We start from the raw sequence: 57,671 nt of genomic DNA on the forward strand, positions 1-57,671 counted from the left end.
CAAAAAAAATAGTTTCAGAAGATTTTGAAAGAGAATGTCCAGAACTTTTGAAATTTATAGAACAAGAAATAATTCGAATGCATAGTAAAAATTTAAAACGGATTTTATTGCCTGGTTAAAAAAACGTTTTACAACAGTGGTAACCGTTGCACAACCCTATAATTTCACGAAAAATGACTTTAAATAAGCCTTTTTAAGAGGCTTGTTTTTTTAGTAATTGTAAGCTGTTTTTAATTTAGAGTGGCTTAAAAAGTAATATATAAAGCCTATGAACATCAATTTTATTAAAAACAATGTATTTATGGTTTTAGCCTTACTTTTTATAGTCTTTTTTATAAATTTTAAATACTTTTTCAAATTATAAGCCATTGCGGATACATGCATCACCTTATTTGCTTGCTTGATTCCTAATGTATTTATTTTTCGAAGTCCCATAAACTGGGTTAATGTGCCAAAAACAGGCTCTACAGTACTTTGCCGTTTACCTTTCATATAACCACCTTTTTTACTATTTACTCGTTTGTTATCACGTTCATATTCTTCTTGGTAATAGGTAACACTAAACTTTTTCTCTTTTGCTGTTTTCCTTAAGCATTGGTTCTTTATAGGACAGGTTTTACATAGTTTACTTGATCCTCGATATTCTTTCTTCTTTGTTTGTGTTCTATAATCTAAAAATACTTTTTTAAATGGAATGATTTTCCCTTTTGGACATTGATAATAATCTTCTTTTTTATGATAAATAAAACCTTCTGGTCCGCCTTTGTAAGTTCCATGAGGTGGTATAAAACTGGTGATGCCTTTTTTTTCTAAATAAGCATATACCTCACCACTACTATACCCTGTATCGGCTATGCAGTTTTCTAATAAAAAACCAGAGCGCCATAATCGTTTATACAAACGGTTTATAATATCTTCTAAACATAGACTGTCTTTTTTATCGGCATGATAAGCTTGTATATCAGTAATCACATGATTTGCTGTATCTACACTAAGTTGACTACTATAATTTAATTTTCGTGCCTTACCTGGTTTTACACTAATTCGTGCATCTGGATCCGTAGGACTGTAATGTGTTTTATTACTGGTGTAACGACTTCCTTTATTATTGGCACCCGGACGATGATTTTGGTCTTTTTTCCATTTTTATTTCGTGATACAATACTATCTAATCCCTGTTTATTGGCACTTAGTGTCCTTTGTTCTTTGGTAGTTTCATCTTGCTTTGCCTTTCTAAAAACTTCTTTATCTCGGTTGCTTATATGACCAATGGAAGCTAAATGAGATGCTAAATCTTCTTTGGGAACTTTTAACTCCAAACTATCCATACTAGCATTGGCTTTTATTGGTGCTGAATCAATTGCTTGAGTATGTCCACTTACCATACCATTTTCTACGCACATTTCTAATACTTTGGTAAAAACAGTTTCAAAAACGGACTCTGGAAATAGTTGACGAGTACGACTAAAGGTAGAATGCCAAGGGAGTTTTTCATCGATGTCGTAATCTAAAAAATATAACAAATCTAAACGCATACTACAATGAGAAATCAGTTTACGATCGCTGATAATATTTTCTAAGTAACCGATTAAATTGAGCTTAAAAAACACGATAGGGTCTATACTTTTTTGTCCGCTTTTACCATAGTAACATGCCGTTTCTTTATATAAAAATTCTAATTGGAGTATGTCTTTTAATCGTCTGTAAAAATTAGCTGCGGGTACATGATCGCTTAAGCGAAAACTATTAAATAACTTCTCTTGGTATATTTTAATGCCTTGCATCAATAAAAATAAGAAACCTATTAAATCTCAACTCTATTCTAATCTTATTTTTTTGTTAACTTGTGCAACAGACACAATGTATAAAAAACATAGGGCGGTTTAAGTTTATTCGAAATGTTGAGGCTTATCCGTTATGTCGCCAAATATAAAATTTGGTGTTTCAATATTGAAGATAAACACAAAACATTATATTTGGCTTAGTTATAAACGTGGAGTTAGTGATTAACCACCTGCCCTACGTTTCTTATACGAGACGTTACCTACAAGCTCAAAAAAATGAACAATTTCGCTGAGATATCTAAATTTTTCAAATCTGAATATTCATTAAATCAAGATGGATTAGAGGAACTGTTCTCATCATTTGAAATTAAAGAACATAAGAAAGGAACCCTATTAATTAAAGCTCAAAATAAGGAGAAACAACTTAGGTTTCTTAATAAAGGAATAGTAAGGGAATACTACTCAAATCAAGAAAAAGAAATTAATATAAACTTTTACGTTAAACCACAGTTCATTTCTGACTTATTGACTTTCAGTCAGAATACTTTAACTAATAAAAATCAAGAATGCCTTTCTTTAGTAGAGGTTTTAAGCATTGACAGAAAACCTTTTTTTGATTTGTTAGAGAAATATCAATGTGGAAAATCTTTTGTTGAATCTTCGTTTCAAAAATTATTAAAACAAAAAGAAATGTTGGAGTTTAATCGCATCACTAAAACTCCAGAAGAATTATATAAAGAATTATTCATTTACAAATCTGAATGGCTTCAATCTATTCCTCAATATCATATTGCTTCTTATTTAAATATAACTCCTGAAACATTAAGTCGTATTAGAAAACGTACTTCTTGATTTGAATCAATGAAAAGGATTCTTATTTATTTGACTTTTGTATAACACATAAAAAATACAAAATGCTAAATATTCATCACATACGAAATGCTACTATGGTTCTTGAAACAGAAAATGAAGTTATTTTAATTGACCCAATGTTAGGAGATGTAGGAATTATGCCTTCATTTACATTATTCAGGCATAAAGCAAGAAAAAACCCTATCGTTCCACTACCACACAAGGTAAATTCTATACTTGAAAAAGTAACTCATTGTTTAATTACACATCAACACCCTGACCACATAGATAGTAAGGGAATACAGTTCTTGATTAAAAATGATATTCCTATTACTTGTAGTATCAAAGATGAAAAGGCATTAACCAAAAGAGGACTAAATATAGTTCAAACATTAAAATACTGGGAAGAACAAACTTTTTTAGGAGGTACAATTGAAGGAATACCAGCTAAACACGGTTATGGATTTGTTTCTAAATTAATGGGTAATGTAATTGGTTTTTTTATCAAACTTCCACAACAAAAATCTATTTATATAAGCTCTGATACAATATACACAGAGTCGGTTGACAAAGTACTAAAGAATTACAAACCGGAGATTAGTGTTTTAGCTTGTGGAACAGCTCAATTTGACTTATTTAACAAACTTATTATGGATATGAATGATATTTTAAAGTTTGTTAAAAATACATCAGGAAAAGTAATTGCTAATCATATGGAATCCATAAATCATTGTCCATTAACTCGAAAAAAACTAAGAGAAATATTGATTAAGAACAGCTTAATAAATAAAGTTCTTATTCCCGAAGATGGAGATGTGATAGAAATAACCAGTAGGTAACAATGTATAAGAAAACATAGGGCTGTTTAGGTAAAACTTAGAAGCCAGTGCTTCTTTACAAAGTCACCAACTATAAAATTTGGCATTTTCAATAAAAAAGATAAAAGCAAAATATTATATTTGGCTTAGTACCAATCCGAAACGTATCGCTTATCACCTGCCCTACGTTTCATACACGATACCGTTGTGGGTAATTTGAAAAAACAAGATATATGAATAAACATCTTTGGTTTGTATTAACCATTTTTATTGTGAGCTGTACCTTAAAAGCTCAAGAAAAAAAAGAAAAATTCTTAAATGAATTAAAACAAGAAATTCAAAAAGAAAGAATCCCAGGATGTGGAATAGTAGTAATCAAAAATGGACAAACTGTACTTTTGGAATCTCTTGGACTCTCTGATTATGCTTTTACCGTTCCTGTTGATAGTAATACAATTTTTTCAATCAATTCACTTTCAAAAATATTTGCTGGTACGGCAACTATGCAGTTGGTAGAAGATGGTAAAATAAAGCTATTAGACCCAATTTCAAATTATTTAGACGATTTACCGAATGAATGGAATGAAATTACAATTCGTCAACTTTTAAGTCATACTTCTGGTTTACCAGATATTGAAGACACGCAAAACGGTGGACTGATTGGCGGGAAAGGGGAAAAATTTGCTTGGGACAAAGTGAAAAATGAGAATATTCGATTTAAAGCTGGTGAAAGCTTCGACTATATCCAAACCAATTATGTATTGATTTTAAAACTGATTGAAAAAGTAAGTGGAATGACTTACTTAGAGTTTTTACAAAAAAATCAATTTGACAAAATTGGTATAAACAAAGAAATTGTTTTTGGAAGTTCTTTTGAAAGTGTTCAAAACAAAAGCTCAACATACAGTTATTATGAAAAGAATAAACAAACTGGCAAATACGAAAAAGGAGAAAAACTATTTGAAATTTCAGAAGATTTTTCTCCACTTGTTTGGGCGGATGCAGGCGCATTTGCAACCACTAAAGCTTTGACTAAATGGATTAAAGCCTTGGAAAACGACATATTCATAACTTCAAAAAGCAGGAAAGAAATGTGGACTGCCGTACCATTAAATGACGGCCAATATGGTGGATTTGGTGGGTTTTTGAATGGTTATGGATATGGATGGCCTGTTATTATGCGAGAAAATCATCCTGCTATAGCACCTATTGGTGGTGGAAGAGCATCTTTAATTATTTATCCTGATGATAAATTAACAATTATTCTTTTAACAAATTTGACAGGTAGTTCACCTCAGAAAATAATTGAAAAAGTAGCTCACCACTATTGGGAATAGAAAAACTACCCACAACATTGTATAAAAATAATAGCGGTTTAATGACTAAAACGAAAGTAAGAAAATATAAAAAAGCCTGTGTTTAAACGAAAAGTTAGTGGTTACAAATCCGCTACTGCTTATACTTGACCGTTGTGGGTAATTTGAAAAACATATCGGAAATGAAAAAAATACTTTTATTATTAATCTTTCTAATTTCTATTTCTGGTTGTAATTCACAACAAAAAGAATCAGATAAGGAACTTGGTCAATTCTATAAAATATATCCAAAAAAACAATATGTGGAGGATATTGACGAACTGACTGAAAAGTTAATAAATGAGCACCCTCAACCTTTTGAGTTTGTATCAAAAGAGACTTTTTTTCAAATGGTAACTGAAAAGAAAAATTCAATTACCGATAATACAACATATGGAGAATTTATCTGGCATATTAGCGAGATAATTGCCCGCATAGGCTGTAGTCACACAAACTTAGGTGCCTTCTTCCAAGAAAGTAAAATTCTACCAATAGAACTGGTATTCCCTTTAGAAATTCGAATGATTGAAGGTAAAATGTACGTTTCAAATTCATTGATAAATAAAGATAAAAAATTAGAAGGTTCTGAAATATTAACTATTAATGGTGTAGATGCTAAAAACATTAAAGACAATATTTACAAACATATATCTGCCGATGGCGGAATTGGTCGCGAATCTCAAAAAAAATATTTCAATTTCTTTTCACCTTACTACATTTCATATTCTCTCAATTTTCCTGAACATTATGAAATAAAAGTGGCAGGAAGAAAAGAATCCATTTCCTTAGAAAATCTAAAAGAGTACAAATTCACTTTTGAAGGTAAAGAAAGTTATTCAAAAAAATACTGTGAGGATGTTTTATGTTTTCGGACTATTGAAGCTAAAAGCACAAGCATACTTACTATGAGAACCTTTTATTATAATGGAGAAGATTTGACTAAATATCGCCAACTGCTTGAAGAATCGTTTAAGGAAATAAAGAAAAAAGGAATTAAAAACTTAATTGTTGATTTAAGAGGTAATGGAGGTGGTCAAGGATTTAATGGGGCACACCTGTTGAGGTATTTGTCATCTGAAACTTTTACCTATTCTATAAGAAATAAGTATTCTAATGAAGAACAATTCAACCCAATGAATCCCTTTGAAAACTCATTCAATGGAAAAATCTATATTTTGCAAGATGCTGGCTGTGGCTCAACTACAGGACATTTTTTATCATTGGTCAAGTATAATAAAATAGCCATATTGATTGGGGAAGAATCTGGCGGCACTTTTAGTTGTAACGACTATAGTATGAACTTAGACTTAAAGAATACAGGTGTTTCGACTAGAATAGCAAGGAGTACTTTTGCAACAACGGCAAAAAACCTACCAAAAGACAGAGGAATTATACCAGACCATTATGTCGTTCGAAATATTCAAGATTTTTTAAAAGACCACGATACCGTTATGAAATATACTTTTGACCTAATAATAGCGGAATAAAAACTATTAACACCGTGTATAATTCATTGCTAGTAAAGGCTTACTTACGAAAATCCGAGCGAATTTTCTATTCGGTTTGTATTTGCTAAATTAGGTGCTTAAAACATGCAACAAATCATACACAAACACGTTGGCAACAATTCAAAAAACTCACCCTTGATTAAAATATGAAACTCCCTAAAATTTTAGTATTAAGCTAAACTTCAGGTTAATCTATTGGTTTACTTTATTTGAATAAAGGCAAACGTTCTTAAATCGTTTTTAACGGATATAGCAAGGATGAAATTATCTTAAAATGTATTTTTTTATTGTAAAACAATATTTTTTTATATATTTACAGTAATAAATTACATTTTGTTCTATGCAAAAATCAATCATTATTTCCAAAGTTTTATACTACATCTCTAGGGTATTGGGCGGAATATACTTAATTACTGGATTATATGGATTATTTAGCTGGGTTACAAACACCCATTTATTAATAAAAAATCAGCAAACAATTATCAACTATCCCTTTACAGAGGAATCTTTTTTAATTTTAGATAGTAACACAACGTATTTGGTTTTTTCGTTTTTAATTCCCGTTTTTGCGTATGGTTTATTTTTTTGGTTGCTATCTAATGTTTTTAAGGTTTTTTACCAGAATAAGTTATTTACCGCAGAAAATATTGCTCATTTGCGACGGTTTTATCTTGTCAATATATTTCTGCCTACTGCGCTTACTACATTCGCATCATTTTTTATGCAAATAGAACATGAAATGTTTTTAATCATTATCCTGCATCTTGTTCTTGGCGTTTTTGTGTTTTTTATGTCAGAAATATTTAACCAAGGATTGAATTTACAAAACGAACAAGACTTATATATCTAAACTATGCCAATTGTAATAAATATAGACGTGATGCTTGCCAAACGAAAAATGAAGAGTAAAGAGTTGGTTAAAGAAATTGGCATTACAGCTGCAAATTTATCAATACTGAAAAATGGAAAAGCCAAAGGCATTCGCTTTGAAACTTTAGAAAAAATATGTAAAGCCTTGGATTGTAAACCTGGAGACATCATAGACTATGTAGACTAGTTTTTCTTTAAATATTATCTTATGAATGCTTTGAATATCAATAATGTATCCCTTGTGTATAACAACGGATACCAAGCACTTAATGTCATAAATATAGAAATAACAAACGGTGTTTTTGGCTTACTTGGGCCTAACGGCGCAGGAAAATCTTCGCTTATGAAAACCATCGTAGGTTTACAAAAACCATCGGAAGGACAAGTTTTTTTTAACGATGTAGATATTGTAAAAAAACCATTAGAGATACAAAAGCAGTTAGGTTTTTTACCACAGTATTTTGGTGTTTATCCTAAAGTTTCGGCTTATAATTTATTGCAACATTTAGCTAAATTAAAAGGCATTCATAACAAAAAAGAATGTCATGACCAAATTATGAATCTTCTGGATAAAGTGAATATAGTTGATGCTAAAAACAAAGAAGTACATACGTTTTCTGGCGGAATGAAACAACGTTTTGGTGTGGCTCAAGCTTTATTAGGAAATCCTAAAATTGTTATAGTAGACGAACCTACAGCAGGTTTAGATCCTGAAGAACGTAATAGATTTAATGCGTTATTGAGCGAAATAGGTGAAGACATTATCATTTTATTATCCACCCATTTGGTAGAAGATGTACGAAATCTTTGTTCGGAAATGGCGATTATAAAACAAGGAACTATTGTCGCAAAAGATAGCCCAAATCAATTTATTGATGCATTGCAAGGGAAAATATGGCAAAAAGCGACCAACAAGAGTGAGCTTCTTAATATAGAGTCAAACAATAATGTAATCAGCAAACAATTTATTGAAAAGGTTATGCATGTAACCGTGTATGCTGATGCTTGCCCTACTGGGTTTAAAGCTGTAACGCCTAATTTAGAACACGTTTACTTCACTTATTTAAACAATGCGAAATGAAAACGGTTTTACTTAACGATATATACAGCTCACTAAAACAAATAGCGACTCAATTTGCGTTGTTAGCTTATTTAGTACTTGGTTTTTTTGCAGGTTTTAAGTTTCATATTAATGTAGGCGACGGCATTGCAGCCAATGCGCCCTATTCGGTTGGATTTATGACTGGTTTGTTAAGCCTAATTATTATTTTGATAGCAACATTATTGGCTTTTTCTGGGCTATTTAAGGAAAGTGACACTAATTTTGGCTTAATCGTATTTACAACACCCACAAAGAAACGCGACTTTGCTTTAGCACGCTTTTTATCCTTCTTTTTACTTACTGCATTTAGTTTTCTTATTTTAATGCTTGGTTATGTTATAGGATTGCATGTACAAACAGGTTCTGAAATGCTTTCAGGGTTTAATCTATGGCATTATGTATATTCTTTTTTAATTTTTGGTGTGGTCAACAGTTTATTGGTATGCAGTATTCTGTTTTTCTTTGCTAAACAATTTCAGAATAAATTATTGGTTGCTATTGCAGGTTTAATGCTGTATATAACCTATATGATTGTGTTAATGTTTTCAAACGCTCCGTTTATGGCGCAATCATTACCACAGTCTTTATTAGCTCAAAAAATATCTGCCATAACAGATGTTTTTGGGTTATCGGCTTATTTTTATGATGCCAAAGACTTTAATGTCTTTGAAAGAAACCATAACACTGTTTCGTTTAGTAATATTCTGTTAATAAATCGTTTAGGCGTTGTCCTGTTATCATTAATTATAGTAAAATCAGGTATACGTGCGTTCTCATTTCTGCCAGTTTTCAAGCAAAAGTTAAAAAAGAAACATACTGTAGCAACGTCTGAGAAGACTAAATTTTTAGATATGCCATTTGCAATAGCTGGCACTTTATTTAATTCTAAAACAAAACGGAAAGCCCTCTACTCTTTTGTGAAAATCGATCTTATTTATTTGTTTAAAAGTATTCCGCTTATTTCGGTTTCTGCCTTACTCTTATTTTATGTAGGTGTAGAAATGTATGGTGATATTGATATGGGCATTAGGCTACCACAACAATACGCTAGCTCTGGCTTGTTAGCTAAAACTATTAATGAGACATTTTACTTTATAGGCGCTTTGGTTGTGGTTTACTTTACAAACGATGTGTTTTGGCGCGCAAATACAAGTGGCTTTTCAATAATTCAAAACACAACCTATTATGCAAGAGAACGATTATTGGGACATAGTGTAAGTATGGTGTTTTTAATCACATTTCTTACAGGTTTAATGCTCTTGGAAGCTGTTATTTTTCAACTTGGTTTTAAATATCTTTATATTGATTGGCAGGCGTATTTTGGTATTTTAACCTTTAATACATTACCACTCATACTCCTTTCCTTAATACTTCTTTTTATAAATAGTATTTGCAAAAGTAAATCTGTTGCATTAGGCATTTCAATCTTATTATTCTTATTGTTTATAACTCCTATTTCAAAAAGCATCATAACGAATCCGTTGTTTAGGTTTTTATCTGGCTACAAAGGTGCTTATAGCCATTTTATAGGTTACGGCCCTTATTTAACGATATTTATTTACAGACTAGCTTTTGGGTTTACTCTTGTAGGACTTCTATTTACTTTATTTCATTTGATAAAAACTAAAGCTATAAAATACCGTTTGCTTATTGTATCTATTACTTTTGTAAGCATAGCCATTTTAAGTGGGTTTTCATTTTTAGATGGTTATGTTTCAAAAGATAAAGATTCCGCTATTCTAGAGCGAGTTGCTTACGAAAAGCAATACCGAAAATACCAGAACCTTCCGCAGCCAATAATAAAAAAGGTTCACACAGAAATAGATTTATTCCCAGAAGAAAAAGCATATAATATAAAAGGCTCTTACCGGTTGGTAAACAAACATAACCAAGCTATAGACTCTATACTTATTAGCGTACCTAAAGATTTTGAGATACAATCACTTTCCTTTTATTATAAAAATGATACGATAAGGTTAGACAGTTCTATTTTTGAAATAAAATTAAAACACGCAATACAAGCCAAAGACTCGGCAAAACTTACTTTTAATTTGGCTTATAAATGGCAAGCTGTAAACAGTCACAATCCTTTTAATGCTATTGTTAAGGATGGTTCTTTTATGCGAATTAGTCGTTATTTCCCTCGTTTTGGATATGATGCTAGCAAGGAACTTTTAGATAAGACTATTAGAAAACAACATGCATTGGGTGAAGTAACAGCCATGAAACCATTTGATGCTGCAAAGACCACTGTAGATGATTTTATTGCGTTGGACATGCAAATTTCAACAGATAAAAATCAAATTACTGTTGGTACTGGTGAATTAAAATTGCATTGGCAAGAGGCTAATAGGCATTACTATACCTATCAAGCAGATGACATACCTTTTAGGTTTGCGGTTGCTTCAGCTAAATATGAGGTTAAAAAAGTACAACATATGGATGTTTCAATTGAGGTTTTATACCATCCTTTGCATGAAGACAATGTAGATCATCTTATTGAAAACACAAAATTGTCATTAGATTATTGCACCAAGTACTTTGGTCCTTACCCTTTTTCTTCTGTTAAATTTGCTGAAGTTTCATCATTTACACAAGGTTTTGCAGGAACCGCTTATCCTGGTGTTATATTTATGACAGAGCATATGACGTTTCATGCTAACCTAGCAGGTAATTACAATCAAGATGTAATTAATGAACTGGCTGGACATGAAGTAGCGCATTTTTGGTGGGGAACAAACCAGATTGATCCCGATTATCGCGAAGGCTATGGGATGTTAACAGAAAGTTTGGCAATGTATACCGAAATGATGATTTATAAACACATGTACGGTAAAGACAAAATGTTAGAACGTGTGGCGATACACAAACAAATATATGATGCTGAAAAAGGTTTTAGTGATGATAATTCTTTATTGAAAGCCACAAAAAACAATGCCTTCGTTTCCTATTCTAAAGGTGCTATTGTTTTTGTAGAATTGAGTGAGATGCTTGGAGAGGAACGATTGAACTTAGCATTACGTACTTTTTTAGAACAACACGCTTATCCTAACGCGAAGCCTATTTCAACTGATTTACTAAAAGAGATTTTGAAGATTAGCGATGAAACTCTTAATGAGAAAATTAAAGCCATGTTTGAATAAAAACTATTAACACCGTGTATAATTCATTGCTAGTAAAGGCTTACTTACGAAAATCCGAGCGAATTTTCTATTCGGTTTGTATTTGCTAAATTAGGTGCTTAAAACACGCAACGAAATCATACACTAGACCGTCAAACTGACGTTGCGTCATTCTGAAAAAAACTAACATATAATTATGAATTATCAAACATATAAACCTCATTCAGATTTAGAATCGCTCATAAGTTGTTATTGGACTCTAGAAGTACCTGCTGAATCTGATACACAAAGACAGCGAATAATTCCTGATGGTACAATTGAAATGGCTTTTATACTTGGAGATGATATTAAAAGATACACTTCGGAAGATGAATTTATCCTTCAACCTCGGGCAATGGTTCTTGGACAGATCATTGAACCTTTTTATATTCAACCAACTGGCTATGTCAACACATTTGCAATTCGTTTCTACCCCTACGGTTTTGGAAATTTTGTAACAGTACCAATAAAAGACTTGGCAAATAAGGAAACGCCAATAGAATTGTTGTTTGGAAAAAAAATTGCTAAAGAATTAGAGCAAAAAATAGTTGAGGCAATCAGTAGTAGTGAACGAATAGAAATTATAGAAAATTTTCTTTTAGATAGGTTGAATGAAAAAACTACTGTCGACAAAATAGTAAAAACTACAATTGATGCTCTTATAGCAACAAAAGGAAATGCTTCGATAACTTCAATACTCAAAGAGGATTTATCTAAACGCAGACAACTTGAAAGAAATTTTATAAAGCAAATTGGCGTTAGTCCAAAACAGTTAGGTAAAGTAATCAGACTTCAAACAGCACTTAAAATGTTACTGAACAAAAAGTCTGAAAACCTGACGGACATAGCTTATGAAAGTGAGTACTTCGATCAAGCTCATTTTATCAAAGACTTTAAGGAGTTTACCGGAATAAATCCGAAAGCGTTTTTAGGTAATGAAAACATGATACTTTCTACTCTTTTCTACAAATAGTTAATGTGTCGCATTTTTACAATTTCATCATTTATAGGTAAGCTAAATTTATCTTTTAAAATTAAACAGGGTAATATGAAAAAATCTATACTATGTTCAGCCATAATACTATGCATTGTTATTACTGGCTGTAATACTCAAGATAAATCAAAGGTCGAAACTAGTGTGGTCGAATCTAACTTAAATCAAAAAACAAAAGAAATGAAAAACTATATTTCACTTTTTGAAATTCCAGCAACGGATATTTCTAGAGCAGTAAATTTTTATCAAGCAATTTTGGGGATTAATATTGAGAAAATGGAAATACCAGGAATTGAAATGGGAGTATTTCCATACGAAGATCAAATAATTACAGGAGTTATAATGAAAGGCGAAGGGTATAAACCTTCTGCTGATGGAGTAACCATGTATTTGAATGGCGGAGATAATCTTCAAACCATTCTTGATAAGATTGAGAAAAATGGGGGGAAAATTCTTATGCAGAAAACAGCTCATGCGGATGAAAGTGGTTTTTTTGCGTTGTTTTTAGATACTGAAGGAAATAAACTTGGTCTAAATTCCCCTAATTAACGAAAAAAGCGAACATATAACAACTTTTTCTGTTACTGTTTTGGTAAGGGGAATATCATGTTGTATGAGTACAAAGCTGTTCACATATTTAAAATATTCTGTTTCAGTTTCTGATGATTCTGATGCTGCTGTTGTGACTTTGTCTTTGGTTTTAAGAAGTTCTTTATATTCTTCGGTAAATCGATAGGCAATAATTCTACCATTGGCAATGGCCTGTATAGGGGTGTTTAGTCCTTCTATATGTACTCCTCCGTGCCAAGTGTTTAAGTGACTAATGAGATATTTACCAAAACGATTATTGAATTTTAAGTTTTGGTTAGGTCCACTTTTTTCTGGATCACTTATTTTCATAATAGTTTTTAGTTTTATAGGCTTAGTCCAGTTTTATCTAATCGTCCACTTTCTTCTGCCTCTTCTCTCAACTGTTCTTGATTTTCTTGTGCTTCTCTAGTATTGCCGAGTATGCGATTGGTAATAGAGATGGTGGGGAAGGGTATCTCTGCAATGGGCATTACTGCTCTTGGTTGGCTACATCCTGTACCGATTAGTACGGTAGGGTTGCCTTCTGTAATACTACCGCCGTGTGCTGTGAGGTCTCCTATAGTACTGGCTGGTCTACCGCCGATCAGTACACTGGTGACTCCTGTTGCGACGGTGTCTACTGCTCCTATACAGATACATAGGTCGCCTACTACTGCGGCAGATTTATCACCGATCAATACACTGGGTACTCCGGGTCCTATAATTATTCCTCCTACATGGGGTACGGTACCCGAACACATGGGGCATAGGTGCATACTATCTATTGTTGCTGCTGGTCCTGGCATAGTTAATTGATTTTTACGATTGTTGCGCTTACTTCTGTAAGGGTTTGTCCTGTTATTTTGGTTTGTGTACCATTGATCTCAGCGGTGGTTTGCCCTTCTATAGTGGTGTTCTGCGCTGTGGCAGTAAGGTTTCTTATAGCTTGTAGTGCTAGATTACTGCTACTTCTAGCAGTCATATCGCCAGTGGATTGTAGTGCTACAGTGCCTTCTGCTAATGCGCTAAGGTCTTGCTTTGCTGCTACTTGTATATTTTGATTGGCTTGGATATCGATGTGCTCCTCTGCAGCGATACGGATATTCTTAGCGGTGATCTCTATGTTTTCTGTAGCGGTAATGGATAATGATTTTTCTTGGGTATTAAAACTAATCCTACTGCCTTCATTATCATAGATATTGATCATCTCTTGCCCCTCAGTATCATTGAGCTCTATGGTATGACCGCTACGGGTTCGGGTTACTTTTTTATTGTTAGCATCAGAGCTCCATTGATCGGGTTTATTAATGCCTGTATATACTGCTCCGATTACATAGGGTTGTGCTATGTCTGCTGAGTGGTAGTTTACAATTACCGAACTATCGATCTCTGGGATCATATGGTGTCCGTAAGTAGCGCCTGTATACGGGGTAACGACTCGTATCCATGGACTGGTAGTGCCTGATTGGGTATCAAATGGATAACGGATTTTTATACGTCCCATCTTATCGGGATCATTGGTGTCTACTACGGTAGCGGTATTGGACTGCGCTGTAGAGAATGCTCGTGTATCGGTGAGGGGAAATATATCGATATCCATCGGTACGGCAGTGATATGATTCTGATAGCTACCGATAGCGGATAGGCTGTGTTTTATATTTGTTATTCTATAGCTACCGTAGGTTCCTCGATCATTGCGGATGCTAATGACTTTACCAACACTGATCCCCATATGGGTACTATCGCCAGTAATACTAATTTGTTGCTGTTCGGTTACTTTTTTTTGTAAAATGGCCATGGTATCCATACGTTGCTGTAGATCGGGATGCTCATAGGAGTGGTGTAGCTCTTTTGTATCATTAGGGTATAGGGCATCGGCTACGGTATTAGCGATTGCGGTTACTCCCTGTGCATTGGTGATGACATCGGTGGTGGTTGCGGTGGTTTCTTCTTCGGTATGGTAGTTATGTCCTAGGTAGGTTGTTTTTCCATGCTTGGGGGTGATCCCGATTTTAAAACTTTTTAGATCTATACCATAGGTAAGCGGGATGGTGTCGCCAAGATGTGGTTTTCCAAAATATAGGGTGTCGGTATTGTAGAGTAGGTATTCTCCTCTGGATATGGCTAATCGTTTTAGATACTGATATCGACTCTCTCCATTCATTACAGAATACTGCAGGGTACTATTATCCTCTGGGGCTATAGTAACGGTTAACTTAGATTGATCATAGGTGCCTAGTGTTTCTTGTACAATATCTGCTAGTGGCATCTGGTTATAGGATCGGTATTGTGGTCCACTATCGAGTATGATAGAGCTGCTATAGCCCTCGAATATTACGACATCTTCTGATGCTCCATTAAATCCTTTTTGGGGATTCATAGCGGTAATAATTCCTTTAAAGGCTAGCTCGCTATAGCCTTCTATAGCCATAATGGATCGTGCTTGTATAGAGAAATCTCTACCTAAAAACCTTCTGCTATCGCCTAGTAGACTATCTTGATCGGTGTTGCTTTCTAATACGTCTGTACGTATGGTAACGCTAAATGAAGAATGCTCGCCTACGTGCTCCTGTAATGAAAATGCTACAATATCAGAGATCTGCTCCCCGTCCATTCTAATAAAAAAATCACTTTGTAAACCCATTTTATCTATTTTTTTTATACTTATATTATATACGCTACTGCTACTGTGGGTAGTAGTAAAAAAACAATGATTGTATATACGTTATATATAATAGACATCGTATTGGGGTACGATTGGGGTGTCTACGAACTTCATACAAAACTACATACTTATTGGTTGTTCTGTATGTTATCTTTTTGTAACCATAGGTATTTTGTGGGATTGACGTATCGGTCATTGCATCAGTTAGTATTTGATGGTTATAGCTCTAAAACACTATTAAATAAAGGAACTATCCTTAGTAAAATGACAATTGATGTTTATAAACCAGAGTGATTTAGGTAGGTACTGTTTTGTTAACTAGTAGTTTATAAGTAGAATCAGGCTAGCCTGATTTTTTTTGTGTTGTTAAAAAATAATTAGATATAGTAAAAAAGCTAGTGTATATAAATATGGGTTTATTCATTACGTATGTAAGTTATTTCATATTTAGAGTTTTAAAATCAATAACCATCACCCTAATAGTATTGATTATAATAGCAGTATCGGATGCTGTTAATGTGATGTAACTTATTTGTTTACAGTAGGTTTTCTATAGATTGTTTGAGGTAAAACAGTATCCTGATGAGAGAAAAAAAGAGTAATTTTATCTTAGTATAATAAGAATTGTTTTTTTTAAATATTCACTCTTCCTTTGATTTTTATGGTTAAAATTCCTAATAGAGTTTCTAAGTGGATCAGTTAATTTTTTAGGATGTAATAAGAGTATAAATAGATAGAGAATGTAGGATTAGATTTTTTTTTTTGATGTATCGATCTAAATTGTTGTTATATACAGATAACGCTACCTCAATACGGGGGCTAAAAAAAATAGCATAACATAATAGTAGTATTGCGAAAATGAAAATTGTACATATTATATCAAGCCTAAATATTGGAGGTGCCGAAAACTTTGTAGTTCAGTTAGCTAATGCACAGTCTGTATCTAATGATGTGATGTTGATTATTCTAGGGATTACAGATTCTAAAAGGAATTATATGGCATCAGTGCTCCCATCTATTGTAGTTAAATCTATGGGATGGACTTATAAATATTCGATTAGACAATTTCTGCAGTTAAACACGTTGATTGGTAAGATTAAGCCAGAGGTGATACATGTGCATTTACATAATCCACTGTATTATGTATATGGTATTTCTTTAATCAGACCACAGATTAAATATATCCATACGGTGCATAACAGTTTTACTGTTTGGAAAAAATGCTTTAGCTATCTCAATGCATTACGTTTTATAAATAATAGAATTACCCATGTATGTATCGCGTTTAGAATATATAAAGACTTACGGCGTGCTTATCCTAAACTAAAAAGTGTAAAGATTACTAATGGTATAGCACATTATATTCCTAAAAGAAGTGCGACAGAAATTAGTGCTTTTTGGCATGGATTTTCTACAACATCAGATGCTAAAATCCAGTTTCTAGCAATAGGAAATATTAGTAAATATAAGAACTTTAAACTCTTAGCGCTTAGTTATCAGTCTGTATATGAGAGGTATAAGAATGCAATGTGCGTGCAGATTGGTAGAGTGATCGATAGTAGATTGTTTGCTGAATTAAAAGATATAAATACTCCTAATTTATTTTTTTCTGGAGGACAAGAGAATGCAGCAGATTTTTTAGCAGAAGCAGATGCTTTAATTATTTGTTCTACCAACGAAGGAATGCCTATTGTAGCATTAGAGGCATTGTCTATGGGGGTTCCTATAATTAGTACTCCTGCAGGAGGGATGATGAGTATTATTAAAGATGGGTATAATGGATTTATTACTACAGATTTTGAAGAAGCATCATTATATAAGGCAATCACTAAGTTTATAGAGTTACCAACAGTAAAAAAACAAGAGTTATCGGATAATGCTCGAGAATGTTTTGAAACTAATTATGAGATTATGCAGATAGAGAAAAATTATGAATCTTGTTATCAATGATTTATGTATTGGACTAAACAACAGTCAAATATAAGTATATCCTTTGCCATAAGTATTGTCGTATTGCATATACTATTATTTCCGTATTATATAATGCCATTGCCTATCCTGTTTACAGGTTTGGGGGTTATTATTTTTTTTATAGCAGGATTACAGTATTATTCTCAGGCATGGTCAAAAAAAGATAGTTTTATCCATAGAATCTTTGTGCATAGTTTCTTTTACCGGTTAATTGCAATAGGACTATTATACCTTCTTACATTATTGTATGACCCGGCTAATTTACCGATGGAGGTTTATGCACAGGATTCTTGGAATTATCATTATTCTGGGATAATGGTTGCAGATGCTATAAAAGATGGGAGAAGTATTTTTATTACGTTATCTAATTTCTGGAGAAGTGAGGCAGATTATGGTTTTTCTATAATTATTGGTTTTTTCTATGCTGTTTTTGGGAAAAGTATTCTGGTAATCAAAATATGTAATGCCATATTAGGGAGTATTACTGTAGTTAGAATATACCAAATCACCAGAATTTCTTATGACGAGAGACGAGCGCGATTAGCAGGTATAATTACGATGCTAATGCCACCGTTATTGTGGTTTACTGGGTTTTTCTTAAAAGAAACTTTCTTGATATTTATTATTGTACATATCGCCTACCTAATCAATCTGATCATTATACATAAGAAATTTAGAGTAATCAATTCATTAATAGTTTTAGTCTTGTTTGGAGCAGTATTCTATTTTAGAGTAGTATTGGCTCCTTTATTATTGGGGTGTATTATACTTCAGATCTTATGCTATAAAACGACTAATAAAAACTATCGGTTATCCTCGATATTCATTTCTATACTTTTTGTTATAGGTAGTTTTTGGGTAATGAATGTTTTAGGGATGAACAAGCATATAGAGGCTGCAATCGAAGCTAGTAAAGATCAATTCGGAACTGAATTAAGTACAACATCCCAAAAAAGAGGAATTAGTTATGCCGCAGCAATTGTAAGTCCTCTTTTGGTGGCAGGGGCTATTATAACACCTTTTCCTTCATTACTAAATTTTGAAGAAGCACAACTGGGAATCTTTTCACATTTTCAGAACGAGATTATAAGAAACTGCTTGTACTTTTTTGTTTTTATAGGGTTGTATAGGGCCTATAAACATCGGCAGAGAGGAGTATTGTTTCTAGGAGGGTTTTCTATCCTGTATATATTGATATTAGCAATTTCTGGGATTTCTTTTCAAGATCGGTTTCAGATACTGGCACTTCCTTTTTTGATCATTTTTATGGCAGATGGGATTGTAACAACATATCCTAAAAAGAATATGTATTGGATTAGGTATCTATCCGTGATTTTTGCAGCAATACTATTATGGAATTTGTTTAAACTGTCTAATAGAGGACTACTATAAATCAAATAATTTAGATGAGCGATTTTATTATTTTACATAAAAATTTAGTCTGTGAGAAATCAGAAAAAAGAATCATACAACTAACTAACGAATGGTTTATGGTTTTAACAAGTACTACATATTCTGAATATAATTCTGGTACTACCAAAGTAATTATAATAGGAGATTATATAGATTCTTCAGAAAAAATAGTAGAAATCAATGATGACGATATTCCAAAACTTAAAGGGCATTTTTATGCTATTGTTCTAAAAGAAGAAAAAATAAAAGTATACAATAGTTTTTTTAGCATGTTACCTGTTTATTATACTAAAGAGGAGCTATTTATTTCTTCTTCGATACAATTCATAAAACAATATATAAATAGTGATCTAACAATAGACAAGAAATTTATTTTAGAAAACCTACTGTTTAACTATGGTATTTTTAATAGGACATTATATAATGAAATCCATTTATTAGCATGCCATTCTTTTATTGAGTTAGCGCATCATAAAATTACGGTCAATAAGCATTATACGATCACAGATTTATTTGTACCATCTCCTAAAAAAGGAAAAAAAGTGGTGGATGATATAAGTAATTTGTTTATAGCTACGGTAAAGGATTACTTGCCAGAACAAGAATTTGATATTGCTTTTACAAGCGGTTTTGATGGTAGAACATTGGTAAGCTGTGCGATTAACCATTGTAAAAGATTTAAAACATTTTCTTTTGGTAGATCAGAAAATAATGATGTAAAGATTCCTCTGGCTAATGCGGATGAATTAAAGGTGCCTTATCAATATTTTGATCTTGGTGATGAGAACTATATATTATCTGAGTATTATAAGAATGCTACAGAATATAGCTCATCGGGATATATGGGAAACGGTTTTATATACCCTCACTTTTTATATAGTACTAAAAAAGTAGCAGAGCAAACAAATTATCTGATATCAGGGGCAGGCGGTAGTGAACTGTTTAGAGCATTGCATATCACAGGAGCAGTAACTTCACAGACTTTGGCAAAAATATTTACAACTCAGGATGAGTCAGAGTTAGCAGAAATTATTAAGAAAGCTAAGCCTCTTAGGGTATTATATATGGAAGAATTTACAACAGAATTGGATGAACTCATAGCAGAAATTATTGCTTATAAAAAAACACTACCTAAAAACCTATCTACAAATCAACAGTTTTACATTTTTGTATTCGAAGAAGTATTTAGGAAATTCTTTGGGCAATGGATTACAACGCAGCAACAGTATCTGACTGTTAGGACTCCATTTCTGGATTATAATTTTATAAAAACATTACTGACTACAGTATATGCCGGTGCTAATAATGATTTTTTTACCAAAAATCCACTAAAGCGTATGAAAGGGCAATATGTATATGCTGATATCATAAAAAAAACAAACCAAAAGATATATAGACAGGTAACAGGAAAAGGATATCGCCCTATTGATGTTAGAAATCCTAAGTATCTTTTAAATCTTCTTCTTCCATTTTTAAAAAAAAGAATACAGAAAAAAGCTAAAAAAACAAACTTGGATAATCTGGGAATCATTTCTGGTATCAAGGCAAATGAAAAAAAGATACACCTATTGATAGCCCAAAAACAATCATTTTTTGATGCCGAAATACTAACTATTATGCTTACCAATTTATCCCCATATACTCCAGAAAAAGATCGAGATACATTAGCACTATCATTAGCTATATTGTATAACCTATCAAGTCATTTTATTTTACCAAAAACAGAAACTCATGAAGTCTATAGTAGCGTTAACAGATTATAAATCAAAATTTGGTTCTAAACATTTTGATGTTCCATATCGTAGTGGGATGGATAAAGATAAGTTGTCTAAATATTTTTATGATTTAGAGTATAGATTAGAATACAAATATTTTAATGATATTAATTTAGCAGATGATATTTTTAATGGTAGAGATGTGATTTATACATCTTCTGAAGATATAGGATATAAATATAAATCCTATATCGAAGATATAATCTATGCATTGGAGCTATCAGGTGTTACTGTTATCCCAGCATACAAACATTTAAAAGCCAATAATAATAAGGTTTTTATGGAGCTGATGAGACAATATGAGGGGTTAACAGGCAATATCGAATCCCAAATTTTTGGATCTATGAAAGATCTTTTAATGCATTTAGATACAATACAATATCCTATCGTATTTAAAACCTCTGGTGGAGCATCGGGGACAGGTGTCTGTCTTATAAAATCAGAGAAAGAATTAATTGGCAAAGTAAAAGAAATCAATAAGCGAGAGTATAGTATGGATCTAAGAGATTACGGTAGATCTCTAAAACATAAAGGATATATAAGAGAATCACTATATCGAGAGAAATTTATATTACAAAAATTTATTCCTGATCTTCAGAATGATTGGAAAGTATACATTTTTGGAGAACGATTATACATCTTTAAACGTCCGTTGTTAAAAGGACGTGGTATTAAAGCTAGTGGAGGAGGGTATGATAATTACTTCTATGGATTAGAAGCAGAAGCTCCCAATGGTCTTTTTGATTTTGCTCAGGAAATATATAAAAAATTAGATGTCCCTCATGTTTCCATAGACATCGCATATGATGGGGATGAATTTTACCTAATAGAGTTTCAATCACTATATTTTGGAACAGCAGGAATACCTTATTCCCAAGGGTATTTTACAAAAAAAGAAGGAGTGTGGGATTTTATAACAGAAAAGCTAGAAATAGAAAAAGCGTATGCCGATAGTATTGTTTTATATATAGAAAAGAAAACTATAAAAAATAGAAGTAGTGTAAATCATAGTGTATAGTATAAACTAATATTTTTTATGAAAGTACTTTTTGTAAGTAGCGGAAACACAATACATGGGATATCTCCTATTGTTTTTAATCAAGGAAATTCTTTGATTAAACTAGGACATGAAGTCTCGTTTTTTACGATTAAGGGTAAAGGAATAAAAGGATATCTAAAACACATTTTTATACTTAGAAAATTTCTGAAGCAACAATCTTATGATATTGTTCATGCACATTATTCGCTTAGTGCAGCAGTTGCAGCAATGGCAGGAGGAAAACCACTTGTAGTATCCTTAATGGGGAGTGATGTTAAAGCCTCTAAGGCATTAAAATATGTAATTAAAATATTCAGTTTTTTATTTTGGAAGAAGATTATAGTAAAATCCAGAGATATGAAAACATCTTGTGGTATTGCAACAGCATCCATTGTTCCTAATGGTGTAGATTTTAGTAAGTTTAAACCGTTATCAAAGAAAGAAGCTCTAGAGATTACAAATTGGAATCCTAATAATCGTCATATTCTTTTTGCTGCAAACCCTAAAAGAAAAGAAAAAAATTATGCATTAACCCAAAGCGCTTATGAATTACTAGATCATAAAGATATAGAGTTACATTCCTTAATTGATATCCCTAATCAACAAATGCCAGCATATTTTAATGCCGCAGATGTCATAGTTCTTACCAGTCTTTGGGAAGGTTCTCCTAACGTAATTAAAGAAGCTATGGCATGCAATTGTAAAATCGTAGCAGTTAATGTAGGAGATATAAGTGAACTTATACAAAATACAGAAGGATGTTTTGTAACAAGTTTTGATAAAATAGATATATCCAATAAGATTACTAAAGCCTTAGAATATCATACAAAGACAACAGGGAGACAGGATATAGTACACTTAGATTCAGATATTATAGCCTCTAGATTATTAACCATTTATAAAGAAGCCCTATGATTACTAAACCTTTTACCATACATCATAAGATTAGCCAACTAAGCCTAGAACAACAGCAAGCTTTTTTAAAAAATGATTTAGCAAACTTTTTCCAAACAATAGAAACACTGCATTTTTTTAATACAATAGGGTTAGAGACATTCACTTTTGCAGTAGAGTGTAATGAAAAAATTACTGCGTTTGTATCTGGAGTGATTTATAAAGAAAGCGGAGTTAAATCCTTGTTTACTAGCAGAGCAATTATCTATGGAGGGCCTGTTTTTTCTGAAGAAGTAGAAGAAGAACATATTATAGAACTGTTTAAAACAGTTCTTAGAAACATAAAAAATAAAGTGGTGTATATAGAAATACGAAACTTTAATGATTATAGTAAATATGCAACTATTTTTGATGAAATTGGTTTTGAATATCTCCCACATTTAAATTTTCAATTAGAATGTAGTACTGAAGAAAATACTCGAAAAAAATTGAGTAGTAGTAAGCTTAGACAAATAAAGAAGAGCATAAAAGAAGGTGCAGAAATACGAGAAGCCAAGCATGAGTCTGAAATAGAAGACTATTATATCCTATTAGTAGATTTATATAAATCAAAAATTAAGACACCATTACCAAAACTAAATTTCTTTACAACATTATGGAGTCAGGGAATTGCTAAATTTTTATTGATTTTTTATAAAGAGGAAGTGATTGGAGGAATCGTATGTCCCATATTTCAGGATAAAGTAATTTATGAATGGTATATCTGTGGTAAAGATGCTGTTTATAAAAACGTTTACCCTAGTGTGTTAGCAACTTGGGCTGCGATATTATATGCCTGTAAGAATGATATTAAGCTATTCGATTTTATGGGAGCCGGAAAACCTGATGAAGATTATGGAGTCAGAGAGTTTAAATCAAAATTCGGAGGGGATCTTGTAGAACATGGTAGATTCATTTATGTTACCAATCCCATATTATATGGTTTTGGGAAAAGAGCGGTTAAAGTTTTAAAAAGTTTGTAACAGAGGAGTAATATATAAAATACTATGAAAATTCTTATCGATATAGGCCACCCAGGACATGTACATTTATTTAGGAATTTTGCCTTTGAAATGCAAAAAAGAGGGCATGAGTTTTTATTTACATGTCGCGAAAAAGAATTTGAAATCGAATTATTAGAAGCAGCAGGACTTCCTTTTATTTCTTTTGGAAAGAAATATAACAGCACCTTAGGTAAAATTATAGGGCTAATTAAATTCGATATTCTAGAATTTATCCAAGGTCTTAAATTTAAACCTGACCTTTTGATGAGTCATGGATCTCCTTATGCAGCTCATGCCTCTGCATTATTGGGTAAGCCTCATATATCTCTAGAAGATTCAGGCAATTGGGAACAGATGAAATTATACCTTCCTTTTACCTCCTGTGTACTTACTCCCAATGTATTAGTCGAAAATCTTGGAAAGAAACAAATTAAATATCAATCCTATCATGAGCTAGCATATTTACATCCTAATTATTTTGAGGCAACAGAAAACTATGCCTCAATTCTAAAGTTATCGACTAATGATCCTTACGTAATCCTACGGTTTGTTTCCTGGAACGCCTCTCATGATAAAGGGCAAACAGGTTTTTCCGAAAAAGAAAAAAGCAGAATCATAGAATATCTGGCATCTCGCTACAAAGTGTTTATTACATCAGAGGGTTATCTACCAGAGAAATATCATAAGTATAAAATTAAAATAGTACCAGAAGATATACACCAAGTACTTGCCGGAGCTAAGTTTTTTATCGGAGAAGGAGCAACAATGGCAGCAGAATCAGGAGTTCTGGGAACACCATCGATATATGTAAATTCTATACGAAGATCTTATAATGAAGATCAAGAAAAATATGGATTAGTATTCAATTTCCAAAATGAAGAAGGGGTATTGGATAAGATTAAAGAGTTAGAAAAAATACCAGATCTCAAAAATACATTTGCACAGAGACGTCAGAAACTATTAGAAGATAAAATAGATATTACCGCTTTTATGGTTTGGTTTGTAGAAAACTATCCGCAAAGTAAAGAAACTATAATCGATAACCCCAAAATACAATTTGAATATAAATGATAGATTTTACCGTACGACGATATAAAAAATTGCTTCAGGCATTACTTAATAATGAATATCAATTTCAGACTTTTCAAGAGTTTATTATAACTCCACAAAAAAAGAGCATTATTCTTAGACATGATGTAGATTTATTACCTAAAAACTCACTGGTTTTTGCTCAGATCCAAGCTTCAAAAGGAATTAAGGGAACTTATTATTTTAGAGCCGTTCCAGAAAGTTGGGATAAAGAAGTAATTCTGGAGATAGCGACGCTAGGTCATGAGATTGGATATCATTATGAATGTCTTACTACTACCAAAGGTGATTTAGAATTAGGGATTTATGATTTTCAAAAAAACCTCTCTGAACTTAGAGCGCTAGTACCTGTCTCGACCATATGTATGCATGGTTCGCCACTATCTAAATATGATTCTAAAGACCTTTGGAAAACATATAAATACCAAGATTATGGAATTATTGCGGAACCTTATTTTGACATCAATTATGACAAAATTTATTATTTAACAGATACAGGTAGAAGATGGGATGGTCATAAAACTAGTGTGAGAGATCGAGTGAATACTGTATTTACCCGAAAATTTCATAGTACTTCAGAGATTATTGAAGTTCTAAATGCAGCAGTTTTTCCTAATCAAGTAATGTTTACATTTCATCCTCAGCGATGGAATGATAATGTACTACAATGGAGTAAAGAATTTGTTATGCAAAATGTAAAAAATGTAGTAAAAAAGCATTTTTTTGTTAAACATTAAAATGTGATATCTGATTTATAAGGATATGAGTATCTACATCATAAAGTCCTTCTGAGTTTGACTAATGCCATTACGCTATAGTATTTATTTTGATTATTAGCATATTAAAAGAAAACTGGTGGATCCTGGTTTATGTTAGAACGATACTAATAGCCTATTTTTTTTAAAGTTTTATTTCTATCTAGGTTAGTCATGTATGACTTGTTTTTCTGTAACTAAAAAAAACAAGTCATTATGTTTTTTGGTTACTTTAACTAAGTTTTGCTTGCTTTTTTAACAAATATTGTAGTTTTTTTTACTAAGGTTAACGTTTCTTTTTGTTAAAAATTTAAATTCTCATTGTATTTAACAAGTAAATTTCTGTAAAACAGATGTTTGACTTAACTATTCTGCGGTAAATCCATCGACGAGATTCTTCCTAATTATTTATCTTTAAGGTAGTTAACCAAAAAAATATATTATGCTCTTAGACCTGGAAAAAATAGGGATTCGTAAAAAAAAACCTTCGAGATTTTTATCAGATTATTCACCTCTTATAGAATTACCTAACAAGTCTATCTATAGAGAACTAATAAGTACTATAATAGATGTAGTTGCTCACCCTTTTAAGAACAAAAAAATTGAAGTTCTTAATAATTCTATTGCTTTAAGGACTAAACCTTATGTGCTAAGAGGTAATAATAAGGTTACTATTAGAAAAATAATCAGCAAAAAATTAGGGAATAATGTATGTGATTTTATTGCTAATCATATAGAAGGGTATAAGTTATTCGATGTTCAACTATGTGATACCAGAAAGAAAGAAGATATTTTATCGTACCGTAAAGAGTCATATCCAGTGATTATAAACTTACAAAAAGCTAATGATTACCTAAGAATTAATAAATTTTTTGAAGCTATTAATAAAAAATTACCAGAAGGTGGCGTATTTATTAATACCGTAGAAGTCTATGATAAAAGGAAAGAAAGGATTTTAATGAAATATCCTAAACCATTAAATTACATATATTATATAGGAGATTTTATAGTCCATAGGATACTTCCGAAATTAAAACTGACCAAAAGCTTGTATTTTAGGATAACTAAAGGATACGGTAGAGTATTAACCAAAGCAGAAATTTTGGGGCGTTTATATTCTTGTGGTTTTGATGTGATAGAAGAAAAACTAATAGATGATCAGTTGTATTTTATAGCTAAAAAAGAAAAACAACCCATATATGATATGAATCCTACTTATGGTCCATTAATACGATTAAAACGAGTAGGTAAAAACAAGAAATCTATTAGTGTGTATAAGTTTAGAACGATGCATCCCTATTCAGAATATTTACAACCCTATGTATTTAATAAAAATAATCTAAGAAAAGGCGGGAAGTTAAATAATGATTTTAGAATTTCTAATATAGGAAAAATCCTTAGAAAATACTGGATAGATGAGCTTCCTATGATTCTTAATTTTATAAAAGGAGATATGAAGCTTATAGGAGGCAGACCTCTTAGTAATCATTATTTTAGTCTTTATACAAAAGAATTACAAGAAAAGAGAGTACGGTTTAAGCCTGGATTGATCCCTCCTTTTTATGCAGATATGCCAGAAACATTAGAGGAAATAATGGAATCAGAGATGAGATATTTAGAAGAATATGAAAAAAATCCTTTTTTTACTGATATCAATTATTTATTAAAAATAGTTAAGAATATTGTTTTTAAAGGAAAAAGAAGTTTGTAAGTATAAGTTCTAGTGATTAGATAGTTTTTTTTACTTTATAGGATTGATATTAAAGGATATTAATTAAATTTATATTCTTTTTACTTAAAACCGAAATCACTTATTAGATGAATTATGAAACCGATGATGACTCTGAAAATCTATTTATAAAAGAATTATTAGAGAAATATTTTACCCACTGGAAACTTTTTATATTAGCCTTTGTAATTTTTTTTACAATAGGCTTTTTTTACATGAGATATACCCCTAAGCTATATCGAGTAACATCTAGTGTTTTAATAAAAGCCGAAAAAAATGGAATACTATCTGAACTTTCTGCTTTTGAAGACCTTTCTATATTTAAAAATGTGAATAAAGAAGTAGAGAATGAAATTCAAATCTTACACTCTAGACCTCTAATAGAAAATGTAATAAAAAAATTAAACTTAGATGTTCAATATTTTCATAAAACGAAGTACTCTAAGAGGCTTATAGAGCTTTCTAATAACTCACCTATAAAAGTTAATTTTATTGATGATTCTTATTATAATAAAGGAGTAAGGTTTATAATCACAGTTCTTTCTGGAGGAAAATTTATAATAAAAGATAATGAGGAGAATTTTATAGCACAAGGAAAATTTAACCAATGTATTGGCTCTGTGTTCGGAGACCTTATTGTAGAACCAGATTTTAGAATTCTTACACAATATATAAATACCAATATTTATGTTAGTGTCACGCCTCTTTTGGATGCTGTAGAACTATATAAATCAGCTATTAAAATAGGCTTAACCAATAAACATACTAGTGTAGTAGGCTTAAGCATGACTACCATTGATGTAGAAAGAGCAAAAAATATTCTTAATGCTCTTATCAAAGAATATAATGATGACGTGATTAATGATAAAAATCAAATTTCTACTAATACTGCCCAGTTTATACAAGAACGATTACATATTATTAATAAATCATTAGATAGTTTAGAAAAAAATGTAGAATTTTTTAAATCAAAAAATAATCTTACTGATATTCCTGCAGAGACTTCTGTAATGCTTACTAATGCATCGAATAATGAAAAAGAGATTGTAGAAACTACAATACAAATTGGTCTTGCTGATTTCTTATTAGAATATCTAAAAAAATCTAAAAACGAACTTTTACCAGTAAATTTAGGTTTTACAGATCAATCAGCAGTATCAATGATTGATAAGTATAATAGTATTGCGTTACAAAGAAATAGATTAATCAAAAGTTCTGGAACAGAAAATCCAGTACTAATCATTCAGAATGAAAAGTTATCAGATTTACAACTAAGCATACAACAAAGTTTAATAAATCTAAAAAAGACATTAGAGTTAAAAATTAAATCACTTAGAGGGAGAGATGTTAAAGTAAATGCTCAGATCGCATCATTACCAGAAAAAGAAAGAAAACTAAGAGATATACAACGGCAACAACAAATCAAAGAAACATTATTCTTATATCTTTTAGAAAAAAGAGAAGAAACCGCTATTTCTCTTGCAGCAACAGTATCTAATGTAAAAATTATAGAAAAAGCATTTGCAACAAGAAGTCCTATAAAACCCAAAAAAAATATAGTTCTTATAGCATGTTTTTTAGCAACTATAATGATTCCTGTAATTATCATTTTTTTTAGAGATATAATGAACACTAAAATTAATGATATAAAAGAGCTAAAAAAAATAATAAAATTAACACTACTAGGAAGCATACCTTCATCACCTAATGATAAAAAATTAGTAACTCCTAATGCTGATCGATCTATATTAGCAGAAGCATTTAGATTATTAGAAACTAATTTAGATTTTATTTTAGGGCATTCTGAAAAGAAAGGAAAAACAATGCTTGTAACATCTAGTATTAAAGGAGAAGGGAAATCTTTTGCTGCTAGTAACTTAGGAATAACACTTGGCCGATCAGGTAATAAAGTAGCCTTGTTAGAAATGGATTTAAGATCTTCAGAATTAAAACAAAGCATGGGGGTTAAATCAAAAAAAGGGATTACAAATTTTATTGTAGATGAGTCGATGCGTCTTACTGATATACGAACTAATATAGAGGGGTTTAAAAACTTAGATGTTTTTACTTCGGGACCTAAACCACCGAACCCAGCAGAATTACTGAAACACAAGCGAGTAAAAGAATTATTTGATTTTCTAAAAGAAGAATATGATTATATTATTATAGATACACCTCCTATTACAGTTGTAGCAGATACATTGTTATTAAAATCCTATGCAGATTTATGTATTTATGTAGTACGACAAAAGTTTTCAGATAAAAGACTTTTAGATATCCCCAAAACACTTGTTCAGGAAAAAAGATTTACTTCATTAGCGATTTTATTTAATGATGTGGATTTTAAAAGAGTAGGGTATGGGTATGGCTACGGATATGGTTATGGAGAGACGACCAAAGAAATGAGTTTTTTTAAAAAAATGTTTAGCTTTATAGTAGGTAAAGCATGATGTTTTCTAGCAATAGACTGTATATGATTACCAATTATTCTTTGGATTTTATCTAAAAAAATAAAATCCAAAGAGTAATTAATATATGCTAAAACTCTGATGTAAAATGAAATTGAATTGAAGGATATTTTTGTTGAGTCATTTGTAGACTAAAAGAAGAATCAGCAAAAAATACTAATTGCCCTTGTTTATCTTTAGCTAGAAATTTATTTTTTACGCGTTTAAAGTCTTTAAACTCATCATTATCATGATTTTTAGCCTCTACCCAGCAAGCTTTATGAACATTTAGATTTTCGTAAGTGCATTTTGCTCCATATTCATGCTCTAATCTATATTGTATCACCTCATACTGTAATGCTCCTACTGTTCCTATAACCTTTCTTCCATTGAGCTCTAACGTAAAAAGCTGGGCAACTCCCTCATCCATTAACTGATCAATACCTTTTGCCAGTTGTTTAGATTTCATAGGATCTGCATTATTGATATATCTAAAATGCTCTGGTGAAAAACTCGGAATACCTTTGTAATTTAATAGTTCTCCTTTTGTAAGGGTATCTCCAATTTTAAAATTTCCAGTATCATGTAAGCCTACAATATCTCCAGGGTATGATATGTCTACAATTTCTTTTTTTTCTGCAAAAAAAGCATTGGGGCTAGAAAATTTAAGTTTTTTATTGTGCCTTGTATGTAAATAAGGAACATTTCTTTCAAAAGTTCCGGATACGATTTTTATAAACGCCAAACGATCCCTATGTTTAGGGTCCATATTAGCATGAATTTTAAATACAAATCCTGTAAAATCTTCTTCCTCAGGATGTACTAGGCGAGTATCACTTTCTTTAGGTCTAGGTGTAGGAGCAATAGAAATAAAACAATCTAATAATTCTCTAACACCAAAATTGTTTAATGCAGAACCAAAAAATACAGGCTGTAAATTTCCACTTTGATACTCTTCTTGTTTAAATTTAGGGTAGATACCATCAACTAATTCTAACTCTTCTCGTAATGTGTCTGCAGCAGTATCACCTATAACGTTATTAAGATCTTGAGTTGATAAGTCAGATATTTCGATAGTTTCTTCGATATTCTTTCTATTGTCACCACTAAAAAGATTAATGTTTTTTTCCCAGATATTATAGATTCCTTTAAAATCATATCCCATTCCAATAGGAAAACTTAATGGAGTAACCGTAAGCCCTAATTTCTGTTCAATCTCATCAAGAAGTTCGAAAGCATCTTTTCCCTCACGATCTAATTTATTGATAAAAACGATCATAGGGATATTTCGCATACGACATACAGAAACTAGTTTTTCTGTTTGTTCCTCAACTCCTTTAGCAACATCAATTACAACAATAACACTATCAACAGCAGTTAAAGTTCTAAACGTATCCTCCGCAAAATCCTTATGACCAGGGGTGTCCAGAATATTAATCTTTATCCCTTTATACTCAAACGCTAGTACAGAAGTAGCAACAGAGATACCACGTTGGCGTTCGATTTCCATAAAATCACTAGTAGCTCCTTTTTTGATTTTATTAGATTTTACAGCACCTGCTTCCTGAATAGCACCTCCAAAAAGTAATAATTTTTCGGTTAATGTGGTCTTACCTGCATCTGGATGAGAGATAATACCAAAGGTTCTTCTTCTCCCTATTTCATCTATAAATTTCATAATGTATATCTAATAAGGATGCAAATATAATATTAAATCTATATAGTCGAGTGTATCGAATTACTTCTCTAAAAATATAATGATTAGTCTTCATTGTTAGAAGAAAGAAAATTAAGTATAGTTGAAGATTAGTAATGACTAAAAAAATGAGTTTTATAAAATCATAAAGAACTAATTAGAATATACATTTTATCATTTTCTTAAAGATAACAACTTATATGGTCATATTAGTCGTACAAAATGAAGTTTAAGTACGAATATGATTGTCTTTTATCTGCAAAATGTGTTTGTTAACGAAAAACAGGATTTTTATCTAGAATATTTTGTTAAAACTTAAAAAATATTGGCAAATTTGTACCCCCTCCTATTTAATTACGGTTTTACCATAACTTTATTAAGGCATGCTGTCATGCAGTATGTTTTTATAGATCATAATATCATTTTAAAATTAGGGCTGTATGAGAAAAAATACATTATTCAGAAATAGGCATAGTGGTTTATTACTAAAAATTTTAAGGCTTACATTATTTATATTTTTAGCCATGTATGTTGAGGAAATACAAGGAAGAGCTATAAATAATGAAAGAATAAGTTTTGAAGAATGTGTTACAATAGATTCTAGACTATATCCAGAAGATATAGAGACTTCATCACTAGTGACATGTACTGTGGAGCAATCTGGTTTTTGGAGTATTTCTGGTACAACAGCGACATATGATTTTGGAGATGGTGTTATTGCTAGAGTGACTACTACAACTACAGATCCATTTATAAAAGGTGAGTTTAATTCTGCAGGAACAGGTTTTTGGTCTACCGCTTTAGATGGAGCCATCTCATTGCAGAATAAATTTACTTGGGGGTCAACGCTAACAGTTAGTTTTGAAGATAATTTTGGTACTCCGGTAAGCGTAGAGAATCCAATCATTCATATAGATAAACTTGGGGAATTTTTTGGAACTCTTCAGAATTCTGCAGAACTAACATTACAAGGTGGATTAACTTGGAGTTTTTTAGGCGGAACTAATGATTTTTTAGCAACTACCACCACTGTTAAAGATGCAGGTTCAGGAACACCTACAGGTATTGGATACACGTCAGAAAGTACCCAGAACGATGACAATGGATCTGCGGCTGGATCTCTACAAATTAATGGAACAGTGACTTCTTTTTCTATGCAGTTTGTACAATCAGGTGTCGCAGGATTTGGTGATGATACCATGAAGTTTATACTTGCTGCTTGTACAGATAAAGATACAGATAACGATAGTGTTCCTGATACATCAGATGTTTGCTCTGATTTTAATGATGTAGCAGATAATGATAATGATAGTGTTCCTGATGGTTGTGATTTAGACAATGATAATGATGGTATTTTAGATACAGATGAAGGTAAGTGTACGCTTTCCCAATCAGGAGAATGGAACATTTCTGGTACAACAGCAACATATGATTTTGGAGATGGGGTAATTGCTAGAGCAGTTACTACAAATACAAGAGCTTTTGCTACAGGAAATTTTAACCCTATAGGAATAGGTTTTTGGTCAGAAACCTTAGAAAATCAAAAATCATTACAAAATGTCTATAAATGGGATACAACATTAACAATAAGTTTTGAAGATGGATCAGGTAACCCTATCAAGGTAAATGATCCGGTGATTCATTTTGATCGTATAGGAGGTACTTCTGGCACTCAGAATTCTGCAGAAATAACGTTACAAGGAGGATTAACTTGGACTCCTTTAGGAGGGACATCAGATTTTAGAACAAGACCAACAACAGTTAGAGATGGTGGAATAGGAAAGAAACTAACAGGACCAAGTGGAGGAGAGAGCACCCAGAATGATTTAGATGGCTCTGCAGCAGGTTCTTTAAGAATCCACGGAACATTATCTTCTTTTACTATAAAGTTTGTACAATCAGGAGTAAATGGTTTCGGCGAAGATGGAATAGAAATCATATTGTTTACATGCAATAGCAGAGATACAGATGGGGATAATGTACCGGATTATTTAGATTTAGACAGTGATAATGATGGGATTTATGATGCAGATGAAGCAGGACATGCACAATCACATACTAATGGTATTGTAAATGGAGGAGTTGGGATAGATGGGGTTCCTGATGTAGTGCAAACTGTAAGCGGTACGAGTAGTGGTTTGGTGGATTATAGTTTAGCAGATTCAGAAACTACCCCAGATGGGATTCCTGATTATAGAGAATTAGATAGTGATGGAGATTTATGCTATGATGTTATCGAAGCGGGATATACAGATAGTGATACTAACGGGTTTTTAGGGACAGGAACATTTGGAGGTGGTTTATTAGTAAACTCTGATGGGGTAGTAACCTCAGGTATAGATGGGTATACCAATGGTATAGTCAATGGAGTTACAGCACAAGCGGTTACGCCAACCATATCAACTCAACCGGAGAACCAATCTATTTGCCCTAAAGGAAATACCGTTTTTGAGGTGATGACTACAAATGCTACGTCTTATCAATGGCAAATTCTTAATGGAACAGTTTGGGAAGACCTCTCTGATATGGGAATATATACAAATACAACAACAAGTTCATTAACTATCACAAGGGCTTTAGTATCAGATAATGGAAGTAGATATAGGGTATTGGTTTCAAACGCAGGTAATGCATGTGCTGTTCTTGTTACAACATCTAATGAGGTTGTTCTTGCTGTTACAGATATTATAAAACCGACAATTACATGTCCAACTCCACCAGCAGATATTCCTTTTGATCTTACAAATTGTAATGCAATAGTACCTGATTTAACCTCAGGAGTTACTGTAGCAGATAATTGCTCTGCAGTAGGAAATATAACCATTACTCAAACTCCTGCAGCAGGAGATGTTATAGGACTAGGAGTAACGACAATAACTATTACTGCAGAGGACGAATCGAATAATAAGATCAATTGTACTGTAGATATAAAAGTTATAAATGTAATGGATGCAGCAAATGATCTAGTTACATTAGATGGAGATCAAGGAGAGAGTTCTATGAATATCGTAGATGATAATGATATGCTTAGCTGTACTAATGTTACTTTGGGTACAGATGTTACTATGACAGTGACAGATAATGCTCCTAGAGATGGAGTGAGTTTAGATCCATTAACAGGAGAAATTACTGTTTTAGCAAATACACCTCCTGGAATTTATACTATTGATTATCGATTATGTAGTATTGCTACTCCAATAGTTTGTGATGATGCTACAGTTAGTATTACAGTAACAGGAGTTATTGCTGCTATTGATGATAGTGTTAGTCTGGACGGTAACTCAGGCGAGAGTTCTGTAAATATTGTAGATGATAATGATACTTTAAATGGTATTAGTGTTACTTTAGGTACAGATGTTACTATGACTGTTATGGATAATGCTCCTAGTGATGGAGTTAGTATAGATCCGTTAACAGGAGAAGTAACGGTTTTATCAAATACCCTTCCTGGCATCTATACTATTGATTACCGATTATGTAGTATTGCTACCCCAGTAGTCTGTGATGATGCTACAGTTAATATTACAGTCACAGGAGTTATTTCTGCCATTGATGATACTGTTACTTTAAACGTTAACCTAAGAGAGATTCCTGTAAATATCGTAGATGATAATGATACTTTAAATGGCACTAATGTTACTTTGGGGGTAGATGTTACTATGACTGTCACAGATAATGCTCCTAATGATGGCGTGAGTTTAGATCCATTAACAGGAGAAGTAATCGTTTTACCAAATACTCGTTCTGGGGTATATACTATTGATTATCGATTATGTAGTATTGCTACTCCAGTAATTTGTGATGATGCTACAGTTAGTATTACCGTCATAGGAAGTATTCTTAATGCTAATTTAGCATTAACTAAAACAGGAAACTATGTAGATACAAATAGAAATGGTACGCTTAATATAGGAGATCAAATAGAGTATACATTTACTGTAGAGAATATAGGTAATGTACCTATAACTAATATCACTCTAGATGATCCATTGCCAGGAGTAGAAATTATAGGTGATCCAATTGATTTAGATACTGGAGAAAAAGATAGTACTACATTCTCCGCATTGTATACATTAACAGAAGAAGATTTAATTTCTGGAAGTGTATCTAATCAAGCAACTGTAACTGGTTTAGATCCAGATGGTAATGAGGTGGTCGATGTGTCAGATAACCCACTAGATGATACAAATATTGACACGGATAATGATGGTGATTTTGAAGATGTCACTGTAACAATATTAGAATCAGTGGAGGAAATAATAACATATACAGGTATTACTCCTAATGGGGATAATATTAACGATCAGTTTAGAATGCTAGGATTGCGAAATTTTCCTAAAAATATATTAAGAATTTTTAATCGCTGGGGAGTCGCAGTATTCGAAAAAGAAGGGTACGAACGAGAAGGAGAAGAATTATTCGAGGGTATTAGTAAAGGAAGAGCTACAATCAATGATAATGAAAAGTTGCCAGTAGGAACATATTTTTATGTCTTAGAATATGAAAATGCTATCGGAGTTAATAAGTCAAAATCTGGTTATTTATATATAAATAGATAGATGTTTTTATAATATTATATATTTGTTATATCCTAAATCGAATAAAATACTTATGAATAAACTATTTAGAACATTTATGTTGGTGGTTTTTATTACGACAGCTATCAATGCTCAACAAGATGCACAGTATACTCAATACATGTATAATACAGTAAGTGTTAATCCAGCATATGCGGGCAGTCGTGGAGTAATGAGTATTATGGGACTCCACCGTAGTCAATGGGTGGGATTAGAAGGTGCTCCACGTACTCAGACCTTAACCATTAATACTCCAATTGGAGATAGTGAACGTTTAGGATTGGGGCTATCTATTGTAAATGATGAGATAGGTCCTACAGATGAAACTTATTTTGATATTGATTTCTCATATACGATCCCTACTTCAGAACAAGGGAAATTAAGTTTGGGACTAAAAGCAGGAGGACATTTGTTAAATATTGATTTCCAAAAACTATCTCAATTTGATAATGGAGATGCTTTATTCGGAAACGATATAGATAATAAATTCAGCCCTAATGTGGGAATAGGAGTATATTACCATACAAACCGTTTTTATTTAGGATTAAGTGCTCCTAATCTATTAGAAACAGACCATTTTGATGAAAGTGCAGTAGATAATGATGCAGCAGTAAGTTTTTTAGCAGAAGAGAGGGTCAACTATTACTTCATAGCAGGTCATGTTTTTGATATCAGTGATGAGGTAAAGTTTAAGCCAGCTGTTTTAAGTAAACTAGTGTTTGGAGCACCTTTGCAAGTAGATCTTTCGGCTAATTTTTTACTCTATGATCGTTTGACACTGGGAGTAGGGTATCGCTGGAGTGCTGCAGTTAATGCAATGATAGGGTTTCAGGTATCAGATGCTATGATGATTGGTTTTGCTTACGATAGAGAAACCACAGCATTAGGAAATACACAATTTAATGCAGGAAGTTATGAGGTGATGTTACGATTCGAATTATTTAAAAAATATAAAAGAATGCTAACGCCTCGTTTCTTTTAATCAATCTTAAAAATATATTCATAATATGAAAGGATATTTACTTAAATTCTTATTTGTTTTTACATTGTTCTTTTTAGGAATTACTACACTTTGTTCTCAAGAAAGAAAACTTAAAAAAGCAAAGGAGCAATATGATAAGTACCAATATATTGATGCTCAAAAAACATATCTTAAAGTAGCTAAAAAAGGTTATAAAAGTGCTGATCTTTTTATGAGTTTAGGAGATAGCTATTATTTTAATAGTCAATTTAAAGAAGCACAAAAATGGTATAAAGAATTAGTGGATTCTTTTCCGGAAGAAGTTGAGCCGGAGTATTACTTTAGATATGCTCAGACATTAAAAGCTACAGAAAACTATAAAGAGTCAGATGTCTATATGCAAAAATTTGCAAAGCTTAGCAAAGACGACCTACGAGCAAAATTATTTTTAAAGAAACCAGATTATTTAAATCAAATTGATTTTCAGTCAGGACGTTATGAAATAGCAAATGCATCTATTAATTCATCATTTATAGATTTTGGAACAGCATATTATCAAGGAAATATTGTTTTTAGCTCTTCTAGGGATACCTTAATATTGAAAAAAACAATTCATCAATGGAATGATGAAGCTTTTTTAAATCTTTTTGAAGCAGAATATGATTCTGTCAATAATAGTTTTTCAAAAATAAAAAGATTTGATAAAAAAATAAACTCTAAATTTCATGAATCAACTCCTGTTTTTACTAAAGATGGTAAAACCATTTATTTTACAAGAAATAACTTTAATAATCGAGAATTTGGGCGTGATAAAAATGGGATTAACAAATTAAAAATATATCGATCCTATAAAAATGATCAAGGAAAATGGACTACGCCAGAAAGCTTACCATTTAATAGTGATGAATATTCTGTAGCACATCCTATGCTAAGTAACGATGAGAAAACATTATATTTTTCATCAGACATGCCAGGAGGTAAAGGGGCATCTGATCTGTATGAAGTTAGGATAGATGCTGATGGAAATTTTGAAGAACCAAAAAATTTAGGAGATAGAATTAATACCGAGGGTAAAGAAACATTTCCTTTTGTAAGTATAGATGATCATCTATATTTTTCATCAGATGGACATCTAGGTTTAGGAGGGTTAGACGTATATGTTACTAACCTTAACCCAATAACAAAAAAAGAAGAATTAGTTACTAATGTAGGAAAACCTGTTAATAGCCCGAAAGATGATTTTGCTTTTATAATAAATAATACGTCTAAGAGAGGGTATTTCTCATCTAATCGTAGTGGAGGTAAAGGAAGCGATGATATCTATAGCTTTATTCAATTAGAAGACCTTAGAAATCCTTGTGAAATTATAATTGCAGGAGCGGTTACTGATAAAGATACAAAAGAACCATTAGCAGGGACTAAAGTATCTATATATGATAATAATAATGCTTTGATAAATAGTACTGTAGTAGGAGATAATGCTACATATTCTCAATTGGTAGAATGTGAAAGTGGTTATTTTGTGAGAGCAGAAAAAGAAGGTTATGTTACTTTAGAAAAATTAGTGAATACATTGGCAGAAAGTAAAACATTAGACACACCTCTTATGTTAGAAAAGAAAATAAAATCTGCTGATGTAGGAGATGATCTAGCAAAAGTACTATCACTAAAACCAATTTATTTTGATTTTAACCAATCTTATATTCGTTCTGATGCTGCTGTAGAACTAGCAAAAGTGATTGAAGTGATGAATCAATATGATCAGATGAAAATAGAAATTGGATCACATACAGATAGTCATGGAGAAGATGCATATAACTTATATTTATCAGAGAAAAGAGCAGAAGCAACTCTAAATTATATGATTGATAAAGGAATATCACCAGATCGATTGACAGCAAAAGGATATGGAGAGACGCAACCAATTAATGATTGCGGTGATGAAACAAATTGTAAAAAAGAAGAATATCAGCTAAATAGACGAAGTGAGTTTATTATCATAAAATAGTAGTATTATATAAACTATAACAATATCTGTTATGACCCAAAAGATTAGAAAAACTAATCTTTTGGGTTTATTTTTATATATCTACTACGTCATTTTTTTTAGAAACCGTTCTGCGTTTTCAAAATGATTATTTTTCTTTTCTGGAGGCATTTTATCTAGCATAGAAACAAGCATTCTTAGTCTCGGATTTTTTGTAAAAAAAGATCGGTGTTTATCCATGAAATTCCAAAATAATCCATCCCATACATGTTGCCATTCACCTTTTTTATAATTACTCATTTTTAGTAAGTAATTGCTTCCGCTTATATATGGTTTAGTAGCCATTAATCCACCATCAGCGAATTGACTCATGCCATATATATTGGGGACCATTACCCAGTCATAAGCATCTATAAATAACTCCATAAACCATCGATATACCTCATCTGGATCGAACTCGCATAACATCATAAAATTACCTAATATCATTAAGCGTTCTATATGATGGCAATATCCTGTTTGTAGTATTTTTTTTATCGTTTGATCGATAGGAGGAATACCTGTTGTACCATCATAAAATGAAGCAGGAATCTTCTTTTTAAACTTCCAGAAATTACAAGTACGTTCATAACTACCTCTGGTTTCATACATACCTCGTATAAATTCTCGCCAACCTATAATCTGTCGTATAAAACCCTCAGTAGAATTAATAGGGATATTACATTGCTCAGCATATTTTAGACAGCTGCTAATAATTTCTTTAGGAGTTAATAGCCCTACATTAAGCATAGGAGTTAAAACACTATGGTTGAGGATTGAATTTTCTGCAACTATAGCGTCTTCATAGGTTCCAAACTCCATGAAGCGTTGTTCGAAAAATTGTTTCAACCATGACCTAGAAGTTTTAAAATTTGTGGGATATAATGATTGATCCGTAAGATTGCCTATATGATCCGAAAAATGTTTTGTTACATAAGTTTTAGCCTCTTCATAATAACTGTCGACATCAGGGAATTGAATAGGAGGAGGTGTCTTTTTTATTGGATATTTCTTTCTGTTTTCGGTATCATATGTCCATTTTCCTCCTACAGGTTTTCCGTTAGTCTCTAAAAGAATAGCTCTCTTTTTTCTCTGATCAGTATAGAATGTAGTTTGATGATATTTTTTTTTATCACTTTTAAAAAAAGGTAAAAGGTCCTCCTTTTTATTAAGAAATAGAGGAGAATCAAAAATTGTAGTTGTAATAGCTAGTTGGTGACACTTTTTTTGAATTCGTTTTTCTAGCCAGTTATCCGTTGTGTCGATATAATTAATATGTGTAACCCCTTTTTCATGCACCTCAAGAATTAATTTTCTTACATCAGAGATTTCCTCTGTAGCTTCTATATAATAGACTTCTAAGCCATAGGATTTTAAAAATGATTCATAACATTTCATTGTAGCTCTATGAAACGCTATTTTTTGTTTATGAAAAGGATATTGGTTAAAAAATAGATATTCTTCTATTATGTATACTGGAGCATCTAATTTTAAAAGTGGAGATACTTCAAATAGTTGATGAGGAAATATAAATTGTATTTTTTTCATTTGTTTTTACGACAGCGTTCACTACAATATTTTACAGCTTCCCAGTTCTTTTCCCATTTTTTTCGCCATGCAAATGGACGCTTGCATATTGGACAGGTTTTTTGAGAAAGGTGTTGCTTTTTCATGGATTAAAATTTTGGCACTTCTTTTACTCTTACATATGGATATTTGCCTATTTTGGTTAAGGAATAATAACTGTTTAGACCAGAGATTCCTACACTATTTGTTTTTTCTAAATCGATATCGTCACCTTTTATAGTATCATCTGGGATTATTAAATGTTCTACTTGACCTATAACCATAATAGTTCCATTTAGTTTTATATCAATAGACTCTTTAAACCGCATCCCTATTTTAAATGTACTTTCCTTGACAAAAGGAGCTTTAAAGTCCGGAATAAATTCTTCACTAAGATGGCAACGATTAAACTCTGAAATTTCTTTTTCGAATTTAGCAGAAGTGTAGTGCGCATTTTTTATGAACTCTGGGTGAATATGATTAATAGTGTAGTAACCATTTTCTTGGATATTCTGATAGGTATGTCTAGGGACTTCTCCTGTTGGTCTTACAATAAAGCCGAGTAATGCAGGGTCGCTTCCTATATGGACTACAGAGCTGAATATGGCAAGATTTGTTTGATTAGTATTAGAGATAGTACCTATTAAATTTGCAGGTTTTATCCCTGTTACAGAATTGATTATTTTTAGTTTAGTAATGCGATCTAATTTATTAATATCTTCTTTAGTATATTTCATTTTAGGTATTTCTATTTACATGTATTGCTAATAATCGTTTTTTCTCCTGTTGTACAGAAGGATGTTTTTTATGCCCCCATATTTTATCTCTTGCAGCTTGAGAGCTTTTTTGTAAATCAACAATAGGAAAAGGATACTCTTTACCAATACTAACGTTACAAAAGATTTGTTCCATTGGAGGCATTTTCCAAGGTTCATGGATATGAACTATTGACACATTTTTTAGTTCAGGAATCCATTTTTTTATGAATAATCCTTCGGGATCATGTTCTTGCGAATTTTTAATTGGATTGTATAACCGTATGGTATTAATCCCTGTAGTACCTGCTTGCATTTGGAACTGAGGATAATGTATCCCTGGATCATAGTCCAAAAACTGACGTGCTAAATGATACGTACCTTCTCTCCAATCCTGATCTAGATTAAGAGTTAAAAAAGAGACTACCATTGCTCTCATTCTAAAATTGATCCATCCTGTTTGCTTCACAGCTCGCATACAAGCATCTACCAGCGGATAGCCTGTTTTTCCTGTTTTCCATGCTTTTATAAAGTTGTCATTTTTTTGATGTTCTAATAGCTCGTAGCCTTTGTTTATGCATTGTGTTTCATAAGTACATTCCATTTCAAATTTTTGAATAAAATGACAATGCCAATGTAATCTAGTAAGCATAGCAGAAAATGCGTTACTATTTTTTGTACCATTAGGGTGTGTACCGATATACTGAAAAGCTTGTTTTATACTCATATTACCCCAAGCTAAATAAGGCGATAACCTACTACAGGCGATTCTACTTTCTGTGGGTTTAGAGATGTGTTTTTGGTACTTAAAACCTCTTTGTGCTGTAAAGGATTTTATATAACGCCATGCGTTTTTTTCTCCTGCAGGTTGGTATTGTTTAGGATAATATTGTAATCGGTGTTTAATTTTATTAGGAATCGAAAAGGGATGTGCTAAAGGTGTGTTTTTTGAAATTGAAAAGTTATTTAAAATCAAAGGTTTATGCATTGTAATATGCCATTGTTTGCTCCAAGAATCTCTATTTTTAATCCCTCTGATGACACCATCTCTCTGCGATTCTTGCCATCCGATATGATATTGCTTACAAAGCATAGCAATTGCTTTATCTCTTTGCCAAGTTTTTTGTATTCCACTTTCGCAAAAACTAAATAATTGTTTGATATTAAAATGAGTGTTTAAATAGTTGAAAACAGTTATTGCTTCTTCATAGAAAACAGTTACAGTTCTATTATAAAACTTTAGTGAGTCATTAAGCGCTAGGATAGAATGATAGATGAATTGTAAGTGTCTATAGCTAGTGTCGGGATAATTGATGATTGAGGGTTCAAATATATAAATGATATAATAAGGAATACCAGCTTTCTCTGCTCTAAAAAGAGGTTCGTGATCTTGTGTGCGTAAATCACGTTTTAGCCAAACGATATTTATCTCTTTTTTTTTCAATAGTGTAATTGTTTTTTACATTTTTTCCAAAAAGCAAAGAATGATGGGTAGTATCCTTGTACATCAAACATCCAATCTCGAGATTCTTCATACCCTTTGTAATGTGTGTTTAGAGGATGTTCTTTGTAATAGATGGTTTTTAACTCATATTCAGAAACAAGTGCATTAAATTCTCCTACGTAGATCTGAATATTACTTATGTTTTTAGAGATAGCAATCATAAAATCGATTGATTTCTGAGCTATGGGATATTGTTTAAAAACAGAGGGTTCTAAAAGAAGTACTCTATTAGCTATACTATTTTTTTTCCAAATAGGATCTAGGTTGTAAAAATTATAGATATATGTGGGAAGCGTTTTGTTTATTGAGATTCCTTTTCTTGGAGGTAAAGGAGTTTCTAGTTGTAAAGCTGTAGTTGGAATTAATTTTTTTGGAATTCCTAGATCTTTAAAAACATCATAATTTACATCTAAAAAAGTTTTTTTTTGATTACTAAAACAATATTTGTTGATGTTTTCTTGATTAGCATAATATTTTTTATTGCTATTGGTACCAGCGACCCATTGCCAGCTTAATGCATTGCTTGCCCAGTCTGCATCCAATAAATGATAATACATCCATTGAGCAGGGGCTTTCCAATAGCTCTGTCCAACATTACAAACGATAGAAGCGATATACATCCTAAGGTGATTATGGATGTATCCAGTAGTGTAAAACGTTTTAATAGCATTGTCTATTGCTTCAATACCTGTATTTGCATCCAAAATAGATTTTGGTATGGCAGTATGGGCAACTTTAGATTGTTGATGTTTAATATCAGAGTTAATAGCATCTTTTTTTACAACCCATAGCTGTTGCCAGTAATCTCGCCAAGCGAGTTCTTGGATAAATTTTTCGATCTTAGATGGGTTAAATCCTTTGTTCAGAATTTCTGTAAGTATATATTTTGTAGAAATGACACCTCTAGATATATAAGGAGAGAGATAGGTAACTGCACCGTTTATATAATTACGAGTAGCACAATATTTTACAGGCTTACTAGTATTAACACGCTGTAATACCTCTTTATAATCAGTAGGGAATATGGATAGTTCATTTTCGAATAATTCCATTTATCTTTTACTAATTTTATTTCCAGAAATTGCGCTTTGACGAGAACATTTAAATCGTTTAATATCTGGGTTTCGTTTTTTTAAATGTTTCTGACTTACACCACTATTTACTCTTCTGCGCCAACGTTTAAAACTAGATTCTTTTAGGTTTCCTCTCATAAGTTTAATAACCTCTTTCTCAGGTAAACCAAACTGAAACAGAATTGCTTCAAAAGGAGTGCGGTCTTCCCACGCCATTTCTATGATACGGTCTAACTCTCTTTCACTTAATTGTTTTATGTCTTTCATACCTTTTTCCATGTTTGATCTGCATTTAGATAAAAACTACCTAGTGAATTAAATGAACATTGATCAGGAGCTATAATAGATAGAAAATTCTCGTTAGTGTCTCTTTTGTATAAATGATAGACTTCTCCAATAATGGGTTCGAAAGTGATTTTTGCGCTAAGAACAAGCTTGTTGTACTCGAATTCTTCTATCATTTTTTCATATTCAGCTTTTAGCTCTAAATATTTTGTCTGAATCTTATGATTTATTGTATTAACACTTCTGTTTTTCCAAGCAGTTGTATCTGTAGTTGAAATTACAGGAGCACCAAGAGAAGTTGCATATGGTTTAAGCGCTGCGTCATATTTTAAAGTCTCAGAATTAAAAACGATGTGGTCTGGTTTTTTATTGGTCTTCATTTTTCAGTATTTTATTCTAGTTTTTCTAGTATTCTCATTATTTCTTCTGCTTCATAGATTTTTTGGTCACTTAGTTTTCTGTTAATAGTAGAGAGTGAGTGGGCTTCCTTAAGCAATATTCCATATTGTTTTTGAAGTTTTTCTTTCTGAGATTTCTTTTTAAATAGCTTAAACATTTATATTTTTTTTAGATTTTATATTCAATAAAAATTTATTTATAAGAAGTAATCATCTCTATATTATGTAAAGAATTAGTTATTTAAATAATTTTGCAATTCTGCGATTTTTTCTGAAGCATTAAATGCTCCACCATAATATGAAGTTACAGTAGCAGAGGTATCGTCTTTTATACCTCGAGAAGATACACATAAGTGTTTAGCATCGATGATTACTGCTATATCTTCTGTAGTAAGGATTTGTTTTAACTCTATAGCAATTTGATTGGTTAATCGTTCTTGCACTTGTGGGCGTTTTGCAAAATATTGAACGATTCTATTCAATTTAGATAGTCCAATTACTTTACCAGAAGAAATATATGCAATATGTGCTTTTCCGATAATAGGTACAAAATGATGTTCGCAGTTAGAATAAAAGGTGATATTCTTTTCTACCAACATTTGTTGATATTGATATTTATTATCAAATAAAGCTACTTTAGGCTTGTTATTTGGGTTTAATCCAGAAAAGATTTCATCGATATACATTTTTGCAACCCTATTAGGGGTTCCTTTTAATGAATCATCATTAAGGTCTAATCCCATTACATCCATTATTTTAGCAAATAGTTGGGCAATACGGATCTTTTTATCTTCATCAGATATTTTAAAAGCATCAACCTTCATGGGAGTTTCAATTCCTGTATGAATATGATCATCTCCTATTTCCTGTTCTGTAAAACTATTAAGACTTACTTCCTTATAGAGTGTGTTTAACATAATTTACTTGTATTTTATATGCTATTATTTTTAGAGCTAATTAGAGACTGTGTTTTTGATCAGAATATCATATCGCTTACGGTTTAAGTATAGATGCTCTTACTATTATAATTTAATTTTCTATGATTAAACTTTTGTAATATGTTGTTTTTGGAACATTACTTACCGTTCTTTTGATAAAAACTTATTATTATCATCTTAGCTGAAGTAAAAATACTATTTTTGTTTAACAAAAAAAGTTAAACATTAAACAAAATTTATAAATTAAGAGATCTAGTATATGATTTTTTGAATAGTATAATGGTTTAGCTTATAATTTTTGAATGTAATTTAAGTAGTGAAATATTATTTGATATAAAAAATCATATTGATTTACCTAAAGTTGATTTTAATTTTCTTGATTATGATATACTCTTGTGATTTTGTAATTTTGAAAGCAATACAATAGAATGGAAGAAGAAAAAGTTATTTTAGTTAATGAAAATGATGAGAAAATAGGTCTTATGCCTAAATTAGAAGCACATCAAAAAGCGGTATTACACAGAGCTTTTTCAGTATTTGTTATTAATAATAATAATGAATTGATGCTTCAACAAAGGGCTCGTCATAAGTATCATTCCCCAGAGCTATGGACTAATACATGCTGCAGTCATCAAAGAGATGGAGAAGGTAATGTAGAAGCAGGAATGCGTAGATTGCAAGAAGAAATGGGATTTGTAACCTCATTAAAAGAAGTTATTTCATTTATTTATAAAGCTCCTTTTGATAATGGACTTACAGAGCATGAATACGATCATGTATTGATAGGAACATATGAAGAAGCTCCAGTGATCAATCCCGAAGAAGTATCTGATTGGAAATGGATGCATATTGAAGCTGTTAAAGAAGATATATCAAAACATCCAGAGATATATACAGCATGGTTTAAAATCATTTTTGAAAAATTTTACTCGCATATAACCTTATGAGAATTAAAGCATGTAGAAAAGCTCATTTTAATGCAGCGCATCGGTTGTATAGAAAAGATTGGACTGATGAAAAAAACACTCAAGTTTTTGGAAAATGTAGTAATCCTAAATATCATGGACATAATTATGAACTTATTGTAGCGGTTATAGGAGAGATTGATCCTGAAACAGGGTATTTAATGGATCTTAAAATTTTAAAAGATCATATTAAAAATGAAGTAGAAGAGTATATGGATCATAAGAATCTTAATGAAGAGGTTCCAGAATTTAAAGACTTAAATCCTACTGTAGAAAATATAGCTGTGGTCATATGGAATAGGTTACGTGCTAAAATAACTTCTGATTATGATCTTGAAATTACGTTATATGAGACTCCTCGTAATTTTGTAATTTATACAGGAGAATAGTCTGTATTAGAAATACTGAATGATAGAATATTTTATTATTAATACTGAATTATAATAGAATATAACATAAAGATTTATGACTAAAAGAAAAAGTTCAAATAAGTTCGCGCTTAATATTTGATTGAAAACACTAATTTTGCAGAAAATAAATTTGATATGGCAAATAAAAGAGATCTTAAAAAAGACATCAACTATGTTTTAGGAGATATTATAGAAGCAGTTTATCTATGGGAATTAGAAAACCCAGATAAAGATAATACATCAGGAGAAGCAATCATAGATGAAGCAATAACATCATTTGATGGATTTATGGCTAGAGCTAATGATAGAAAGATAGAAAATGCAGCGAAGCATTTTAAATCTCTTCGTAATGATTTAGACCAAACAGCGCAAGCTTTGGTGGCAAAAGTGAATGCTTTATAATTTTTTTTATAAAAAATTTGTAAAAACGGTTGTAGATATTATCTTTGCAACCGCTTTTGCCGATGTAGCTCAGCTGGCTAGAGCAGCTGATTTGTAATCAGCAGGTCGTGGGTTCGAGTCCCTCCATCGGCTCTAAAAGAAAAAGTCCTAAATATAGTATTTAGGACTTTTGTTATTTTATAAGTATAGAGATCTATTATTACTTAAGAGAATCAGCTTTTTGTATTCTAATAGCTTCTTTAGTTCTACGATCATCAATATATTTAATTAACTGCTTACCGTATAATGATTTTTTTACTTTAGGGCTTAATGAACTAGCTATAGTATCCAAAAACTTGATATTAGCATCATAAACTTCATTAAGTGTTACGTAAGGAGCTACTTCTAATTTTTTATTAAGTACTGCAAAGTTGATCGTATACAGGTATTTTTGTTTTACTAATTTTTTATATTCTTTATCGATCTGCATCAATTTTTCATCATCTTTCTGTTTAGTAGCCTCAAAATCTTCTTTAATGAGTCTAAGATTTCTTTCATTAAATCTCTTAAGGATTTTTTTATATTCCAGAAATTTCATTTGATTTTTACCACCATTTATTTTTACGTCTTTTTCAAAATCTAGTAAAGAAGTTGTAATTGTAATCTCGCCAGGTTCAGCAAAGAAATCAATACGGTCATTATATTGAGCCCCATCATCTTTATCAAGATATAAATAGTGGATTTCTGGCTCTTTGATTTCTGATGTAAATATAAATTCAGAATTACCGTCGATATGGACAGAATCAATGTTTACTAGTATTGTATCCTGTATTCTCTGTAAGTATACAGTTCCTTTTTTTAACCCTTTAATGTTACCAATAATGGTTACATTTCCTTTTTTGGGAGTATTGCAATTCGTTAAAAGAACAGTTAAGAGTAATAGAATAGAAAAATACCTCATGTATAGTTTTTAATTTTTTTGGTTGGAACCACAAAGATGCAAGTTTTATTTTAAAATGAAGCTGAGATTTTTAAAATCTAAATAATACTAATCATTAATCCACTTTTTTAATAGTGCAATTTGATGTTCGGAAGCTTTTGGGTTCTGTTGTAAAATTATTTTTTCTACAGTGGGCTTAATCATATTAGACTGTAATGTTAGGATAGTATTATTACGTTTAATTTTAAATGTAATCTTATCACCTAATTTCCATTTATTAGAATCTCCAAACAGATCATAAATGTTTTTTAACGTATATTTTTTTTGATTAATACTAATAAGAATATCTCCTTCTAGAATTCCAAAGCTATTCAGAAAACTATTAAAAGGAATATCTGAGGTGAATATAACTTCCTTAGAAGTTTCTGAACCTGCTACAAATGGTTGTTGCTCGAAAATAAAACAAGAAGAAGGTACTTTTTTTACACCATATGATAAGCCTACTTTCTTTAGGTAATATTCATAATCAATAGGAGTATTGTTTGCAACATGTTTTTGTAAAAAATCACTAATTTCTGGAAATGAAGCTTCTTTTATGGCTTTAAATAACTCTTGATCATCAAAAGGGGTGTCACTTCCATATTGGATAGATAGGTTTTTTATAAGACTTAATATCCCATGTGCTCCATTACTTTTTTCTCGCATAATAATATCTATACACATAGAAATTAAAGCTCCTTTTTCATAGACATTTCTATAGTTTTTTAGATAAGGTTCTGTTAATATGTTTTTGCTCATGGTGGTAAAAACTATACTATCATCAAAAGAGGAAGAAGCTTCTATCTTATCGATAATTCGTTCAAAAAACTCCTCTCGGGTAATTAATCCTTGCGTGATTTGGAATAATATCGAAAAATACTCTGTGGTTCCTTCATATAACCATAAATGCTTTGACATTTTTGGAGTATTGTAATCAAAATTATGAATCTCTTTAGAATGTATAGTTAGAGGGGTTACAATATGAAAAAACTCGTGAGAAACGACATCAATAAGTGCTTCATTTAATTTTTTGTTAGATAGTGATTCTGGTAAAACTACTACGGTAGAAGTATTATGCTCTAATGCACCAAAGCCTTTTGCATCATCTGATTTAGAGGAAGAAAGATATAATAGAATGCTATATTTTTTAGTAGAGTTAATATCACCTAAAAAGTTTTTTTGTGCTCTAATCATGCGTTCTATCTGAGGCATTAAACGAGCTGCCCTAGGAGTTGTATTGTTGGAATATACACTGAATAGAATTTCTATATCATTAACCGTAAAAGTAACACTGTCGGGTTTAGAATACATGATAGGGCTATCTACTAGATCAGCATATCTTTTAAAAGAAAAATAATCAATATCATTTTTTGAAGTAGTAGAGTTTTTTGGTAAAGCTTCTACCAATGAGGTTGATGCTTTTAGAAATGAAGGATGTTTGATAAATAAATTGTATTTGTTTTCTTTCATAGAATTAAAATAACCTACAAATGCATATAAGTTTAAAACAAAATTTTTATCCTTTAAAATATTAGATCCTGTAGGAGAAAAAACAGTGTGCTTATCTTCAGAATCAAATGTGTCGTTTACCCAGTAGGTGATTTTATGTAGTTGATTTGCAGTAGCTATTTCCCAACGATTATCTCCATATTTTTGAACAGAAAGAGGGTTTCCCTGAAGATCAAAAGCTTTAAAATCATCAATATATTGACCATAATTATTGTTTTGGTAGGTTCCAGGAACAATTTTTGGTAAATAGTAACTTATAGTATCTGAATTTAAATTACTGACTTGTAATTCTACTTTCACTTTATCATTTATAACATTAACAAGATCAATAGAAGCACGTATGGGAGAGGATGTATATGTGATCGTTGTAGGTGGAATACTCTTACAACTGTTAATCGAACTAAATATGCTGCACGCAAGTATTAGTTTTACTATAATTAGAATTTTCTTTTGCACTAGTATATAATGTTTTTTTGAATATAAGTAGCGACTCCATCTTCTTTACCAGAAAGTGTTATAACATCCGCTATTTCTAATGTTTCAGGTTTTGCATTTGCTACAGCTACACCTGTTCCAACTGCTTGGAGCATATCAATATCGTTATAATTGTCTCCAAATGCAACCACATCAGTAATAGGAATGTTATAATATGTATTAAGTAGGGTTTCTATTGCAGTTAATTTAGAAATACTTTTATGAGCAACTTCAATGTAAGTTGGTTTAGAGCGATACAGATGTAATATGTCTCCAAAATTATTTTTTAAAAAAGCGTATGCATTATCTATGTATGTTTCTTCTCCCATGCACATTATTTTATGAGCTCCTTTATCATCAGCTCTCCATTCTTGTAATATATGTTTCGCTGATTTTACAACGGGGGTTACTTTAGTATTATTTGCCTCTCGGTTTGCCCAAAAATCCATTTCAGGAACAAACCAATCATCATTATGATATAGACTGATATGAATTTGTTGATTTTTATTAAAATCAACAAGTTGCTCTATAACATCAGGAGCTATAAAAGTAGAATGAACTGGTTTTTGATCTACCAAGATTAATCCTCCGTTATAACATATTATAGGTTGATTTTCTATAGTTAACTCTTTTTGTAAATGTATCATTGCACTAGGCATTCTCGAAGAGATTAAAATCACAGGAACAAAGTTTTTAATTCGTTTAATTTCTGAAATAGTAAGTTCAGAAAGTTCTCTTTCGGCATTTAAAAGTGTTCCGTCAATATCAGAGAATACAATACGATGTGGCATTAGTTGATTTTTTTTGTTATACGATTTCTCTATGCATTATTGATTTACAAAGTTAGCGATACCTGCTAAAACTTCGGGTGCTATTTTTCTAAAGGGTTCATTATATGATTTATGATTTTCTAATCGGCCTCCTTTAATTTCTTTTAAGATGTGATTCATATTTTGAACAAATAGATATTCGGCTTGTGGAATTACTTCTTTAAATTTATCTGCTTGTGCTAAATCTACTTGAATGTCTTTATCACCATAGAGGATCATAACAGGAATTTCTAATTTTAGAATCTCTTCGGATGGATTGTATTTGATCCAAGATCTCATAAATGGTTGCAAATCGTATCTAAAAATAGACTCTAATGCGGAGTCATATCCTGTAGCTCTACCATTTTCTTTTAATTGTTTAAATGCTACGGTAGCACTTTTGTCTAGACCAGGCGCTTGTTTTGCAATTTGTTCTATAATTACTTGATCTATTGATAATGCATTTCCGGCTATAGAAATAAAACTATTTGCTCTTCCTCTTGCTGCGATCATACCAATTAGAGAACCTTGACCATGACCAGCAATGATAATTTTATGATACTTTCCCTTTGTTTTAAAGTAGTCTATTGCTGATACCGCATCTTTAATAAAATCATCTAAAGAAATTTCGTGTTCTTTAATTCCTAGACCATCCATTTTAAAAAGTCTTTTGTCATAGCGATATGTGGCAATACCTAATCTGGCAAGTTCATAAGATAATTGCTTAAAAGTATCATTTTTAGACATTCGATCATTACCATCTCTATTGATAGCTCCAGAATCCATTATAAAAATAACTAGAGGAACATGGTCATCAGAATAAGGGGTTACCAAAGTACCCTCTATATACTTATTAATTTTAACCACTGCAGAATTATATTCTTTTTCTTGGGCAATACCCAAAGTAGTAATTAAAATCATAAATAAATAAAATGTACTCTTCATAATGATGTGAATTTATTGATATAATAAGTAACCATTTGTCTATTCTGAATTAAAATGGATAAATGAATAGTGGTAACGAGCCAATTTTTATAGTATCATAAAACAAAAAAATATAAGCAGATAAAACGGTAAATCTCGCAACATATTTTGATTTAAATCCAATAAACATGTATTCAGCTAATAGTTTTATTAATTATTTTTAACGAATCACTAACATACCCTTTTTTATCTTTGTCTCAAAATATAAATAAATGAAACTTCAATATAAATGGTTACTTGTATTATTGGTTATATCGCTATCAGGATTTTCTTCGGATTATGATTGGGGGATGACGGGGCATAGAGTAACAGGGCAGATTGCAGAAAACTATTTGACTAAGAAAGCAAAGCGAAAGATTGCAAAACTTCTTGATGGTCAAAGTCTAGCTCTAGTTTCGACTTTTGCTGATGAAATAAAGAGTGATGAATACTATAAAAGTTACGGTCCTTGGCATTATGTTAATTTTTCATTTGATAAAAAATATGGAGAAGAAAAGCCTAGTGAATATGGGGATTTAGTACAGGGGGTGCAAAAATGTATAGCGACATTACAGGATGAGAATTCCACAAAAACTACTATTGCTTTTTCGATTAAAATGTTGGTACACTTTATAGGGGATCTTCACCAGCCACTTCATGTAGGTAGAGGAGAGGATAAAGGAGGGAATGATATTCAAGTACGTTGGTTTAGAGAAGGATCTAATTTACATAGAGTTTGGGATAGTGAAATGTTAGATTACTATGGGATGAGTTATACTGAATTGTCTGTAAATATGAATACCTTGTCTAAGGAACAGATTAAGGATATACAGAATGGTACAACACTGGATTGGGTTTATGAATCTCAAAAACTAGCAAAGCAGGTTTATGTTTCGGCAAATGTAGGAGAAAAATTAAGTTATAAATATATGTATGATTATTTTCCAATAGTACGTTCTCAATTGCAAAAAGGAGGAATACGGCTAGCAAAAATACTGAATGATATTTTTGGATAACTCTAATTACTAGGAGTAAGTTCTTTACGATATTGCTTAGGAGACATAGAGAAGTGTTTCTTAAATGCTTTGGTAAGATGACTTTCATCTGTGTATCCTAACTGATGTGCAATCTCTGCAATGGTAAACTCAGTATGTAGTAATCGATATTCAACTAATTTTATCTTATACTTTGTAACATACTGATGTATGGATTCTCCTGTTTTTCTCTTAAAGTATGTACTAATAGAACTCTGAGACATATTAAACTTATTGGCCAGATAAATAATTTTAGTAAGGTCATTATCATAAACATGCTGCCTGATATGACTTAAGATCGAATCAATTTTTGTGTGATTAACAGGGATGTTTTTTGGAATAGAGTTATGTTTTTGGGCAATGTTACGAACAATAATACTTAAAATAGTACTTATAGCATTAGAAATGATCTCTTGATAGTATACTTTTTCATTTTTAAACTCTTCTAAGACAACATTATGAATATCCCAAACAATACTTCGATCTTCTTCATGAGATATAACATCACCAGGGATGATATTAGGCTGATGTAATAATTGTTCTATACGTTGTAACCAATATTTTCTATCAGGCAAATTAACTTTACCCGAAAATAAAAGTTCTGTAAATTTAAAATAAGTGAAGTTCGTACGACTTTCAATTTCAAAATGATGAACATCCTCAGGAGCTAACAAAAAAATATTATTTTCTTTATAAGGAAATCTAACATCATTAATGGTGTGATATCCATGTCCTTTTTTAATAAAAATGATTTCAAAATAATTATGATTGTGAGGCTCCGCTTCCCATTCATCAATACAATATTGATGTACTACAAAGGTTTCATGTAAGGTATAACGAGTCATAAATAATACTTTAACATCTTAAAGTTACAAAAATAAAATTAATAAAAGAGTAAATATTTTATACTAGTATTTTTGGTTTATATAATGTAATTACATTGATTTTTAGTATGTTATGTTGGATTTTGTACAAGTAGTAAGTAAAATTATACAAGAATTAATATCGAGGTGAACTTTAGATTTGTAACATAAAATTTCACACAAATCCATCATGAGAATTAGAACTGTTTTATACCGAGTTACTAGAGTTTTATTAGGTGTCTTCTTATCATTATTAGGCGTTTATAGTGTGTATAAATACTTAATACTTATAGAACGAATGAATATTTATTTTGGTGATAACGACTCGTTTGGTATAGATTTTGTTAAGGTGTTTGTGTCATTAATTCCTTTTGGAAAGTTTACAGGAGGATTGTTTTTAACTTTTGGGATTTTTACCAGAAAAGTTTTAATAATTGTTATAGGTGGTTTTTTTGTGTCTATAGTTTTTTTGTGGTATGAAAATTATCTTATCTATGCTCTTATTTCTTTGATTTTATGTGGTATAGCCATATTATTATTGAAGAGTAATAATTATGATAAAGACTCATGTAATATTATGCAGTAAAATATATAACTTCTTTGCAGAGAGGTAACTCATAATACATAATATTGTTTTTTTGATTGAATATAGAATGCCTTTATAAGTTTTTATAAGGGCATTCTTATGAAAAATATATTATGATTGAGTTCTGATAGTTTCTTTTTTATCAGATGTACTAAACGAAAAACGTTTATTCGATGTTGTTGGTTTCATAAAACTTATTTTTCTAAAACGTAGTGCTGTCCAGTTTTTATCAATAGAAACTTGTCTCACCGGTTTTAGATTATAATCGCCTAAAACACCCCAACCATAATTTCTATTAATTTCTGAAATGTCTTTATTAGGGTATGCAAACCATAGTATTGCATCTCCTATAAGTTTAGGGTATACTGTTTCTATTCGATTTTCTATTTGTTTTTTTTCAGTAACAAAAATTAATGCAAAATCAACTTCTGATAGTTGAATCAAAGATTCTTTAATAATTACATCGTCTAAGCAGTCTAGTTCTTTACAAAATCCTTCAGGTTCATTAAGGATTAATATTTCATCTAATGTAGGAGGGAGTTGTAATTTTTTGAATAGCGGAGTCATGAGAATGAATTTTAAAAAAATTAGAGTCTCTTAAAGATACAAAAAAACTATCATTTTATGAACTCATTAATTGTTAAGATATAGAATAGGTTGTTTTAGATACATATATTGATTATTAGGTGTTTATAAGTAATTAAGAAAAGAGTTTTACGATTGTCCATAACCCGAAACTCAAATATATTACATTATGAAAATAGTATTAAAGAATGCCATTATTGGTGCTTTAGTACTTACTATAGTAACGTTCGTTTTTTATGAGAAAGGATAACTAAATAATTCACAAACTATCAGGTTGGAGATCGTGTACTATACCAAGGATAGTTATTCAAGAAAATAGCACTTCTTTCTAAAAAGAATAATTTTAGAAGGGAGGGTGTAGATATATCATAGAGCATTGTTATAATCTATTTAGATTATCGTCTACATTTTTATTTTTAAAAATAGATTTCTTTAAAGTATTAAAAGAGTATGTTATCGAAAACGAAATTTCTTTTGCGTTGACATAGAAAAAATTATCAGAAGTGATATTGTTAATTGTATATGAATCCTTATAATTCATATTCTTAAATATATCATTAGCATGTACAGTGATATTGAATTTCTTTAAAAATGTTGTAGAAAAGGAAGTTCCTAAAATGAAAAGCGAATTTCGTTTAAAAATCCCTTCATTACGACTCGTTAATCCCCAAAACTGTATTCCAAAAGTTGTTTTTGAAGCGATTTTAAATTCGTTATTTGAATGATAATACAAATATGGATGTACTTTTTTATGTACTGCGGTAACATCCTTAATGTTATTATAAGTTAGTGTGGCAGTATTGGTGGTATTCCAAAACCGATATGTATTTGTATTCCGTAAACGGATACGATATCCAGACTCTTGTCTAAAATTTTCTGGGGATGAGATAATTTTGTTTACTAAAGGATTAAATTTTACACTATAGAAGATAGGGTTTTTGGAATAAAAGTAGCTAAGGTTTATTTCCGATTTTTTTAAAATAAAACTACTTGAGACTTCTTGGGTTAGTGTAGGTTTTAAGTTAACATTTCTAGAGAATTCAACAAAAGGGTTGATAAATGTGCTAATGGAGCTAGCGTTTAGATAGCCAGGACGTTGTATTGTTGTAGTATAGTTTAGTGTAATAGTTTTAGTGCTATCAATAGGAATTTTTATGGTTGTTTTAGGGAATAATTGTGTTTGTTTTCTGTCTATTAATAAATCTAAGCTGTCTCTAAAACTACCTGTAACTATATTGGTTTCTGATCTAACTCCTGCAGTATACTTAATTTTATTAATAGTTCCTGATAGTTCAATATAAGATGCATATAGATCTTCATTATAATCATAAGTAGAAATTATAGACGTATCAGTGTTTTTTTTTGATTTAAAATCAGAGAAAGCAAGGGCATCACTATGAGATAGGTTTCCTCCAATATCTAACTTCATGTGATCATTCACTTTTTTTTCAAAATCTATTTTTGCAGCAAAAACACCTATTTTATAAGATTGATTACGATCCTCGGATGATTTGATTTCTATTTGATTAATGGTATTAGAAATTTCGTTCTTTAGATTTCTAACGTAATAAGAATATTGTGTGCCAAAAAATATAGAGCTTGTTTTAGTAAATTTTTTATTGAAATTAATGTTACTACTTATAAAATTTCTAGATTCTTCATCTAAGCTTTGGGTTAAGATTAGGTCTGTCTTTGTATCTTTAGTAAAAAATGAAGTCGTTTGCAAAGGAAAATTACCAGACTGAGATCTTAGATTGACTTGAACAGAGATATACTCATCAGTGTTTAACTGATAAAAAATACCACTGCCGGCTATAAATTGTAGCCTAGGGCCTGTTACAGTTGTTTTTTGTTGTGATGTAATATTTTGAAAAGGTATTATGAGTTTAGAAGCAGCACTTTCCCAAAACCCTAATTGATTATAGTTAAAGTTAGCTTTTAGTTCTAATCTGTTTTTTTTAAAATTAGAATTAAATCCTATATAATTGCTAAATTTTCTTTTAAAAGAAGCTATCTCTGATATCGTAAAAGAGGATCCATCAATACGATTGTGTTTTTGTGTAATTAGAAGTAAACTTCTTCCATCTGCATCATATTTTGCAGATGGATTATCGATGATTTCAATACTTTTTATATGCTCTATAGCTATTGATTTTAATTGATCAAAATTAATTCTTTGATTATCTAGATAAATTAATGGGTTTCCTTTTCCTATAATTGATATTGATTCTTGATTTGAACTAATTTGTATTTCGGGAAGTTGTGATAATATTGCTATAGGAGAGGAGAGTGATTTAAAAATAGAATTTTCTAAATTGATTTTGAGATTACCATCCTTTAAACTGATGGCTTTCTTTTTAGTTTTTAGGGTGATTTCATTTAAAGTAATAGTGTTATCCTTAAGAAGGATTTGAATAGTTTTATTGCTATCAATTTTTAAACGTTTTATTTTTTTTTGATACCCCATACTAATTACAGATATCTTATATTCTCCTGCTTT

Annotated in this window: 50 protein-coding genes, 1 tRNA gene and 1 pseudogene (2 of these 52 running past the window's edge); 31 read left to right on the forward strand and 21 right to left on the reverse strand. The window is 31.2% G+C overall.

Going from position 1 to position 57,671, the window contains the following annotated elements; translation table 11 throughout:
- On the forward strand, window positions 1-119 hold the 3' end of the coding sequence (locus N456_RS01920; protein ID WP_062053318.1) for a DUF6438 domain-containing protein. Its footprint begins 430 nt before the window's first position; the window shows 119 of its 549 coding nt (coding positions 431-549); its start codon lies off the left edge, out of view; the stop codon is at window positions 117-119.
- A 91-nt stretch (window positions 120-210) separates the two neighbouring features.
- On the opposite strand, the pseudogene N456_RS25320 reads toward N456_RS01920, so the two are convergent.
- Window positions 211-1,784, reverse strand: a pseudogene (locus N456_RS25320) (IS1182 family transposase).
- A 276-nt stretch (window positions 1,785-2,060) separates the two neighbouring features.
- Here N456_RS25320 and N456_RS01935 point away from each other — a divergent pair.
- The 10 genes from N456_RS01935 to N456_RS01980 all read left to right on the forward strand — a co-directional run bounded on the left by N456_RS01935 (window position 2,061) and on the right by N456_RS01980 (window position 12,993).
- Window positions 2,061-2,636 (forward strand): Crp/Fnr family transcriptional regulator, encoded by a 576-nt coding sequence (locus N456_RS01935; protein ID WP_062053323.1) that lies wholly within the window; start codon window positions 2,061-2,063, stop codon window positions 2,634-2,636.
- A 62-nt stretch (window positions 2,637-2,698) separates the two neighbouring features.
- On the forward strand, window positions 2,699-3,475 hold the full coding sequence (locus tag N456_RS01940; RefSeq protein ID WP_062053325.1) for an MBL fold metallo-hydrolase: 777 nt from the start codon (window positions 2,699-2,701) through the stop codon (window positions 3,473-3,475).
- Window positions 3,476-3,687: 212 nt separating this feature from the next.
- The gene (locus tag N456_RS01945) at window positions 3,688-4,791 is read left to right on the forward strand and encodes a serine hydrolase domain-containing protein (protein ID WP_062053327.1); all 1,104 of its coding nucleotides are present in this window, start codon (window positions 3,688-3,690) and stop codon (window positions 4,789-4,791) included.
- Between the two features lie 161 nt (window positions 4,792-4,952).
- The gene (locus N456_RS01950) at window positions 4,953-6,296 is read left to right on the forward strand and encodes a S41 family peptidase (RefSeq protein WP_062053329.1); all 1,344 of its coding nucleotides are present in this window, start codon (window positions 4,953-4,955) and stop codon (window positions 6,294-6,296) included.
- Window positions 6,297-6,657: 361 nt separating this feature from the next.
- Window positions 6,658-7,167 carry a DUF2975 domain-containing protein gene (locus N456_RS01955; protein ID WP_062053331.1) on the forward strand — a complete coding sequence of 170 codons (510 nt, stop codon included), beginning with the start codon at window positions 6,658-6,660 and terminating at the stop codon, window positions 7,165-7,167.
- Between the two features lie 3 nt (window positions 7,168-7,170).
- The gene (locus N456_RS01960) at window positions 7,171-7,374 is read left to right on the forward strand and encodes a helix-turn-helix domain-containing protein (RefSeq protein WP_062053333.1); all 204 of its coding nucleotides are present in this window, start codon (window positions 7,171-7,173) and stop codon (window positions 7,372-7,374) included.
- 21 nt (window positions 7,375-7,395) lie between these two features.
- The gene (locus N456_RS01965) at window positions 7,396-8,268 is read left to right on the forward strand and encodes an ABC transporter ATP-binding protein (RefSeq protein ID WP_062053335.1); all 873 of its coding nucleotides are present in this window, start codon (window positions 7,396-7,398) and stop codon (window positions 8,266-8,268) included.
- Window positions 8,265-11,432, forward strand: a complete 3,168-nt coding sequence (locus N456_RS01970) for a M1 family aminopeptidase (RefSeq protein WP_082422401.1) — start codon at window positions 8,265-8,267, stop codon at window positions 11,430-11,432. Before N456_RS01965 ends, N456_RS01970 begins: the two co-directional genes overlap by 4 nt.
- A gap of 175 nt (window positions 11,433-11,607) precedes the next feature.
- Window positions 11,608-12,423 (forward strand): AraC family transcriptional regulator, encoded by an 816-nt coding sequence (locus N456_RS01975; protein ID WP_062053337.1) that lies wholly within the window; start codon window positions 11,608-11,610, stop codon window positions 12,421-12,423.
- Window positions 12,424-12,498: 75 nt separating this feature from the next.
- Window positions 12,499-12,993, forward strand: a complete 495-nt coding sequence (locus N456_RS01980) for a VOC family protein (protein WP_062053550.1) — start codon at window positions 12,499-12,501, stop codon at window positions 12,991-12,993.
- On the opposite strand, the gene N456_RS01985 is transcribed toward N456_RS01980, so the two are convergent.
- Genes N456_RS01985 through N456_RS01995 form a run of 3 tightly spaced genes read right to left on the reverse strand, consistent with a single transcriptional unit; the run spans window position 12,976 to window position 15,658 of the window.
- Window positions 12,976-13,344, reverse strand: a complete 369-nt coding sequence (locus tag N456_RS01985) for a hypothetical protein (protein ID WP_062053339.1) — start codon at window positions 13,342-13,344, stop codon at window positions 12,976-12,978. The genes N456_RS01980 and N456_RS01985 overlap by 18 nt on opposite strands.
- A gap of 14 nt (window positions 13,345-13,358) precedes the next feature.
- Window positions 13,359-13,820, reverse strand: a complete 462-nt coding sequence (locus N456_RS01990; protein ID WP_062053341.1) for a PAAR domain-containing protein — start codon at window positions 13,818-13,820, stop codon at window positions 13,359-13,361.
- A 2-nt stretch (window positions 13,821-13,822) separates the two neighbouring features.
- On the reverse strand, window positions 13,823-15,658 hold the full coding sequence (locus N456_RS01995) for a type VI secretion system Vgr family protein (protein WP_062053343.1): 1,836 nt from the start codon (window positions 15,656-15,658) through the stop codon (window positions 13,823-13,825).
- A gap of 66 nt (window positions 15,659-15,724) precedes the next feature.
- Between N456_RS01995 and N456_RS23945 the strand changes: the two genes are divergently transcribed.
- The 11 genes from N456_RS23945 to N456_RS02045 all read left to right on the forward strand — a co-directional run bounded on the left by N456_RS23945 (window position 15,725) and on the right by N456_RS02045 (window position 29,837).
- Window positions 15,725-15,973 carry a hypothetical protein gene (locus N456_RS23945; protein ID WP_148639146.1) on the forward strand — a complete coding sequence of 83 codons (249 nt, stop codon included), beginning with the start codon at window positions 15,725-15,727 and terminating at the stop codon, window positions 15,971-15,973.
- A 564-nt stretch (window positions 15,974-16,537) separates the two neighbouring features.
- Window positions 16,538-17,629, forward strand: coding sequence for a glycosyltransferase family 4 protein (locus N456_RS02000; RefSeq protein ID WP_062053345.1), 1,092 nt, complete (start codon window positions 16,538-16,540; stop codon window positions 17,627-17,629).
- 3 nt (window positions 17,630-17,632) lie between these two features.
- Window positions 17,633-19,042, forward strand: a complete 1,410-nt coding sequence (locus N456_RS02005) for a glycosyltransferase family 39 protein (protein WP_082422402.1) — start codon at window positions 17,633-17,635, stop codon at window positions 19,040-19,042.
- 14 nt (window positions 19,043-19,056) lie between these two features.
- Window positions 19,057-20,826, forward strand: a complete 1,770-nt coding sequence (locus N456_RS02010) for an asparagine synthase-related protein (protein WP_062053349.1) — start codon at window positions 19,057-19,059, stop codon at window positions 20,824-20,826.
- On the forward strand, window positions 20,795-21,856 hold the full coding sequence (locus N456_RS02015; protein ID WP_062053351.1) for an ATP-grasp domain-containing protein: 1,062 nt from the start codon (window positions 20,795-20,797) through the stop codon (window positions 21,854-21,856). Before N456_RS02010 ends, N456_RS02015 begins: the two co-directional genes overlap by 32 nt.
- Window positions 21,857-21,874: 18 nt before the next feature.
- Window positions 21,875-22,792: a glycosyltransferase family 4 protein gene (locus N456_RS02020; protein WP_062053353.1), complete on the forward strand. Its 918-nt coding sequence runs from the start codon at window positions 21,875-21,877 to the stop codon at window positions 22,790-22,792.
- Window positions 22,789-23,793, forward strand: coding sequence for a lipid II:glycine glycyltransferase FemX (locus N456_RS02025; RefSeq protein ID WP_062053355.1), 1,005 nt, complete (start codon window positions 22,789-22,791; stop codon window positions 23,791-23,793). The genes N456_RS02020 and N456_RS02025 overlap by 4 nt, the downstream gene beginning before the upstream one ends.
- A gap of 24 nt (window positions 23,794-23,817) precedes the next feature.
- Window positions 23,818-24,885, forward strand: coding sequence for a DUF354 domain-containing protein (locus N456_RS02030; RefSeq protein ID WP_062053357.1), 1,068 nt, complete (start codon window positions 23,818-23,820; stop codon window positions 24,883-24,885).
- A complete protein-coding gene (locus N456_RS02035) occupies window positions 24,882-25,640 on the forward strand; it encodes a polysaccharide deacetylase family protein (RefSeq protein WP_062053359.1) in 759 nt (252 codons plus the stop codon). Before N456_RS02030 ends, N456_RS02035 begins: the two co-directional genes overlap by 4 nt.
- Window positions 25,641-26,100: 460 nt before the next feature.
- Window positions 26,101-27,369 (forward strand): sugar transferase, encoded by a 1,269-nt coding sequence (locus tag N456_RS02040; RefSeq protein WP_062053361.1) that lies wholly within the window; start codon window positions 26,101-26,103, stop codon window positions 27,367-27,369.
- 107 nt (window positions 27,370-27,476) lie between these two features.
- Window positions 27,477-29,837 (forward strand): GumC family protein, encoded by a 2,361-nt coding sequence (locus N456_RS02045; RefSeq protein WP_062053364.1) that lies wholly within the window; start codon window positions 27,477-27,479, stop codon window positions 29,835-29,837.
- Between the two features lie 88 nt (window positions 29,838-29,925).
- Here the strand turns inward: N456_RS02045 and N456_RS02050 are convergent, their stop codons facing one another.
- The gene (locus N456_RS02050) at window positions 29,926-31,512 is read right to left on the reverse strand and encodes a peptide chain release factor 3 (protein WP_062053366.1); all 1,587 of its coding nucleotides are present in this window, start codon (window positions 31,510-31,512) and stop codon (window positions 29,926-29,928) included.
- Between the two features lie 458 nt (window positions 31,513-31,970).
- On the opposite strand from N456_RS02050, the gene N456_RS02055 reads away from it, so the two are divergent.
- The 3 genes from N456_RS02055 to N456_RS02065 are packed head-to-tail and all read left to right on the forward strand — an operon-like array spanning window position 31,971 to window position 39,076.
- Window positions 31,971-36,089 carry a T9SS type B sorting domain-containing protein gene (locus N456_RS02055; RefSeq protein ID WP_062053368.1) on the forward strand — a complete coding sequence of 1,373 codons (4,119 nt, stop codon included), beginning with the start codon at window positions 31,971-31,973 and terminating at the stop codon, window positions 36,087-36,089.
- 52 nt (window positions 36,090-36,141) lie between these two features.
- The gene (locus tag N456_RS02060; RefSeq protein WP_062053370.1) at window positions 36,142-37,089 is read left to right on the forward strand and encodes a PorP/SprF family type IX secretion system membrane protein; all 948 of its coding nucleotides are present in this window, start codon (window positions 36,142-36,144) and stop codon (window positions 37,087-37,089) included.
- A gap of 25 nt (window positions 37,090-37,114) precedes the next feature.
- Window positions 37,115-39,076 (forward strand): OmpA family protein, encoded by a 1,962-nt coding sequence (locus N456_RS02065; protein ID WP_062053372.1) that lies wholly within the window; start codon window positions 37,115-37,117, stop codon window positions 39,074-39,076.
- An 84-nt stretch (window positions 39,077-39,160) separates the two neighbouring features.
- Here N456_RS02065 and N456_RS02070 read toward each other — a convergent pair whose 3' ends face one another.
- The 9 genes from N456_RS02070 to folE all read right to left on the reverse strand — a co-directional run bounded on the left by N456_RS02070 (window position 39,161) and on the right by folE (window position 45,592).
- Window positions 39,161-40,642: a cryptochrome/photolyase family protein gene (locus tag N456_RS02070; protein WP_062053374.1), complete on the reverse strand. Its 1,482-nt coding sequence runs from the start codon at window positions 40,640-40,642 to the stop codon at window positions 39,161-39,163.
- Window positions 40,639-40,767, reverse strand: a complete 129-nt coding sequence (locus tag N456_RS23600; protein WP_082422403.1) for a DUF2256 domain-containing protein — start codon at window positions 40,765-40,767, stop codon at window positions 40,639-40,641. The genes N456_RS02070 and N456_RS23600 overlap by 4 nt, the downstream gene beginning before the upstream one ends.
- 3 nt (window positions 40,768-40,770) lie before the next feature.
- On the reverse strand, window positions 40,771-41,397 hold the full coding sequence (locus N456_RS02075) for a flavin reductase family protein (RefSeq protein WP_062053376.1): 627 nt from the start codon (window positions 41,395-41,397) through the stop codon (window positions 40,771-40,773).
- Between the two features lies 1 nt (window position 41,398).
- Window positions 41,399-42,859 (reverse strand): cryptochrome/deoxyribodipyrimidine photo-lyase family protein, encoded by a 1,461-nt coding sequence (locus N456_RS02080; protein ID WP_062053378.1) that lies wholly within the window; start codon window positions 42,857-42,859, stop codon window positions 41,399-41,401.
- The gene (locus N456_RS02085) at window positions 42,856-43,971 is read right to left on the reverse strand and encodes an FAD-binding domain-containing protein (protein WP_062053380.1); all 1,116 of its coding nucleotides are present in this window, start codon (window positions 43,969-43,971) and stop codon (window positions 42,856-42,858) included. The genes N456_RS02080 and N456_RS02085 overlap by 4 nt, the downstream gene beginning before the upstream one ends.
- Window positions 43,972-44,259, reverse strand: a complete 288-nt coding sequence (locus tag N456_RS02090; RefSeq protein WP_062053552.1) for a TIGR03643 family protein — start codon at window positions 44,257-44,259, stop codon at window positions 43,972-43,974.
- Window positions 44,256-44,657, reverse strand: coding sequence for a DUF2452 domain-containing protein (locus N456_RS02095; RefSeq protein ID WP_062053382.1), 402 nt, complete (start codon window positions 44,655-44,657; stop codon window positions 44,256-44,258). Before N456_RS02095 ends, N456_RS02090 begins: the two co-directional genes overlap by 4 nt.
- A gap of 11 nt (window positions 44,658-44,668) precedes the next feature.
- On the reverse strand, window positions 44,669-44,833 hold the full coding sequence (locus N456_RS23950; RefSeq protein ID WP_062053385.1) for a Lacal_2735 family protein: 165 nt from the start codon (window positions 44,831-44,833) through the stop codon (window positions 44,669-44,671).
- A gap of 75 nt (window positions 44,834-44,908) precedes the next feature.
- The gene (folE, locus tag N456_RS02105) at window positions 44,909-45,592 is read right to left on the reverse strand and encodes a GTP cyclohydrolase I FolE (protein WP_062053387.1); all 684 of its coding nucleotides are present in this window, start codon (window positions 45,590-45,592) and stop codon (window positions 44,909-44,911) included.
- Between the two features lie 449 nt (window positions 45,593-46,041).
- On the opposite strand from folE, the gene idi reads away from it, so the two are divergent.
- The 4 genes from idi (at window position 46,042) to N456_RS02125 (ending at window position 47,522) form a co-directional block, all read left to right on the forward strand.
- Window positions 46,042-46,560, forward strand: a complete 519-nt coding sequence (idi, locus tag N456_RS02110; RefSeq protein WP_062053389.1) for an isopentenyl-diphosphate Delta-isomerase — start codon at window positions 46,042-46,044, stop codon at window positions 46,558-46,560.
- The gene (locus N456_RS02115) at window positions 46,557-46,967 is read left to right on the forward strand and encodes a 6-pyruvoyl trahydropterin synthase family protein (protein WP_062053391.1); all 411 of its coding nucleotides are present in this window, start codon (window positions 46,557-46,559) and stop codon (window positions 46,965-46,967) included. The genes idi and N456_RS02115 overlap by 4 nt, the downstream gene beginning before the upstream one ends.
- A gap of 156 nt (window positions 46,968-47,123) precedes the next feature.
- Complete coding sequence (locus N456_RS02120; protein WP_062053554.1) at window positions 47,124-47,390, forward strand: hypothetical protein; 267 nt, start codon at window positions 47,124-47,126, stop codon at window positions 47,388-47,390.
- Window positions 47,391-47,448: 58 nt separating this feature from the next.
- Window positions 47,449-47,522, forward strand: a tRNA-Thr gene (locus tag N456_RS02125).
- Between the two features lie 67 nt (window positions 47,523-47,589).
- Here the strand turns inward: N456_RS02125 and N456_RS02130 are convergent.
- The 4 genes from N456_RS02130 to N456_RS02145 form a co-directional block, all read right to left on the reverse strand.
- A complete protein-coding gene (locus N456_RS02130) occupies window positions 47,590-48,330 on the reverse strand; it encodes a DUF4369 domain-containing protein (protein ID WP_062053394.1) in 741 nt (246 codons plus the stop codon).
- An 87-nt stretch (window positions 48,331-48,417) separates the two neighbouring features.
- Window positions 48,418-50,313, reverse strand: coding sequence for a M61 family metallopeptidase (locus tag N456_RS02135; protein WP_148639147.1), 1,896 nt, complete (start codon window positions 50,311-50,313; stop codon window positions 48,418-48,420).
- Window positions 50,313-51,122 (reverse strand): Cof-type HAD-IIB family hydrolase, encoded by an 810-nt coding sequence (locus tag N456_RS02140; protein ID WP_062053398.1) that lies wholly within the window; start codon window positions 51,120-51,122, stop codon window positions 50,313-50,315. Before N456_RS02140 ends, N456_RS02135 begins: the two co-directional genes overlap by 1 nt.
- A 36-nt stretch (window positions 51,123-51,158) precedes the next feature.
- A complete protein-coding gene (locus N456_RS02145; RefSeq protein WP_062053400.1) occupies window positions 51,159-52,085 on the reverse strand; it encodes an alpha/beta hydrolase in 927 nt (308 codons plus the stop codon).
- Window positions 52,086-52,336: 251 nt separating this feature from the next.
- Between N456_RS02145 and N456_RS02150 the strand changes: the two genes are divergently transcribed.
- Window positions 52,337-53,119 carry a S1/P1 nuclease gene (locus N456_RS02150; RefSeq protein WP_062053401.1) on the forward strand — a complete coding sequence of 261 codons (783 nt, stop codon included), beginning with the start codon at window positions 52,337-52,339 and terminating at the stop codon, window positions 53,117-53,119.
- A 2-nt stretch (window positions 53,120-53,121) separates the two neighbouring features.
- On the opposite strand, the gene N456_RS02155 is transcribed toward N456_RS02150, so the two are convergent.
- Window positions 53,122-53,982 carry a helix-turn-helix domain-containing protein gene (locus tag N456_RS02155; RefSeq protein ID WP_062053403.1) on the reverse strand — a complete coding sequence of 287 codons (861 nt, stop codon included), beginning with the start codon at window positions 53,980-53,982 and terminating at the stop codon, window positions 53,122-53,124.
- Between the two features lie 208 nt (window positions 53,983-54,190).
- Here N456_RS02155 and N456_RS02160 point away from each other — a divergent pair, with 208 nt between their 5' ends.
- On the forward strand, window positions 54,191-54,586 hold the full coding sequence (locus N456_RS02160) for a hypothetical protein (RefSeq protein ID WP_062053405.1): 396 nt from the start codon (window positions 54,191-54,193) through the stop codon (window positions 54,584-54,586).
- 111 nt (window positions 54,587-54,697) lie between these two features.
- On the opposite strand, the gene N456_RS02165 is transcribed toward N456_RS02160, so the two are convergent.
- Window positions 54,698-55,153 carry a hypothetical protein gene (locus N456_RS02165; RefSeq protein WP_148639148.1) on the reverse strand — a complete coding sequence of 152 codons (456 nt, stop codon included), beginning with the start codon at window positions 55,151-55,153 and terminating at the stop codon, window positions 54,698-54,700.
- 397 nt (window positions 55,154-55,550) lie between these two features.
- Window positions 55,551-57,671, reverse strand: partial view of an outer membrane beta-barrel family protein gene (locus N456_RS02170; RefSeq protein WP_062053407.1) — the 3' portion only. It continues 201 nt past the right edge of the window; 2,121 of the gene's 2,322 nt are visible here — the last part of the coding sequence; the start codon falls outside the window, past its right edge; its stop codon occupies window positions 55,551-55,553.

The sequence above is a fragment of the Aquimarina longa SW024 genome (genome assembly GCF_001401755.1).
Taxonomy (GTDB): domain Bacteria; phylum Bacteroidota; class Bacteroidia; order Flavobacteriales; family Flavobacteriaceae; genus Aquimarina; species Aquimarina longa.

Coding starts and splice junctions, on each gene's coding strand:
- N456_RS01935 (WP_062053323.1), top strand. CDS start 2,061: ATGAACAATTTCGCTGAGATATCTAAATTTTTCAAATCTGAATATTCA.
- N456_RS01940 (WP_062053325.1), top strand. CDS start 2,699: ATGCTAAATATTCATCACATACGAAATGCTACTATGGTTCTTGAAACA.
- N456_RS01945 (WP_062053327.1), top strand. CDS start 3,688: ATGAATAAACATCTTTGGTTTGTATTAACCATTTTTATTGTGAGCTGT.
- N456_RS01950 (WP_062053329.1), top strand. CDS start 4,953: ATGAAAAAAATACTTTTATTATTAATCTTTCTAATTTCTATTTCTGGT.
- N456_RS01955 (WP_062053331.1), top strand. CDS start 6,658: ATGCAAAAATCAATCATTATTTCCAAAGTTTTATACTACATCTCTAGG.
- N456_RS01960 (WP_062053333.1), top strand. CDS start 7,171: ATGCCAATTGTAATAAATATAGACGTGATGCTTGCCAAACGAAAAATG.
- N456_RS01965 (WP_062053335.1), top strand. CDS start 7,396: ATGAATGCTTTGAATATCAATAATGTATCCCTTGTGTATAACAACGGA.
- N456_RS01970 (WP_082422401.1), top strand. CDS start 8,265: ATGAAAACGGTTTTACTTAACGATATATACAGCTCACTAAAACAAATA.
- N456_RS01975 (WP_062053337.1), top strand. CDS start 11,608: ATGAATTATCAAACATATAAACCTCATTCAGATTTAGAATCGCTCATA.
- N456_RS01980 (WP_062053550.1), top strand. CDS start 12,499: ATGAAAAAATCTATACTATGTTCAGCCATAATACTATGCATTGTTATT.
- N456_RS01985 (WP_062053339.1), bottom strand. CDS start 13,344: ATGAAAATAAGTGATCCAGAAAAAAGTGGACCTAACCAAAACTTAAAA.
- N456_RS01990 (WP_062053341.1), bottom strand. CDS start 13,820: ATGCCAGGACCAGCAGCAACAATAGATAGTATGCACCTATGCCCCATG.
- N456_RS01995 (WP_062053343.1), bottom strand. CDS start 15,658: ATGGGTTTACAAAGTGATTTTTTTATTAGAATGGACGGGGAGCAGATC.
- N456_RS23945 (WP_148639146.1), top strand. CDS start 15,725: ATGATTGTATATACGTTATATATAATAGACATCGTATTGGGGTACGAT.
- N456_RS02000 (WP_062053345.1), top strand. CDS start 16,538: ATGAAAATTGTACATATTATATCAAGCCTAAATATTGGAGGTGCCGAA.
- N456_RS02005 (WP_082422402.1), top strand. CDS start 17,633: ATGTATTGGACTAAACAACAGTCAAATATAAGTATATCCTTTGCCATA.
- N456_RS02010 (WP_062053349.1), top strand. CDS start 19,057: ATGAGCGATTTTATTATTTTACATAAAAATTTAGTCTGTGAGAAATCA.
- N456_RS02015 (WP_062053351.1), top strand. CDS start 20,795: ATGAAGTCTATAGTAGCGTTAACAGATTATAAATCAAAATTTGGTTCT.
- N456_RS02020 (WP_062053353.1), top strand. CDS start 21,875: ATGAAAGTACTTTTTGTAAGTAGCGGAAACACAATACATGGGATATCT.
- N456_RS02025 (WP_062053355.1), top strand. CDS start 22,789: ATGATTACTAAACCTTTTACCATACATCATAAGATTAGCCAACTAAGC.
- N456_RS02030 (WP_062053357.1), top strand. CDS start 23,818: ATGAAAATTCTTATCGATATAGGCCACCCAGGACATGTACATTTATTT.
- N456_RS02035 (WP_062053359.1), top strand. CDS start 24,882: ATGATAGATTTTACCGTACGACGATATAAAAAATTGCTTCAGGCATTA.
- N456_RS02040 (WP_062053361.1), top strand. CDS start 26,101: ATGCTCTTAGACCTGGAAAAAATAGGGATTCGTAAAAAAAAACCTTCG.
- N456_RS02045 (WP_062053364.1), top strand. CDS start 27,477: ATGAATTATGAAACCGATGATGACTCTGAAAATCTATTTATAAAAGAA.
- N456_RS02050 (WP_062053366.1), bottom strand. CDS start 31,512: ATGAAATTTATAGATGAAATAGGGAGAAGAAGAACCTTTGGTATTATC.
- N456_RS02055 (WP_062053368.1), top strand. CDS start 31,971: ATGAGAAAAAATACATTATTCAGAAATAGGCATAGTGGTTTATTACTA.
- N456_RS02060 (WP_062053370.1), top strand. CDS start 36,142: ATGAATAAACTATTTAGAACATTTATGTTGGTGGTTTTTATTACGACA.
- N456_RS02065 (WP_062053372.1), top strand. CDS start 37,115: ATGAAAGGATATTTACTTAAATTCTTATTTGTTTTTACATTGTTCTTT.
- N456_RS02070 (WP_062053374.1), bottom strand. CDS start 40,642: ATGAAAAAAATACAATTTATATTTCCTCATCAACTATTTGAAGTATCT.
- N456_RS23600 (WP_082422403.1), bottom strand. CDS start 40,767: ATGAAAAAGCAACACCTTTCTCAAAAAACCTGTCCAATATGCAAGCGT.
- N456_RS02075 (WP_062053376.1), bottom strand. CDS start 41,397: ATGAAATATACTAAAGAAGATATTAATAAATTAGATCGCATTACTAAA.
- N456_RS02085 (WP_062053380.1), bottom strand. CDS start 43,971: ATGGAATTATTCGAAAATGAACTATCCATATTCCCTACTGATTATAAA.
- N456_RS02090 (WP_062053552.1), bottom strand. CDS start 44,259: ATGAAAGACATAAAACAATTAAGTGAAAGAGAGTTAGACCGTATCATA.
- N456_RS02095 (WP_062053382.1), bottom strand. CDS start 44,657: ATGAAGACCAATAAAAAACCAGACCACATCGTTTTTAATTCTGAGACT.
- N456_RS23950 (WP_062053385.1), bottom strand. CDS start 44,833: ATGTTTAAGCTATTTAAAAAGAAATCTCAGAAAGAAAAACTTCAAAAA.
- folE (WP_062053387.1), bottom strand. CDS start 45,592: ATGTTAAACACACTCTATAAGGAAGTAAGTCTTAATAGTTTTACAGAA.
- idi (WP_062053389.1), top strand. CDS start 46,042: ATGGAAGAAGAAAAAGTTATTTTAGTTAATGAAAATGATGAGAAAATA.
- N456_RS02115 (WP_062053391.1), top strand. CDS start 46,557: ATGAGAATTAAAGCATGTAGAAAAGCTCATTTTAATGCAGCGCATCGG.
- N456_RS02120 (WP_062053554.1), top strand. CDS start 47,124: ATGGCAAATAAAAGAGATCTTAAAAAAGACATCAACTATGTTTTAGGA.
- N456_RS02130 (WP_062053394.1), bottom strand. CDS start 48,330: ATGAGGTATTTTTCTATTCTATTACTCTTAACTGTTCTTTTAACGAAT.
- N456_RS02140 (WP_062053398.1), bottom strand. CDS start 51,122: ATGCCACATCGTATTGTATTCTCTGATATTGACGGAACACTTTTAAAT.
- N456_RS02145 (WP_062053400.1), bottom strand. CDS start 52,085: ATGAAGAGTACATTTTATTTATTTATGATTTTAATTACTACTTTGGGT.
- N456_RS02150 (WP_062053401.1), top strand. CDS start 52,337: ATGAAACTTCAATATAAATGGTTACTTGTATTATTGGTTATATCGCTA.
- N456_RS02155 (WP_062053403.1), bottom strand. CDS start 53,982: ATGACTCGTTATACCTTACATGAAACCTTTGTAGTACATCAATATTGT.
- N456_RS02160 (WP_062053405.1), top strand. CDS start 54,191: ATGAGAATTAGAACTGTTTTATACCGAGTTACTAGAGTTTTATTAGGT.
- N456_RS02165 (WP_148639148.1), bottom strand. CDS start 55,153: ATGACTCCGCTATTCAAAAAATTACAACTCCCTCCTACATTAGATGAA.